The sequence below is a fragment of the Streptomyces glaucus genome (genome assembly GCF_039533365.1).
GTDB classification, from domain to species: domain Bacteria; phylum Actinomycetota; class Actinomycetes; order Streptomycetales; family Streptomycetaceae; genus Streptomyces; species Streptomyces glaucus.
This window is the reverse complement of sequence record NZ_BAAATK010000014.1, coordinates 1-56,376: the sequence shown is the minus strand read 5'-3', so window position 1 is coordinate 56,376 and position 56,376 is coordinate 1. Positions and strand designations below refer to the sequence as shown.

Sequence of the window (56,376 nt, the reverse complement as noted above, 5' to 3'; positions counted from 1 at the left end):
ACGCCGCGACCAGGCAGCGGTCGATCAGGCGCGGGCGCGGCTCGGGGTCGGCGAGGGCGGTGACGATGGCGAGCTGGTCGGCGTTGGCGACGACCACCCGCTCGTAGGGATCGTCGTCGTCGGCGGTGCGGCGCAGCACCGAGGCGCGCTCCTCGATCCGCACGATCCGCGCCAGCGTGTCCTTCCGGCCGGACAGGTCACCGACCAGCGCGACCCGGTCCCCGACGACCGCGGCCTTGCGGCCCAGCTCGCGGGCCTTCATCGCCATCACGATCCGGCCGTCGACGAGGCAGGTCAGACGGCCTCGGTCCACGGTGAGGACCATGCCCTCGGCGGCGTCCTCGTGCTTGGGCCGGATGTGGGTGCGGGGACGGTTGCCCCGGCGGTTGGGGCGGGAGCGGATGTCGTCCTCGTCGGTGTGCTTGCCGTAGCGGCGCATGGCTGTGTCCCCGCGTCCCTACACCCCGAGCATCCCGGTCCACAGCTCGGGGAAGTCCGGCAGGGTCTTCGCCGTCGTCGCCACGTTCTCGATCCGCACCCCCTCGACCGCGAGGCCGATGATCGCGCCGGCGGTGGCCATGCGGTGGTCCTCGTAGGTGTGGAAGACCCCGCCGTGCAGACGGCGCGGGCGGATGTGCAGCCCGTCGGCGGTCTCGGTGACGTCGCCGCCGAGCTCGTTGATCTCCTTGGTGAGCGCGGCCAGCCGGTCCGTCTCGTGCAGCCGCAGATGGGCCACGCCCCGCAGCGTCGACGGCGAGTCGGCCAGGGCCGCGACCGCCGCGATGCCCGGCGTCAGCTCGCCGACGTCGCTCAGGTCCACGTCGATGCCGTGGACCGCACCCGAACCGGTGAACACCAGCCCGCGGTCGGTCAGCTCGCAGGAACCGCCCATCTCGGTGAAGATCTCGCGCAGCCGGTCACCGGGCTGGGTGGTGCGCGCCGGCCAGTCCGGGATCACCACCCGGCCGCCGGTCACCAGCGCGGCCGCCAGGAACGGCTGGGCGTTGGACAGGTCCGGCTCGATCGTCAGGTCCCGGCCGAGCAGGGCGCCCGGCGTGACCCGCCAGACGTCGGGCTCGCCGCCCGACTCCGGGGTGTCCACCTGGGCGCCCACCGCGCGCAGCATGTCGACGGTCATCCGGATGTGCGGCAGCGAGGGCAGCGTGGAGCCGGTGTGCCGCACCTCGACGCCCTGGTTGAAGCGCGGGCCGGACAGCAGCAGGGCGCTGACGAACTGGGAGGACGAGGAGGCGTCGACCGAGACGGGGCCGCCGTCCAGGGCGCCGCCGCCGTGCACGGTCAGCGGCAGCGTGCCGCGCCCGTCGTCGTCGATGCGGGCGCCGAGCTGCCGCAGGGCGTCGATCACGCCGTGCAGGGGACGCTCGTGGGAGCGCGGGTCGCCGTCGAAGCGGACGGGGCCGTCGGCGAGCGCGGCGACCGGCGGCAGGAAGCGCATCACCGTGCCGGCGTTGCCGACGTCGACCGTGGCCGGGCCGCGCAGACCGGTGGGCAGCACCCGCCAGGCCTCGCCGGTGCCGTCCGGGCCCACCCCTTCCTCGATCTCGACGCCCATCGCCCGCAGGGCGCCCGCCATCAGCAGGGTGTCGCGGGAGCGCAGGGGGCGGCGCAGCCAGCCGGGCTCGGAGGCGAGGGCGGCGAGCACCAGGGCGCGGTTGGTGACCGATTTGGACCCGGGCACGTGGACCGTCGCGTCGACGGCTCCGCTCGCGTGCGGGGCGGGCCAGAGGGCGGTGTCTGCGTGGTTCGGGGCCATGGCCCCACTTTATAAGGAGGCGGTGGTCCGGGTGCGGGTGCGTCGTGGCTGGTCCCGCCCGCGCGACGGCGGCGCGCCCGCGCCCTCATATCCCCAGCAGCCAGCGCCCCCCGCCGAGCAGCGAGCACAGCGACACCGCGTGGAACAGGAACAGCCACAGCCCCGCCGGCACGTGCGTGAGCCGCGACAGCTGGTCCGCGTCCGAGTCGCCGGCGCCTCCCCGGGACCGCTTGGCCTGCAGCTCGAACGCCGGGCGCACCCCGCCGAGCAGCAGGAACCACACCACCGCGTACGCGAACGCCGCCTGCACCTGCGGCCCGGTCAGCCAGGACACCAGCACGAAGGTGCCGCCGGCGAGGAACACGGTCAGCGCCCCGTAGGCGTTGCGGATCATCACCAGCATGGCGACCAGCAGTGCCGTCGCCAGCCACAGCAGCAGCGTGATGCGGCCGGTGGCCAGCAGGGCGGCGCCGCCGAGGCCGAGCAGCGGGGGAGCGGTGTAGCCGGCGGCCGCGGTGAGGATCATCCCGAGGCCGTGCGGCTTGCCGCGGCTGACGGTCAGGCCGCTGGTGTCCGAGTGCAGGCGGATGCCGGTCAGGGTGCGGCCGGTGAGCAGCGCCACGAGTCCGTGGCCGCCCTCGTGGGCGATGGTGACCGCGTTGCGCGCCACGCGCCACGGGCGGTGCGGTACGACGACGGCGAGCGCGGCGGCCAGCGTCGCCACCACCACCCACAGATCGGGGTCGGGCTGGGTGCCGGAGACCTCGTTCCAGAGGGAGGCGGGAGAGGCGGATGCGAGGCGGTCCATGGCGGGCGGTGGCTCCTCCGGGTCGCGCGGAATCTGGCAGTGTGGCACGTATGTGCGGACGGTATGCAGCGAGTCGCAGGCCCGAGGATCTCGCAGGAATCTTTGAGATCGGCAAGTGGGAGCCGGAGGAGACCCTGGAGCCGGACTACAACGTGGCTCCCACCAAGGAGGTCTACGCCGTCCTGGACCGCCCCCTGAAGGACGCGGACGATCCGCGGCCGGTTCGGCAGCTGCGGAAGCTGCGGTGGGGGCTCGTCCCCTCCTGGGCCAGGACCCCCGAGGGCGCCGCCCGGATGATCAACGCGCGGGCGGAGACGGTGCACGAGAAGCCCTCCTACCGCCGCGCCTTCGCCGCCCGGCGCTGCATCCTGCCCGCCGACGGCTACTACGAGTGGGTGACCGGCGAGCAGGAGCGGGAGCTGGAGGTCGAGGGCAGGCGAAAGCGGCCCCGGAAGCAGCCGTACTTCGTGACGCCGGCCGACGGGTCGGTGTTCGCGATGGCGGGGCTGTACGAGTTCTGGCGCGACCGGACCCTGCCCGACGACCATCCGCACGCCTGGTGGGTGACCTGCTCGGTGATCACCACGGAGGCGGAGCGGACGCCGCTCGCGGCGGCGCCCGAGGAGGGGCCCCGGTCGCTGGCGGACATCCACCCCCGGATGCCGCTGATGCTGACGCCCGACCGGTGGGACGCCTGGCTGGACCCGGCGCGCACGGACCCCGGCGACCTCAGGCCGCTGCTGGCGCCCCCGCCCGCCGGGCTGATGCGGGCGTACCCCGTCTCCACGGCCGTGAGCAACGTCCGCAACAACGGGCCGGAGCTGCTGAGGGAGCTGCCGGCGCCGGAGGAGGGCACACTCTTCTGACGTGACGGAAGCGACCACCGGGACCCCCGGGACCCCCAGGACCACCGAGACCATCGAGACGGACGCGGGCACCGCCCGGATCACCTGGCACGAGGCGCGCGGGGCACGGCTCGTCCTCGCCGTCGGCCACGGCGCCGGCGGCGGCGTGGACGCCCGCGACCTGGCGGCCCTCGCCGCCGTGCTGCCCGCCCACGGCGTGACCGTCGCCCTCGTCGAACAGCCCTGGCGGGTGGCCGGGAAGAAGGTCGCGCCCGCGCCGAGGACCCTGGACGCCGGATGGCGGGGCGTGTGGCCCGCGCTGGCCGCGCCGGGCCTGCCGGTGGTCTCGGGCGGGCGCAGCGCCGGGGCCCGCGTCGCCTGCCGCACCGCGGGCGAGCTGGGCGCGCACGCCGTCCTCGCCCTGAGCTTCCCGCTGCACCCGCCGGGCAGGCCGGAGAAGTCCCGCGCCGGCGAACTGCTCGGGACGGGTGTGCCCACCCTCGTCGTCCAGGGCGGGAACGACCCGTTCGGGAAGCCGGAGGAGTTCCCGGACGGGCCGTACGAACTGGTCGGGGTGCCCTGGGGCGATCACGGCTTCGCCGTCCCGAAGCGGGCGCCCGTCGACCAGGACCGGGCGCTGGCGGTCGTCACCGACGCCGTCGCCGCGTGGACCGGGTCACTCGGCTGAAGGACCCGCAAGTGCGGGAATGGCGAGCCCTCGGCCGCTGTTGTGGCGGACGTATGTGCTGACCATCAGCACGGACGTCGTAGGAGAGGAAGTCCGCCGCATGGGTTCCACCTTCTGCCCGACCGTCTCCCCCCGCCGTTCCACGGGCGGGCTGCGGCCGGCAGGGTCCGATCCGAACCGCAGCAGCCGCGACGGCCTGGAATGGACGGTGCTGCACGCGGCGACCACCGCCCCCGTCCGGGGGGCGGGCGGACGGTACCGGGAAGCGCCTTCGGCCACACGTCGTCTATCCTCCGAATCGAGTGGGACCGGACTCGGTCCCACGTCATCACCGGAGGAGGTGGGTCCGGTCACTGGGACCGACGCAGGGACCGACAACGGCCAGGCGGAGCTGCCCGAGGGCCAGGGCACGGGCGCGGAGTCGACCGCGGAGCGCAGCGCGCGCTTCGAACGGGACGCGCTGGAATTCCTCGACCAGATGTACTCGGCCGCCCTGCGCATGACGCGCAACCCGGCCGACGCCGAGGACCTGGTGCAGGAGACGTACGCCAAGGCGTACGCGTCCTTCCACCAGTTCCGCGAGGGCACCAATCTGAAGGCGTGGCTGTACCGGATCCTCACCAACACGTTCATCAACTCGTACCGCAAGAAGCAGCGCGAACCGCAGCGCAGCGCGGCCGAGGAGATCGAGGACTGGCAGCTCGCCCGTGCCGAGTCGCACATGTCGACGGGTCTGCGCTCCGCGGAGTCGCAGGCGCTCGACCACCTGCCCGACTCGGACGTGAAGGAAGCGCTCCAGGCGATCCCCGAGGAGTTCCGCATCGCCGTCTATCTCGCGGATGTGGAGGGCTTTGCGTACAAGGAGATCGCCGACATCATGGGAACACCCATCGGTACGGTGATGTCCCGGCTGCACCGGGGCCGCCGTCAACTGCGCGGCATGCTCGAGGACTACGCCCGTGAGCGCGGGCTGGTCCCGGCCGGCGCCGGAGAGTCGAACGAAGCGAAAGGCTCGGGGTCATGAGCTGCGGAGAGCCGCACGAGACGGATTGCAGCGAAATCCTCGATCATCTCTACGAGTTCCTCGACCGTGAGATGCCGGATGCCGAGTGCACCAAGTTCGAGCACCACTTCGAGGAATGCTCGCCCTGCCTGGAGAAGTACGGGCTGGAACAGGCCGTGAAGAAGCTGGTCAAGCGGTGCTGCGGGCATGACGACGTGCCGGGCGACCTGCGCGCCAAGGTCATGGGGCGGATCGATCTGATCCGCTCCGGGCAGGCCGTGCCGGAGCGCGACGCCGCGGCGGCCCCGCCGGCATCGCAGGAGTCCTGACCCCTTCCGGGACCCTCCGGCCGTGAGCGGCCCGCCGCCCGGCCGTGCCGATCCCGCGGGCCGCCGGCCCACGGGCCCTCCCCGCCCCCTGGGCTGCGGGCGCAACCGGCACGGCCGGAGGGAAGGGCCCGCGGAGGGCGGCACCGGCACGGGTGCGCGCGTACGCCGCCGGCGCCGTGCCCGTCGCCCCGCCCCCGCCCGAGCCCGCCGCCCCGAACGTGCCCGCGCCGTCGCTTCCGCCCCCGCCGCCGGGCGGAACCGCCGCACGGTGCTACGGGGAATTGCGCACACCGGATGTGGCGAAGCCGCCTGCCCGGGTACTGTCCCGCAGCGAGGAGATGACGCGCGGGGGTCGTCCCCGTGCGTCGTCCGGCCAAGGAGAAGGCTGTCTTACCGCGTCCGCGCCGGGGTAACCCATGGGTAATGAGCGTCCTTCCAGCCGTACGTGGTTGGATGCGAAAGAGAGGGTGTCCGGGGGCGCGGAAGGCACAGCCAGCCCACCACACGGAACTGGCAGGCGGGAATCGTGAGGATCTTCGGCAAGGGACGGCACCGGCCCTCCGCCTCCTGGCGGCAGGCCACCGACCGCGCGTTCACACTGATCGGCGACGGCCGGTACGAGGACGCGGGAGCGCTGCTGACGCGGGCCGCCGACCTGGAACCCTGGCTGTCGGAGTCCTGGTTCAACCTCGCCCTGCTGCACAAGTTCCGGCACGACTGGGAACAGGCCCGGGCGGCCGGCCTGCGGGCCGTCGCCCTGCTCGACCGGGACGCCGGGGCGCCGGACTGGTGGAACGTCGGCATCGCCGCGACCGCCCTGCAGGACTGGCCGCTGGCCCGGCGCGCCTGGCAGGCGTACGGGCTGCGGGTGCCGGGCGACGCGACCGGCTCCGGTGAGCCGCTCGGCATGGACCTCGGCAGCGCGGCCGTACGGCTGTCCCCCGAGGGGGAGGCCGAAGTGGTGTGGGGGCGGCGGCTGGACCCCGCCCGGATCGAGGTGCTGTCCATCCCGCTGCCGTCCTCGGGGCGGCGCTGGGGCGAGGTCGTGCTGCACGACGGGGTGCCGCACGGGGAGCGGGTCACCGCCACCGGGGACGCCTACCCGGTGTTCGACGAGATCGAGCTGTGGGCGCCCTCGCCGGTGCCGACCTGGGTGGTGCTGCTGGAAGCCGCGACCGAGGCCGACCGGGACGCGCTGGAGCAGCTCGCCGCCGACGCCGGGTTCGCCGCGGAGGACTGGTCGTCGTCCGTGCGGCTGCTGTGCCGGCTGTGCTCCGAGTCGCGGATGCCGTCCGACGAGGGCGACGGCGAGCATCTCGACCCGCACGACCACAGTGAACCGGGGCATCCCGGGCCGCTGGGCCACCGGACCGACGGGCAGCTGTGGGTGCCGGAGCGGGAGTGCGGGGTGGCCGCGCCGGCCCCGCTGGTGCGGGGACTGCTGGACGGGTGGGTCGCGGACAGCCCGGACTCCCGGGACTGGCGGGATCTGGAAGAGGTCTGCTGAGGGCTCCCGCGGATCGCCGTACCCTGTATCAGCAGCACACCTTTGTTCTTCCAGGAAGGCGTACGTCGGTCATGGCGCAGCAGGACACCGATCAGCAGCACGCGGGCGTGCTCCCCGTCGACGACGAGGGGTACGTCATCGACACGGAGGACTGCGAGGAGCGCGAGACGGCCTGGCGGGAGCGCGGCACCTCGCGGCCGATCACGGTGGTCGGCAACCCGGTGCTGCACAAGGAGTGCAAGGACGTCACCGAGTTCGGCGAGGAGCTCCAGCAGCTGGTCGCGGACATGTTCGCCAGCCAGCGCACCGCCGAGGGCGTGGGCCTGGCCGCCAACCAGATCGGCGTCGACCTGAAGGTCTTCGTCTACGACTGCCCGGACGACGAGGGCGTCCGGCACGTCGGCGTGGTCTGCAACCCCAAGCTGGTCGACCTGCCCGCCGACCGGCGCCGCCTCGACGACAGCAACGAGGGCTGCCTGTCGGTGCCGACCGCGTACGCGCCGCTCGCCCGTCCCGACTACGCCGAGGTGACCGGGCAGGACGAGAAGGGCAACCCGATCAAGGTGCGCGGCACCGGCTACTTCGCGCGCTGTCTGCAGCACGAGACCGACCACCTGTACGGCTACCTGTACATCGACCGGCTCTCCAAGCGCGAACGCAAGGACGCCCTGCGGCAGATGGCCGAGAACGAGCCCCGCTACCCCGTGGTCGCGAACGACTGACGCGCCGCCTGCCGGCCGCGGCGGGCCCGGACCGACACCGGCCCGGACCGGCCGCCCCCGGCGCACGGCGCCTGTCCGGGTCCTTCCTCCCGGGCAGGCGCCGTTCGTCTGTCCGCCGGGCGCCCGATCGCCCACGCGCCTTCGGCGACCGACGGCCTTCGCACAAGGGGAGTTCCGGCATCCAGGGATGGCGAATGGAGCAAATCCGCTCCCAGACCGGTCAGTTGTGGTGGTGAACGGGATGTGCGGGGCGCACGCCCCGCACGGCGGGAGGGGTGCGCCCACCGGCGGCCGAGAGGGGTCTGTTCGTGCAGGTCCTCCTGCACGGCACCACAGCGACACCGGCCACGATCCCGGTACCACCGCCGCTCGCTCCTCCGGTGATCGAGACGGGGTTCGGGCGGCGACTGCACCCGTATGGGCCGGAACTCCGGGAGAAGACCCGTACCCGGCTGCTCGAGGAACGGCTGATGCCGGCCGACGAGGTGGAGGAACGCGCCGACGGCCTGTATGGACATTGACGCGGCGGGCGGTCACCGACACGGAACTCGGCGGGTACCGCATTCCGGCCGGGACCGACATCGTGTACGGCCCGTACGCGATCCAGCGTGATCCGCAGTCGTATGCGCGCCCTCGGGAGTCCGATCCCGACCGGTGGCTTCCGGAACGCGTGGAGGAGGTACCGAAACATGCCATGAACCCCTTCGGCGTCGGCAACCGGAAGTGCCCGGGCGGCCATGTCCCGATGGCGCAGCTGACCCTGATCACGGCGGCGCTGTCCGCGAAGTACCGCTTGGAGCGGGCGCCGGGCTCCGACGACACCACCCGGGCGGGCCTCACCCCGCGCCCGCGCCGGCTGCTGCCGAGGCCGGTGGCGAGGTGAGGGTCAGGCCGCTTCCGGGCCCCTGAACGCCCGCCGGTAGGCATTCGGGGTCGTCCCCACCGCCCGCACGAACTGATGGCGCAGCGCGGCCGCGGTGCCGAACCCCGCGCGGCCCGCGATCGCGTCCACCGTCTCGTCCGTCGCCTCCAGCAGCCGCTGCGCCAGCAGCACGCGCTGGCGCAGGATCCAGCGGTAGGGAGTGGTGCCCGTCTCCTGCTGGAAGCGGCGGGCGAAGGTGCGCGGCGACATGTGGGCGCGGGCCGCGAGCTGCTCGACGGTGACCTCCCGGTCGAGGTTGCGCTCCATCCACGCCAGCACCCCGGCGACCGTGTCGCCCTCCGAGCGGGGCAGCGGCCGCTCGATGTACTGGGCCTGGCCGCCGTCGCGGTGCGGCGGCACCACCATGCGCCGGGCGATCTTGTTGGCGACCTCCGGGCCCTGCTCCCTGCGCACGAGGTGCAGGCAGGCGTCGATGCCCGCGGCGGTGCCGGCGGAGGTGATCACCGGGTCCTCGTCGACGTACAGCACGTCCGGCTCGACCACCGCCCGCGGGTAGCGCCGGGCCAGCGTCTCGGCCTGCCGCCAGTGCACCGAGCAGCGCCTGCCGTCCAGCAGCCCGGCCGCCGCGACCGCGAAGACCCCGGAGCACACACTGAGCACCCGGGCGCCGCGCGCCGCGCCGCGCCGCAGCGCGTCCAGCAGGTCCGGCGGGAACTCCCGCGACTCGAAGCCCCGCCCGGCCGGCACGGCGATGAGATCGGCCGTCTCCAGCCGCTCCAGGCCGTGCTCGGTGTGCAGGGCGAAGCCCGCGTTGGTGCGCAGCACCGGGCCGTCGGCCGAGGCGACGGCGAAGTCGTACACGGGCAGCCCGTCGTCGCTGCGGTCGGTGCCGAACACCTCGCACAGGACGCCCAGTTCGAAGGGGTTCACGCCGTCGAGGACGACGGCGGCCACGTTCCGCAACATGCTGCCAGTGTGCCCCGCGCGTGGCAGTAATTCGAGGGGGTGCGGCAGTTCTGCCACTGTCGGTAAGGGGCATCCGGCGTGACAGTGGTGTCATGACTGCGGCACAGACAGAAGCACTGACCGGAATGCTGACCGTGCTGGGGATCCTCGTCCTGCTGGTCCTCCCCTCCGTGGTCGGCATCGTCCGCGACCGGCGCATCGACCGTCGGATCAGGGAGGCCCAGGCGAGGCACGAGAGGAGTGATCAGAAGTCCTCGTCCAGGTCGACGGCGCCCTCCACCGCGACCTGGTACGCCGACGGACGCCGCTCGAAGAAGTTGGTCAGCTCCTGAACGCCCTGCAGCTCCAGGAAGGAGAAGGGGTTCTCGGAGCCGTACACCGGGGCGAAGCCGAGGCGCGTCAGACGCTGGTCGGCGACGCACTCCAGGTACTGCCGCATCGAGTCGGTGTTCATCCCCGGGAGGCCGTCACCGCACAGGTCGCGCGCGAACTGCAGCTCGGCCTCGACGGCCTCCCGCAGCATGCCGGTGACCTGCTCCCGGAGCCGGTCGTCGAAGAGGTCCGGCTCCTCCTCGCGGACGGTGTCGACCACGTCGAAGGCGAAGGACATGTGCATGGTCTCGTCGCGGAAGACCCAGTTGGTGCCGGTGGCCAGGCCGTGCAGCAGGCCCCGGCTGCGGAACCAGTAGACGTAGGCGAAGGCGCCGTAGAAGAACAGGCCCTCGATGCACGCGGCGAAACAGATGAGGTTGAGGAGGAAACGGCGGCGGTCGGCCCTGGTCTCCAGCCGGTCGATCTCCTCCACCGAGTCCATCCACCGGAAGCAGAAGTCGGCCTTCTCGCGGATGGACGGGATGTTCTCCACCGCGGCGAAGGCGGCGGCCCGGTCGTCCGGGTCGGGCAGGTAGGTGTCCAGCAGCGTCAGGTAGAACTGGACGTGGACGGCCTCCTCGAAGAGCTGGCGGGAGAGGTAGAGCCGCGCCTCGGGCGAGTTGATGTGCTTGTAGAGGGTCAGCACCAGGTTGTTCGCCACGATCGAGTCGCCCGTCGCGAAGAAGGCCACGAGCCGGCCGATGAGGTGCTGCTCGCCGGGGGACAGCTTCGCGAGGTCGGCCACGTCCGAGTGGAGGTCGACCTCCTCCACGGTCCAGGTGTTCCTGATGGCGTCCCGGTAGCGCTCGTAGAAGCCGGGGTAGCGCATGGGGCGCAGGGTCAGCTCGAAGCCCGGGTCCAGCAGGTTCCGGTTGCGGGCGGTGGGGGTGGCGGCGGTCATCACTGGCAGGCCTCGCAGGACTCGGGGTTCTCAAGGGAGCAGGCGACGGCCTCTTCGGAGGTCGCCTGCCGGGCGGGGGCGGGGGCGGGGGCGGGGGCGGTGGCCCGGGCCGCGCGGGCGATCCTCGTCGCCGGGCGCGAGCGCAGGTAGTACGTCGTCTTCAGCCCGGACTTCCAGGCGTAGGCGTACATCGAGGAGAGCTTGCCGATGGTCGGCGTCTCCAGGAACAGGTTCAGCGACTGGGACTGGTCGAGGAACGGGGTGCGGGCGGCGGCCATGTCGATCAGACCGCGCTGCGGGATCTCCCACGCCGTGCGGTACAGCCGCCGCACCTCCTCGGGGATCCAGGAGAAGCCCTGCACGGAGCCGTTCGCCTCGCGCAGCGCCTCCCGGGTGCGGGCGTCCCACACGCCGAGCCGCTTCAGGTCCTCGACCAGGTAGGAGTTGACCTGGAGGAACTCGCCGGAGAGCGTCTCGCGCTTGAACAGGTTGGACACCTGCGGCTCGACGCACTCGTGGACGCCCGCGATGGAGGCGATGGTCGCGGTCGGGGCGATGGCCAGGAGCAGGGAGTTGCGCAGGCCGACGGCGGCGATCCGCTCCCGCAGCGCCGCCCAGCGCTCCGGCCAGGCCAGGTCGGTGTCGTAGTGGTCGGGGTGCAGGACGCCCCGGGCGGTACGGGTCTTCTCCCAGGCCGGGAACGGGCCGACGGGGGTCCCCCCTGTGCCGGAGCCTGCCGCGGATGCCCGGGGGCGCTCGGCGAGGTCGGCGGAGGCCTCGTACGCGGCGAGCATGATCCGCTCGGCGATCCGCGTGGACAGCCGCCGGGCCTCGGGCGAGTCGAAGGGCAGGCGCAGCTTGAAGAAGACGTCCTGCAGGCCCATCACGCCCAGGCCGACCGGGCGCCAGCGGGCGTTGGAGCGGGCGGCCTGTCCGGTCGGGTAGAAGTTGATGTCCACGACCCGGTCGAGGAAGGTGACGGCCGTGCGGACGGCGGCGTCCAGCCGTTCCCAGTCGATGTCGTGCGCGGCCGGGGCGACGAAGGCGCCGAGGTTGACCGACCCCAGGTTGCAGACGGCCGTCTCGCCGTCGCTGGTGACCTCCAGGATCTCCGTGCAGAGGTTGGAGGAGTGGATGACGTGGCCCGGCTCGGCGGTCTGGTTGGCGGTGCGGTTGGCGGTGTCCTTGAAGGTCATCCAGCCGTTGCCGGTCTGGGCGAGGGTGCGCATCATCCGGCCGTACAGCTCGCGGGCGGGGAGGGTCTTGCGCGCCAGTCCCGCGGCCTCCGCCTCACGGTACGCCGCGTCGAACTCCTCGCCCCACAGGTCGACCAGCTCGGGCACGTCGGAGGGGGAGAACAGCGACCACGGCTCGTCGGCGTCCACCCGGCGCATGAACTCGTCCGGCACCCAGTGCGCGAGGTTCAGATGGTGGGTGCGGCGCGCGTCCTCGCCGGTGTTGTCGCGCAGCTCCAGGAACTCCTCGATGTCGGAGTGCCAGGTCTCCAGGTAGACCGCGGCCGCGCCCTTGCGCCGGCCGCCCTGGTTCACGGCCGCCACGGAGGCGTCCAGGGTCTTCAGGAACGGGACGATGCCGTTGGAGTGCCCGTTGGTGCCGCGGATCAGCGCACCGCGGGAGCGGACGCGGGAGTAGGACAGGCCGATGCCGCCGGCGTGCTTGGACAGGCGCGCGACCTGGTGGTAGCGGTCGTAGATCGAGTCCAGCTCGTCGCGCGGGGAGTCCAGCAGGTAGCAGGACGACATCTGCGGGTGCCGGGTGCCGGAGTTGAACAGGGTGGGGGAGGACGGAAGGTAGTCGAGGCGGCTCATGAGCCCGTAGAGCGCCGCGACCTCGTCGACCGAGCGGGGCCCGTCGTCCTCCGCGAGCCCCGCGGCGACGCGCAGCAGGAAGTGCTGGGGCGTCTCGATGACCTTGCGGGTGATCGGGTGGCGCAGCAGATAGCGGCTGTGGAGCGTGCGCAGGCCGAAGTAGCCGAAGCGGTCGTCGGCGGCCGGGTCGATCAGCGCGTCGAGCCGGCCGGCGTGCAGCCGCACGAACTCCGCCGTGCGGTCGCAGATCAGTCCTTCGCGGTGGCCCGCGGCGACGGACCCGGTGAAGGACGTGACGCCCTGGGAGGCGGCCTCCGCGCGAAGGGTCAGGGTGAGGAGGCGGGCGGCCAGCCGGGAGTAGGCGGGGTCCTCGGCGATCAGGCCGGCGGCCGCCTCGGTGGCGAGGCCGCGCAGCTCCGCCTCGTCCGCACGGGCGGAGCGGCCGCGCAGCGCCGCGGCGGCGACCCGGCCGGGGTCGGTGTCGGGGAGGTCGGCGGTCAGCTCCGTCAGGGTCCGCAGCAGCGCGGCTCCGGGGCCGTCGCTCTCCTCGGCCGCCGGGGGCGCTGAAGCCGGGTCGGCTGGCGCGATGGTCACGTGGGGTTCTCCCTCGCTCGGCACGGGGCCTCGGCGAGGGCAGGGGGCAGCACGAGCGCGCAGGGCGTCGCGTCCGCCGGCCCATTCCACGAGGCCCGGACGTCAGGCACGCCGGCCGGACGGCCGGGTGCGCTGTCGGCAGGTACTCGGACTGGACAGGCGTGCGGATGCACGCGGACACACCGTTGCGGGACAGTTCCGGATTCGCACCGGATTCCCCTGCGGCGACAGCGAGCATGAGCATACATCTTGTGTCGGGGCGCGGAAGTGCCCCCAGATGTTGTGTTGCTCCGGTGTCGGAGCGCCGGTGCGGGGCGTTACGGCTGCTGCCGGGCCGCGGCGGCGGCCGGGGTCCGCGCCCGTGCCGCCGGCCCTCGTCCGCGTACCGGTGACCGGCCGACGGGCGGGTCTGTGACCGGAACTCTGCGCTTGCGGTAACGGCCCGCGATGAAAGCGGAATGGAGGCTTCCTGTCGTCTCCGAGGGCTCCTTCGGGCGGGAGACGTCCGTGCCGGTCCGGCGGGCGGTGACGCCGGTGCCCGCGCCGGCGGTGCTCGCCTGCGGGGGTCGAGCCCGGGCTCGCACCGGTGCTGTCGCAGGTGGTGCTCAGCCTCGGCATCCCCTTCGCGCTGCGGCCGCTGGTCCTCCTCACCTCCCGCGAGCGGCTGATGGATCCGCTCGCCAACCGGCGGCCGACCACCGTGGCCGCCTCCGTCGCGGCGACGTCCGCCACCGGGCTCGACGCCGCACTGCTGGTCCCGATCTTCTCCTGAGACATGACTACCGGAGGAAGGAGGGAAGGCTGTATTTTCCGGCCGTTTCCCGAACTCGGTCCCTTCCGGACCGTGTTCACCGGTGCGAACGCTGTCCGACGCACCCGACCGACCCACATGTCCACGTCACAGAAAGAACCGCCTTGCAGAAAACCGAGACCGAGGACGCACACGGTGCCGGCACCCCCCGTCACCGCAGTGCCTGGAACCACCTCCTGTGGATCCCGATCGTCCTTCCCCTGCTGACTTTTGTGTTCAACCACGACGGGCCGCGCGTGTTCGGCTTCCCGTTCTTCTACTGGTTCCAGCTCCTGTGCGCCGTGCTCAGCATGGTCACCATCGCGCTGGTCCGCCGGCTCACCGGGAGGGACCGATGAGCGACCACATCACCGAGATCGTCGTCTTCTCGCTGCTGTTCCTGCTGGTCAGCGTGATGGGATTCGTGGCCGCCCGCTGGCAGCGCGCCGAGCACCTGGAGAGCCTGGACGAGTGGGGCCTGGGCGGCCGCGGGTTCGGCAGCTGGATCACCTGGTTCCTGATCGGCGGCGACCTCTACACCGCGTACACCTTCGTCGCGATCCCCGCTCTGATGTTCGGCGCCGGCGCGATGGGCTTCTACGCGATGCCGTACACCGTGGTGGTCTACCCGCTGGTGTTCGTCGTCCTGCTGCGCCTGTGGTCGGTCTCCCAGCGGCACGGCCTGGTCACCCCGGCCGACTTCGTCCGGGTCCGGCACGGTTCGCGCCTCCTGGCGCTGCTGGTCGCGATCACCGGCATCGTGGCCACCATGCCGTACATCGCGCTCCAGCTGGTGGGCATCGAGGCGGTGCTGCGCACCATGGGGATCACCGGCCACTGGCCGATCTTCGCGGCCTTCGCGATCCTCGCCGCGTACACCTACCACGCGGGTCTGCGGGCGCCGGCGCTGATCGCGTTCGTCAAGGACATCCTGATCTACATAGTGATCATCATCGCGGTGCTGTACATCCCGCCCAAGCTCGGCGGCTGGGGCGACATCTTCGCCGCCGCGGACGAGAAGTTCGCCGAGACCCCCGCCCCCGGCGACGGCACCCTGCTCAACGCCGGCAACCAGCTCCAGTACATCACCCTGGCACTGGGCTCGGCCATCGCGCTCTTCCTGTACCCGCACATGATCACCGGCACGCTGGCCGCGCGCAGCCGGGACACCATCAAGAAGAACATGGCCGCGCTGCCCGTCTACAGCGTGCTCCTCGGCCTGATCGCGCTGCTCGGCTACATGGCGATCGCCGCCGGGATCACCCCGCTGAGCGGCGAGAACGGCAAGCCGAACGCCAACACCGTCGTGCCGCAGCTCTTCGACAGCCAGTTCCCCGACTGGTTCGCCGGGGTCGCCTACGCGGCGGTCGGCATCGGCGCGCTGGTGCCGGCGGCGATCATGTCGATCGGCGCGGCCAACCTCTTCACCCGCAACATCTACCGGGAATTCTTCCGTCCGGACGCCGACGAGGCGACCGAGGCGAAGGTCTCCAAACTGGTGTCCCTGCTGGTGAAGGTGGGGGCGGTCCTGGTGATCGTCTCGCTGGACCCGCAGTTCTCCGTCGACCTCCAGCTCATCGGCGGCGTGCTGATCCTCCAGACGCTGCCCGCCGTGGGCTTCGGGCTCTACACCCGCTGGTTCCACCGGCACGGCCTGGTCGCGGGCCTGCTCGCGGGGCTGCTCGCCGGTGTCGTGCTGCTCTACAACATCCCCAATCCGGCCACCGGCAAGGAGCACTTCGGCGGATCGGCCTTCCCGCTGTCCGACTTCGGCCTGGACACGGACGTCACGATGTACGCCGGGCTGATCGCGCTCGCCGTCAACATCGTCGTCACGGCCGTGGGCACGCTGCTGGCCCGGGCCGCCGGTGCGCAGGAGGGCACGGACCTGACCCGCCCCGAGGACTACTTCTCCGACGCGCAGGACAAGCCGTCCCCGGTCGTCGAGGCGCCGGCGGAGGGAACGGCGGGCGAGGGAGCGGCCCGGGTGCCCTGAAGCGGACCGGGCCGCGGATGATGCCGAGGGAGGGCCATGAAGGACCGTCTTGTACGACGCGCGCTGCGGCGGCTCGCGTGGATCTGCGTGTTCTGCCTGGTGGTCGGCTGCCTCGGCATCGCCCTGCGGGTCTCGTCCGGCCGGAGCCCGGGGTGGGAGTTCCCGCTGTGCGCCGGGCTCTCCCTCGCGGTCCTGGCCGCGGTCGCCGGCGTCTTCCGGCGTGCCGCCCGGTTCCCCGGACGCGGCTGCGGCGGCACGGGGGCGCCCGGCGGCAGAGCCTGGGCGGGGTGTTTCCGGGACGCCCGGCGCCTCCTCCCGCCGGGCCGGGCGAAGGCCCGGGTACGGGGTCCCGTACGGGGCCGTCCGCCCGGCGCTTCCCGGTCCGCGGCGGGGGACCCCCGGAGCGCGCACCGGACGCCGCGGGGCCGCCCCCGGGGCGGACGGGGAAGGCGACGGGCAGGCGCCCTGGCCGGGCGCGCCACGACGAGAGGGCGGCCGTCCCCCACCGGGGCGGCCGCCTCGCGGCGCGCGGGCGGCGGTTCCGCCGGACGGGGCCGGCCCGGTGGTTCCGCCGGGCGCGGGTGGCCGGCCGGTGACCGCCCCGCCGCTGCCCCGTGCGGCCCCTGCCGTGCGCGCCCGTCCTACTCGGCGGGCCTCTTCAGCCGCGCCACGAACTTGTACCGGTCCCCGCGGTACACCGACCGCACCCACTCCACCGGGTCGCCGTTCCTGTCCAGGGAGTGCCGGGACAGCATCAGCATCGGCAGGCCCACGTCGGTGCCGAGCAGCCCGGCCTCGCGCGGGGTGGCCAGCGAGGTCTCGATGGTCTCCTCGGCCTCGGCGAGGTGGACGCCGTACACCTCGGCGAGCGCGGTGTAGAGGGAGGTGTACTTCGCCAGCGACCTGCGCAGGGCGGGGAAGCGCTTGGCGGACAGGTGGGTGGTCTCGATGGCCATCGGCTCGCCGTTGGCCATGCGCAGGCGCTCGATGCGCAGCACCCGCCCGCCGGCCGCGATGTCCAGCAGCCCGGCGAGCCGGTCGTCGGCGGTGACGTACCCGATGTCCAGCAGCTGGGAGGTCGGTTCCAGTCCCTGGGCGCGCATGTCCTCGGTGTACGAGGTGAGCTGCAGCGCCTGCGAGACCTTGGGCTTGGCGACGAAGGTGCCCTTGCCCTGGATCCGCTCCAGCCGCCCCTCGACGACCAGCTCCTGCAGGGCCTGGCGGACGGTCGTGCGCGAGGTGTCGAACTCGGCGGCGAGGGTGCGCTCGGGCGGCACGGGCGTGCCCGGGGGCAGCGTCTGCGTCATGTCCAGCAGGTGCCGCTTCAAGCGGTAGTACTTGGGCACGCGCGCCGTACGGACACTTGTCCCGCCCTCGTTCTCCGCACTGCTGACGTCGGTGCTCATGCTCTGCCTTTCCGGCTCCGCGTGCCGAAGCGACCGACGTACCCATCGGCCACGGCTCACATCGTGGCACGGCTTCACGTGCCGGGTGTCCGCCCGCACGCTCCGTGATCTCCCCTGTATACCGTCGTGCTCCCGGTTGGTCTAGTCCACCGCGCCGCCGACGCCCTCCGTCCACCGCCCGGCCCCGCTCCGTCCGCCCGCCGGGCGCCCGGTGGTCCACCGCCGGGGCCCGGGTCCGTCCGCCCGCCGGGCGCCCGGCGGCACGGTGTCCGGTCCGGTTCGTCCGGGCCGCCTGCGGCCGGTGGTCCGGTGTCCGCGCCGTGGCCCGCGGCGCCCGTTCCGCCGCCCGCGCAATGAAGGGTCCCTGCATATCGCGGTCCCGTAACGGACCTCTGGAGCGTGCTCGAGCACCCTTGACAGCCCTATTGGTCTGAGCCAAGCTCCCCCGTACTGGTCTACACCATTGGTCCAGGTCCCGGCCCCACGGGCGGTACGCGCGGCAACGCTCACCGCGGGGAGCAGGGGGGTTTGTGGCATCCCTGAGGAGGGTGGCGTGAAGCGCAAGCTGATATCCGCGATCGGTGTCGCGGGCATGGTGGTCTCCATCGCGGCGTGCGGGAACGACGGGGGCAGCGGGGGCACGGACAACGGCGCGGACGCCAAGGAACTGACCGTCTGGCTCACCGTCGACGCCCAGAACAACTGGCCGGAACTGGTGAAGGCCGCCGACGCCGCGGTGCAGAAGAAGCACCCCGGGATCAGGATCAACCACGAGTACTACGGCTGGCCGGACAAGAACGCCAAGCTGGACGCCGTCCTCGCCACCGACAAGGCCCCCGACGTGGTCGAGATGGGCAACACCGAGATGCTCGGCTACATGGTCAAGGGCGCCTTCGCCCCCCTCGACCCGGCCGACTTCGAGAACTCGGACGCCTGGCTGGACGGCCTCAAGGCCTCGGTGACGTACGAGGGCAAGACCTACGGCGTCCCCTACTACGCCGGCGGCCGGGTCGCCAACTGGCGCAAGGACGTGGCGGCCTCGGCCGGGATCAAGACGCCGCCGAAGACGTACCAGGAGCTGACCGCCGCCCTCGACAAGATCCAGAAGAAGGAGGGCGACAAGTTCAGCGCCTGGTACCAGCCCACCCGCGACTGGTACGCGGCCATGTCCTTCGTCTACGACGCCGGCGGCTCCATCGCGAAGGAGGAGGGCGGCCGGTGGAAGGCCGACCTCTCCTCGCCCGAGTCCCTCAAGGGCCTGAAGGAGTTCAAGAAGGTCGTCGACAGGTACATGCACGGCGACAAGACCAAGGACGAGTCCGACCGTTACCTCGTCTACGGGCAGGGCAAATCCGCCATGATCTTCGGCGCGGCCTGGGAGGGGGCGACCGCCGAGGACCCGGAGAACGACAAGACCGGCAAGCTCAAGGGCAACCTCGAGAACTTCGTGATGCCCGGCCCGTCCGGCAAGAACATGCCCGTCTTCCTGGGCGGCTCCGACCTCGCCGTCCCGGTGAAGTCCGACGCGCAGGCCGTCGCCGCCGAGTGGATCGACGCCTTCACCGGCGCCTCCGGGCAGAAGGGCCTGATGGCCAAGGGCAACCTGCCCAACAACAAGACCGACCTCGCGACGCTGAAGAACGACCCGAAGACGGCGGTCCCGGCCACCGCGGCCGAGTCCAGCTGGTTCGTCCCGACGGCCCCCGGCTGGGGTCAGGTCGAGAAGGCCCAGGTCCTGCAGACCATGCTGCAGGCCATCGGCACCGGCAAGAAGTCGGTCGAGGCCGCCGCGAAGGAGGCGGACGCCGCGATCGACAAGGTCATCAACACCGAGTGACCGGCGAGCGGGGCCCGTCGCGCACGGACGGGCCCCGCTGCTCGTACGTCCTGCTTTCTCGTACGACCTGTGCGACCTGCTTTCTCGTACGACCCGAGGGACCGCTGAGGAGCGCGCGATGAGTGCCGCAGACACCACCACCCCTGCCAAGGTGCCGCCGCCGCGGCAGGCGCCGCCGCCACCCGCCTCCGTGAGACCGCTGGGACCACGGGGACGGCGCACGCCGAGCGGGGCCGCGGTTCCCTGGCTGCTGCTCGCGCCCTGTCTGCTGACCCTCGTGCTGGTCATGGGCTATCCGCTGGTCCGCCTGGTCACCCTCTCCTTCCAGACCTTCGGCCAGTCCCAGCTGTGGGGCTTCCAGCCGGCCGAGTGGGCCGGTTTCGACAACTTCGCCGAGGTGCTGGGGGACGGGCAGTTCTGGGCCGTCGTCCTGCGCACCATCGTCTTCGCGGGCGGGGCGGTCGTCTTCACCATGGTCGGCGGCATGGCGATCGCGCTGCTGCTGCAGCGGGTCTCCGGCTGGCTGCGGATACTGATCAACATCGTGCTGGTGGCCGGCTGGGGCATGCCCGTGATCGTGGCCACCACCGTCTTCAAATGGCTCTTCGACTCCGACTACGGCGTCCTCAACGCGCTGCTGAGCAGGTTGCCCGGGGTCGAGATGACCGGCCACAACTGGTTCGCGAGCGGGCCGCAGGGCCTGGCCGTGATCATGCTCCTCGTGGTGTGGGGCGCGGTGCCCTTCGTGGTCATCACGCTCAGCGCGGGCCTGACCCAGGTGCCCAGGGAACTGGAGGAGGCGGCCCGCCTGGACGGCGCCGGCTCCTGGGGCGTCTTCCGCCACGTCACCCTGCCGATCCTCAAGCCGATCATCGTGATGCTCACGACCCTGTCGGTGATCTGGGACATGGGCGTCTTCCCGCAGGTCTTCGTCATGCGCAACGGCCATCCGGAGGCCGAGTTCCAGGTCCTCAACACCTACTCCTACGACCGGGCGTTCGTGGTCAACGACTACGCGCAGGGCTCGGCGATCGCGCTGCTGACCGTGCTGCTGCTGCTCGGTGTGGTGGCCGTCTACATGCGCCAGATGCTGAAGATCGGAGACGTCGAATGAGCGGCGTGAGCGGTGTGAACAGTGCGAGCGGCGTGAGCGGCGTGAGCGCCCCCGCCGCCCGGGGCCGCCGCCCGGGAAGGTCCCGGCTCGGCTGGAACCTCCTCGGCCTCCTGGTCCTCGTCACCGCGGGCTTCCCGCTCTACTGGATGCTCAACACGGCGTTCAAGCCCGCCAAGGACGCCATCGACCCGGACCCGAGCCTGCTCCCCACGGGGCTGACGCTGTCCAACTTCGGCCGGGCGCTGGACATCGCCGACTTCTGGGGGCCGGTGGGCCGCAGCCTGGTCGTGTCGCTGGCGGTGGTGGTGATCGGCATGGTCGTCGGCATGCTGGCGGCCCTGGCCATCTCCCGGTTCGCCTTCCGCGGCCGCAAGATCGTGATCGTGGGCATCCTGGCGGTGCAGATGGTCCCGCTCGTCGCCATGATCATTCCGGTCTTCCTGCTGCTGAACGACCTCGGCCAGTACGACCGTCTCACCGGCCTGATCGTCACGTACCTGACCTTCATCCTCCCGTTCACGGTGTGGACGCTGCGCGGCTTCATCGTCAACATCCCGAAGGAGCTGGAGGAGGCCGCGATGGTCGACGGCTGCTCCCGCACCGGCGCCTTCCTGCGCGTGGTCTTCCCGCTGCTGGCCCCGGGCATGGTCGCCACCTCGGTCTACGGCTTCATCCAGGCCTGGAACGAGTACCTGTACGCCCTGATGCTGCTCAGCCAGAAGAACCAGACCGCGACCGTCTGGCTCGGCAACTTCACCACCAAGCACGGCACCGAATACGCCCCGATGATGGCCGGCGCCACCCTGATGGCCGTGCCGATCGTCGTCCTGTTCCTCCTCGTCCAGCGCAAGATGGCCGCGGGCCTGACCGCGGGCGCGGTGAAGGGATAACGCCACCGATGACGACACTCGCCAGCGGCACCACCGCGTCCAGGGACGAGCTGGCCCGGGACGCCCTCACCGTCCTCCAGCCCGGCTTCACCGGCACCACCGCCCCCGACTGGCTGCTGCGCCGGCTCGGCGAGGGCCTGGCCTCCGTCGGCCTGTTCGGCCGCAACATCACCTCGCCGGACCAGCTCGCCGCCCTCACCGCCCGGCTGCGCGCCGAGCGCGAGGACGTGCTGGTCGCCATCGACGAGGAGGGCGGCGACGTCACGCGCCTGGAGGTGCGGACCGGTTCCTCCTTCCCCGGCAACCACGCGCTGGGCGCCGTGGACGACGTCGAGCTGACCAGGGAGGTGGCCCGCGAACTCGGCAGCCGGCTGGCCGCCTGCGGGGTCAACTTCAACTGGGCCCCGTCCGCCGACGTGAACTCCGACCCCGAGAACCCGGTGATCGGCGTACGGTCCTTCGGCGCCGATCCCGACCTCGTCGCCCGGCACACCGCCGCCTACGTCACCGGTCTGCAGTCCGCCGGCGTCATCGCCTGCACCAAGCACTTCCCCGGCCACGGCGACACGGCCGTCGACTCCCACCTCGCCCTGCCGCGCATCGACGCCGCGGCCTCGCTGCTGGCGGAACGCGAACTGGCCCCGTTCCGCGCCGCGATCGCCGCCGGCACCCGGGCCGTGATGAGCGCGCACATCCTCGTCCCCGCCCTGGACCCGGACCGCCCGGCGACCCTGTCGCGCGGAGTGCTGACCGACCTGCTCCGCGGCGAACTGGGCTACGACGGCCTGATCGTCACCGACGGCATGGAGATGCAGGCCGTCGCGGGCACCTACGGCATCGAACGCGGCAGCGTCCTCGCCCTCGCCGCCGGCGCCGACGCGATCTGCGTGGGCGGCGGCCTGGCGGACGACGAGACGGTACGACGCCTGCGCGACGCCCTGGTCGCAGCGGTCCGCTCCGGCGAACTGCCCGAGGAACGCCTGGCGGACGCGGCGGAACGCGTACGCAGGCTGGCACGGTGGGCGGCGACCACGGCCCGGCCCGGCCCGGCGGCCACCGCCGACGACGAGGTGGGTCTGCGTGCCGCCCGCCGCGCCCTGAAGCGCACCGGCGATTCCTTCACCCCCCTCACCGAGGCCCCGTACGTCGCCGCCTTCACCCCCGCCGCGAACATCGCCGTCGGCGACGAGACGCCCTGGGGCGTGGCCGCCGAACTCCTCCGGCTGCTTCCCGGCACGCGGACGGGAAGCTTCGCCGGTCCGGACGCCGGGCACGCCGTCCTGGAGGCGGCCGGCCGCCGCCGTGTCGTGGCCGTCGTCCGCGACGAGCACCGGCATCCCTGGATGGCGTCGGCTCTGGACACCCTGCTCGCGGCACGCCCCGACACGATCGTGGTCGAGATGGGCGTGCCCCAGGCCGCCCCCCGCGGCGCCCTGCACCTCGCCACCCACGGCGCGGCCCGCGTCTGCGGCCGTGCGGCGGCGGAGGTCATCGCGGGGGCGTAGGCCGGCGCCGGAGCGCGGGCCCGCTCGGGGGCTCCCTCAGCGGGAACGCCGGTGCCGGGCCGTCCTCCCAAGGACGGCCCGGCACCGGCGTACGCGACGCGCCCCGGGGGTCAGATCCCCTGCCAGTCCGGCTTGTTGGCGTACGCGTGCCGGAAGTAGTCGGCGAGCTTCAGCTTGGAGGCGGCGGCCTCGTCGACGACGACGGTGGCGTGCGGGTGGAGCTGGAGCGCGGAGGCGGGACACACCGCCGCGACCGGTCCCTCCACGGACGCGGCGACCGCGTCCGCCTTGCCCTCCCCGGTGGCGAGCAGCACCAGATGCCGCGCCTCCAGGATCGTGCCGATGCCCTGCGTGATCACGTGGTGCGGCACCTGCTCGACGTCCCCGTCGAAGAAGCGCGCGTTGTCGATCCGGGTCTGCTCGGTCAGCGTCTTGATCCGGGTCCGCGAGGCCAGCGAGGAGCAGGGTTCGTTGAACCCTATGTGCCCGTCGGTCCCTATCCCGAGCAGCTGCAGATCCACACCGCCGGCCTCGGCCAGCGCCCTGTCGTACGCCTCGCAGGCCCCCGGCACGTCCTCGGCCGTGCCGTCGGGACCCATGAACGCGTCCATCCCGATCCCGAGCGGCTCCAGCACCTCGCGCCGGAGCACCGAGCGGTACGACTCCGGGTGTTCCGCGGGCAGCCCCACATACTCGTCGAGCTGGGCGATCCGCGCCCGGGAGACGTCCACGGCGCCCGCCCGCACCTTGGCCGCCAGCGCCTCGTAGACGGGCAGCGGCGTGGAGCCGGTGGCCACGCCGAGCAGGGCGTCGGGCTTGCGCCGGAGCAGCTGCGCCATGGCCTCGGCTATGAGCTCGCCACCGGCCGTGGCGTTCGGAACGATGACAACTTCCACGCTGGGCCTGCCGATCTGGAGGGGGACTCAACTGGACTCAACCCGGACCCGCGCAGGGGTCTATGTGGTTTAGACCAATCTAACAGAGCCGGGTCGGGTCGGCGCGTCGGGAAAGGCGGCGCCGCGGCGCGGCGGCGAAGTCGCGGCCCGCCTCCAGGCCCCGCGGCCGCCCCCGCTCCTTCGACCGCGCCCTCGCCGAGGAGCCCACCGCACGCGCCGCCCCGGCCCGGCACGCCGGCGCGATGCTCCAGGGAGGGTCCCGGCAGGCGCGCGACGGCGCGAGCCGCGAGGAACCGGAGGCGCTCGCGGAAATCGCCATGTCCGTCCGGCCCCGCTCGTGACCCGGCGGGGTTACCCTTCTGCCGGGTGCTCGGACGTCCGAGCAGCCGATGGAAAGCGGCGACGACGACCACCGGCCGACGCATGGACATGGGCAGTGGTCTAGTCCACAATGGACCTACGGCGCCTCGTACGAGGTGAACGTCGGACCTCCGTCCTCCCCGCACAGGAGGGCGGACCGAGGAACCGGAGCTCTCTGCCCTGACTGCCCCGGCTCCTCGCCCTTCGGCCGACCGGGACCGCACACCCCACGGCCGATATTGCTCCGGGCTGCGGTGCCGGGAGGGTTGAGGGTCCCTCCCAGGCGCCGCGGCCCGCGGGTGTCTCCGGAGCCGGAGCGGTGAGGGGCGGACCTTCGGAAGTGGCTGGTTTCGAACGATGTCCGAACCGCCAGGTACGCTCACTCACGTGCCCTCCATGAACGAACTCGTACGCCAGCACACCGCTCTGGACGACTCCGATCTGGAGTGGCTCCACCTGCTGGTCTCGGAGTGGCAGCTGCTCTCCGACCTCTCCTTCGCCGACCTCGTCCTGTGGGTTCCCACCCGCGACGGCACCCGGTACGTCTCGGTGGCCCAGATGCGGCCCAACACCGGCCCGACCTCGTACCAGGACGACATGGTCGGCCACCTCGTTCCGCGCGGCCGCCGCCCCATGCTGGACGCCGCCCTCGACGAGGGCCGGATCGTGCGCGAGGGCGATCCGGAGTGGCGCGAGGAGGTCCCGGTCCGGGTCGAGTCGATCCCGGTGCGACGTGAGGGGCGCGTCCTCGGTGTCATCGCGCGCAACACCAACCTGCTCACCGTGCGCACTCCGAGCCGCCTGGAGCTCACCTATCTGCAGAGCGCCTCGGATCTCGCCCAGATGATCGCGGCCGGTGCCTTCCCGTTCGCGAACCAGCAGAAGGACATGGACGCCGCGCCCCGCGTCGGCGACGGACTGATCCGGCTCGACGCGGACGGCATCGTCCAGTACGCCTCCCCGAACGCCCTTTCGGCCTACCACCGGATGGGCCTGGCCGCCGACCTGGTCGGCCATCACCTGGGCCGGACCACCGCCGAACTCGCCCCCTCCCGCGGCCCGGTGGACGAGGCGCTCGCCAAGGTCGCCAGCGGCTGGGCGCCGCGCGAGTTCGAGATCGAGGCCAACGACGGGGTGATCCAGTTCCGCGCGATCCCCCTCAAACCCAAGGGCACGCGCATCGGTTCCCTGGTCCTGCTCCGGGACGTCACCGAACTGCGGCGCCGCGAGCGCGAGTTGATCACCAAGGACGCCACCATCCGGGAGATCCACCACCGGGTGAAGAACAACCTGCAGACGGTGGCGGCCCTGCTCAGGCTCCAGGCCCGGCGCATCGAATCCGAGCGCGGCCGCGAGGCCCTCGAAGAGGCCGTACGCCGGGTCGGCTCGATCGCCATCGTGCACGAGACGCTCTCTCAGAACCTGGACGAACGGGTGGAGTTCGACGAGATCGCCGACCGCGTACTGGCCATGGTCGCCGAGATCTCGCCGGGCAAGGTCACCGGCCGGCGCACCGGCCGCTTCGGCATCCTGGACGCCGAGGTCGCCACACCGCTGTCGATGGTGCTGACCGAGATCCTCCAGAACGCCCTGGAGCACGGCTTCCGCGAGGGCGACACCGGCACGGTCGAGGTCTCCGCGATCCGCGGCGGCACGACCAAGGAGGCCCGCCTCCTGGTCACCGTCCAGGACGACGGCGTCGGCCTGCCCGAGGGTTTCGACCCGCACACCTCGGGCAATCTCGGCCTGCAGATCGTACGGACCCTGGTGGAGGGCGAGTTGGGCGGCACCTTCGACATGGTCCCGGCTCCGGGGCGGGGAACCAGGGTGATTCTGGACATCCCGGTCCAGGCGCAGAAGTAAGCCGCCGGATCCTCCGGGAGCGGGCCCGCCCGGACAGCAAAAAGCCTCGGACCATGCGGTCCGAGGCCAGTGCTCGCTGCTGTTCTGCAAATCGCGATGGGGTCCCCCCGACTCGAGCGAAGCCGAGAAGCTCGGGGGAGCATCGGGGGAACTGCGCGCTGCGGCTCGGGGGCGGGAGATGCGTACTCGCTGTACGCGCCGCCAAGCTCAGGCTGTAGCGGGGCGGGCGGATCAGGCGGAGGCCTGACGCGCCCGGTTGCGAGCGGCGCGGCGCTTCATCGCGCGGCGCTCGTCCTCGCTGAGACCACCCCAGACGCCGGAGTCCTGACCGGACTCAAGCGCCCACTGCAGGCACTGCTCGATAACCGGGCAGCGACGGCAGACGGCCTTGGCTTCCTCGATCTGCAGCAGCGCAGGACCGGTGTTGCCGATGGGGAAGAAGAGCTCGGGGTCTTCCTCGCGGCAAACGGCGTTGTGACGCCAGTCCATGGCTGCTACCTCTCCTCGGGTATTACGTGCAGGTTGCTTGTGAATGTGAACGCTTTCACGAATCCCTCAACAAGTGAAGGGCCGACCGTCAGGTTGCCCTGGCGTGGTCCTGTGGTTTGAAGAGGGGTTCTGGCGATCTGTGGAGGCCGGTGCTGCGGGCCGTCCCGATCGCCACGTAGAGACTCGCAAACCTCAGCGGCGGATACAACCCCTTCCGGAAAGTTTTTTTTGATTCTTTGGTGTCGACTAGGTCACAGCCGTACTTCCATGGGGTGGATCCTGGCCTAAACGTTCGAGTGAAAGGACTTTAGCCCCTTCTGCTCACACAATCACACGCAGTGCACGGCGTACGCCTGTGAACGTCACGCTCGTACGCAGCCCCAGGTGGTCGCCGTCCATCTGAAGGGGGAGCGGAACCTTCGAATGCAAGGTGAACTCGGTCAGATCGTGGAGAGAGACGGCGTGCCTGCCGCGGGGTCCGCGCTCGGGGGACGAAGTGAGCAACTGGGTGCCATACCGGGCAACCGCGGCCGCGGACAGGCGGCTGAGGCCGAACAGGTCGAGCCCGGTGTCGAACGACGCCCTGGGCGAGGCGTACATCGGGCGATTGCCGAGGAACGTCCACGGGGACGTGTTCGAGACTATGGACAGGACCAGATTCGGGACCGGCTCCTCGCCGGGCCGCTCCAGTGTGATCGTGCCGTTGCGGCGGTGGGGCTCGCCGAGGAGCTGACGCACGACCTGACGTACGTAGAGGGCGTGTGTGGATTTCTTGCCGCGCTCGCGGTGCTGCTCCACCCGGCCCACCACGCCGGCGTCGAACCCGAGCCCCGCGTTGAAGGTGAACCAGCGCGCCGGGACCGCCTCGTCCTCCGAGCCCGGTGTGCCCGAGGCGAGTCCCAGCCCGACCGTCCGCTCGCCGCCCTCGCGCAGCGCGTCCAGCAGGGCGCCGGTGGCCTCCACGGCGTCGTTGGGCAGGCCGAGGGCGCGGGCGAAGACGTTGGTGGAGCCGCCGGGCACCACGGCGAGACCGGGCAGGTGCTCCGGGTCGGGACCGGCGTGCAGCAGGCCGTTGACGACCTCGTTGACCGTGCCGTCGCCGCCGAGGGCCACCACCAGGTCGATGTCGTCGCTCTCCGCCGCCTGCCGGCCGAGGTCGCGCGCGTGGCCGCGGTACTCGGTGGTGACCGCCTCCAGCTTCATCTCGCTGGCGAGCGCGTGGATCAGTACGTCGCGCGTGCGCGCACTTGTGGTGGTTGCCGCCGGATTGACCACGAGAAGTGCACGCATGGGTTGCAGAGTACCTACCGGGCGGTACCGGGCACAGGGCGAGTCGGGGATCGGGCAGAGGATCGCCGCGTGAGTCTCGACACGGGGCCCGCGGGCCGCGGGCTACCCTTCAGGAGTGAGCTCTGCGCAGAACCCCACTCCTGAAGCCGCCACCGAGGCGGGTCCCCGTCCCGGCCGGCTGACCGCCGCTGCCGCGCTGGCCGCGCTGGAAGGGCTCGCGCTGGTGGCCGGGGGCGTCTGGATGCTCGTTCTCGGTTTCACCGGACACCCGGACGACCGGACCTCGGCCGTCACCGGTGGTATCACGCTGATGGTCCTCGCGCTGCTGCCGTTGCTCGCCGCCCGCGGGCTGCTCGGCCGGCGCGGCTGGAGCCGGGGACCCGCCGTCATCACGCAGATCATGGCGCTGCCGGTGGCCTACAACCTGCTGCAGGCCGACAGCGTGGCGATCCCGGCCGGCATCGCTCTCGCCGTCGTGGCCGTCACGGCGCTCGTCCTGCTGCTGAACCCCGGGACGACCCGGGCCCTCGGGATCCGGGGACCCGGCGACGAGCGGAAGTGATCGCCGCGGCGGCGACCACGGCCGGGACGACCGCTGCCGGGGAAGCCGCTACTCCTCCACCAGGAGCTTCTCCCGCAACTGTGCCAGTGTGCGCGCCAGCAGCCGGGAGACGTGCATCTGGGAGATGCCGACCTCCTGCGCGATCTGCGACTGGGTCATGTTGCCGAAGAAGCGCAGCAGCAGGATCCGCTTCTCGCGCGGCGGCAGGCCCTCCAGCAGAGGCTTGAGCGACTCGCGGTACTCCACGCCCTCCAGCGCCTCGTCCTCGGCGCCCAGGGTGTCCGCGACCGCCGGGGACTCGTCGTCGGTGTCGGGGACGTCCAGGGACAGCGTGGAGTACGCGTTGGCGGACTCCAGGCCCTCCAGGACCTCCTCCTCCGAGATCGACAGCTTCTCGGCGAGTTCGTGGACCGTGGGCGAGCGGCCGTGCAGCTGGGAGAGTTCCGCCGTGGCCGTCGTCAGGGCGAGGCGCAGCTCCTGCAGCCGGCGCGGCACCCGCACCGCCCAGCCCTTGTCCCGGAAGTGCCGTTTGATCTCGCCGACGACCGTCGGGGTCGCGTACGTCGAGAACTCCACCCCGCGGGCGGGGTCGAAGCGGTCGACCGACTTGATCAATCCGATGGTGGCGACCTGGGTGAGGTCGTCCAGCGGCTCCCCGCGGTTGCGGAAGCGGCGTGCGAGGTGCTCGACGAGCGGCAGGTGCATGCGGACCAGCTGGTTGCGCAGCTCCGCGTACTGCGGGCTGCCCTCCTCCAGCCCGCGCAGCTCGGCGAACATGGCGCGCGCCCCGCTGCGGTCCTGCGGATCGTGCCGCGTGCCCTGCACGCTTCGCGCGCCGTCCTCGGAGTGCCGCTCGTGCTCGCTCATCGTCCCGCCCGTCGCCCTTCCCCGAGCCCTCGCCTCCTCCCCCGCTCCCGTCCGTGCACGCGTGGGAGAACCCCCAGGGGCAGGGGAGACCTCCGTCCGCCCGTCCCGGGGCGCGCCCTGTACGGCACCGCCCCGGCCCCGCTGCCCGTCACCCGCGGGACCGGCCCCCGCGGGGGCGTCCTCCGGGTGCGGCCTGGCCTGCTCGGGGATGCCGTCGATGCCGTCCGCCATGCGCCGGGATCCGCTCGGACCGCTCTCCGGCAGGCTCTCCGCTGCGCCCGAGGCAGGGGAACCCCCCGCCTCGGCCGGCAGCTCCCGTGTGCCGCGCTCTTCGTCCCGCACCGGCCCGTCCCCGTTCCTCACGCCGGCCCGGGTCCCGCGCCGCGCTGTTTGTAAAGGCTGATCGAAACGGTTTTGTCCTCGTCCACGGCGGAGGAGACCTTGCCCGCGAGGGCCGACAGGACGGTCCAGGCGAAGGTGTCCCGCGAGGGGGCGTGGCCGTCCGTCGTCGGCGCCGAGACGGTGACCTCCAGCGAGTCGTCGACGAGCCGGAAGACACAGCTGAGCACCGAGCCGGGCACGGCCTGCTGGAGCAGGATCGCGCAGGCCTCGTCCACCGCGATGCGCAGGTCCTCGATCTCGTCGAGGGTGAAGTCCAAACGGGCCGCGAGGCCGGCCGTCGCCGTACGCAGCACCGACAGGTAGGCACCCGCAGCCGGCAGCCGGACTTCCACGAAGTCCTGGGTCGCGGGCTCGCCTGCGATCTGGGACACCCTCACCTCCAAGGTGGTACAAGCGTTATAGGGCCGAGGGTCGTCCCTCGGGGGGTAACGCGATACGTGGTTCAGCGGTGACGCTATCGCGCTCCGAACATTCCTGTCCCCGGGACCCCAGCCCCGTGCTGTCACTCATAGTAAACACTGTTATACGCACAGTGGCTAGAGGGTGGCCGGGCCCAAATGGGAAGAGCGCGCGCCGGATTGACGTACCCAGACGTCAGACGGTCGAACCGTCCGGCACCCGGGTCACACCAGCACGTGGTCGACGAAGCACCAGCGCCAGTCCTCACCGGGCTCGAAGGTCCTCATCACCGGGTGGCCGGACTCCTTGTGGTGCACGGTCGCGTGCCGTCCGGGCGAGGAGTCGCAGCAGCCGACGTGACCGCAGGTGAGGCACAACCGCAGCTGCACCGGTTCCGTGCCGTCGGCCAGACACTCCGGGCAGGTCCCGCTCAGCGGCTCGGGCTCCGGGTGCGGCAGCGCGTCGGCGTGCGTGCACTGTTTCATGATGGCCAGGTTACGACGGGCGCGCGGAAAGCCGCGCGGAGAAAAAGGCGGGCGGGAACGATGGACGTGATGCCACTGCTGTTGCTGGTGGCGGGGAGCGCCGCGGTCGCCGGGGCGGCCCGGCGCACCCCGGTGCCCGCGCCGCTGCTGCTGGTCGCTGTGGGGCTGGTGGTCAGTTATGTCCCGGGGGTGCCCGACTACACCCTCGACCCGCACGTCGTCCTGCCGCTCCTGCTGCCGCCGCTGCTGTACACGGCGGCCGGCGACAGCTCCTACCTCGACCTGCGCGCCCAGGTCCGGCCCGTGGCGCTGCTGTCGGTGGGGTACGTGCTCTTCGCGACCTTCGTCGTCGGCTGGGCCGCGTATCTGCTCGTGCCGGGCCTGCCGCTGACCGCGGCGCTGGTGTTCGGCGCGGTGGTGGCACCGCCGGACGCGGTCGCGGCCACGGCGGTGGCGCGCCGGGTGGGGCTGCCGTCCCGGATCACCACGATCCTGCAGGGCGAGTCCCTGCTGAACGACGCCACCGCGATCACCGCCTACAAGGTGGCGCTCGCGGCGGCGGTCGGCGAGGGTGCCACCTGGGCCGGCGGGATAGTCGAGTTCCTGGTCGCGGCGGTCGGCGGCATCGGCGTCGGACTGGTGCTGATGGTGCCGATCCACTGGCTGCGCACCCACCTCAGGGAGGCGATGCTGCAGAACACGCTCTCCCTGCTGATCCCGTTCGTGGCGTACGCGGCGGCCGAGCAGGTGCACGCCTCCGGAGTGCTGGCGGTGGTCGTCGTCGCCCTGCACCTCGGCCACCGCGCGTGGGAGGTCGATTTCGCGACCCGCCTCCAGGAGGGGGCGGTGTGGAAGATGGTCGCCTTCGTCCTGGAGTCGGCGGTGTTCGCGCTCATCGGACTGCAATTGCCGGTGGTCCTGAGAGGGCTCGGGGAGTACGAGGGCGTCGACGCCGCCCGGTACGCGCTCGCCGTCTTCCTGGTGGTGGTCGCGGTCCGGTTCGTGTGGGTGTTCCCGACCGCCTTCCTGCCCCGCGCCCTGTCGTCCCGCAGCCAGGCGCAGGGGGAGAGCTCCCCGGGGAAGGCGGCGGTCACGATCGGCTGGGCCGGGATGAGGGGCGTCGTGTCGCTGGCCATCGCCTTCTCCATCCCGCTCACCACGCACGGCGACGAGCCCTTCCCGCACCGCAACCTCATCCTCTTCCTGACCTTCACGACGGTCATCGGGACGCTGGTCGTGCAGGGCCTGACGCTGCCCCCGCTGATCCGGCTGCTGAAGTTCCCCGGCCGGGACGCCCAGGCGGAGACGCTCGCGGAGGCCAACGCCCAGGCGCAGGCCTCCCGGGCCGCCGAGCGACGCCTGGACGAACTCCTCGCCGACGAGCGCAACACCCTTCCGGGCCCGCTCGCCGACCGCCTGCGCGCGGTCCTGGAACGCCGCCGCAACGCCGTCTGGGAGCGGCTCGGGCAGGCCAACCCGGTCACCGGGGAGAGCGTCGACGACACCTACCGGCGGCTGTCCCGGGAGATGATCAGCGCCGAGCGCGAGGTGTTCGTGAAGCTGCGCAACGGCCGCTACATCGACGACGAGATGCTCCGGACGCTGCTGCGCAGGCTGGACCTGGAGGAGGCGGCGGCGTACCGGGAGACCGCCTAGCCCCCGGCGCCGGCCTCCCGGCCCTCGCCCGGAGGGCGGGAGAGCGGCGCCGGGGCCCGGCGGGGGCCGGGCTCCGGGAAGGGACGGCCGGTGATCACGGCGGCGACCGTCGTCCCGCGCGCGAAGGCGCCCTCCCGGGCCAGGGCGACGAGGCCGTACAGCAGCTTGGCGACGTAGAGACGCTCGACGGGCAGCCCGTGGCGGCGTTCGAACTCCTCGGCGAAGTCGTCGAGTTCCGGGGTGGTACGGGCGTAGCCGCCGAAGTGGAAGCGGTCGTCCAGGCTCCAGTCGCCGCGCGGACCGCCGAAGGCCTCCCGCTGCAGAGCCCGTACGCCGGCGTCCAGGAAGCCTCCCTTGAGGACGGGGATGCCCAGGGCGCGCCGGCCTGCGGCCAGTCCGGCGGCCAGACCGGCGAGCGTGCCGCCGGTGCCGCAGGCGACGGCGACGACGTCGGCACGATCGCGCAGTTCCGCGCCGAGCGCTCGGCAGCCGCGTACGGCGAGGGCGTTGCTGCCGCCCTCGGGGACGACGTAGGCGTCCTCGGCGCCCGCGGCGCGCAGGACGGCCGCCAGGGTCTCCGGGTCGGTCTTGCGGCGGTACACCGACCGGTCGACGAAGTGCAGCCGCATGCCGTCGGCCGCGCACCGGGCCAGGGAGGGGTTCAGCGGGCGGCCGGCGAGTTCCTGCCCGCGTACGACGCCGACCGTGGGCAGGCCGAGCAGCCGGCCGGCAGCGGCCGTCGCACGCAGGTGGTTGGAGTACGCGCCGCCGAAGGTCACGACGGTACGGCCGTTCGCCGCGGCCAGATTGGGCGCGAGCTTGCGCCACTTGTTGCCGATCAGCTCCGGGTGGATCAGATCGTCCCGCTTGAGCACCAGCCGCACCCCGTACCGCTCGAACCGCTCGTCCACGACCTCCTGCACCGGCGTGGGCAGGCGGGGGCGGAGGGCGGCGGGATCGGCGGCGTCGGGGCTGGTCACGACACCATTGTCGGAGGTCGGCGGATCCGGGGGGACAGGCCCCCGGGCGCGCGGGGCCGGCACCGCCGGAGGCACCGGCGAAGGCGCGGGCACCGCCGGGACGCGGGGGCCGGATCTCTCGAACCGGTCCCGGATCCGCTTGCGCACCGGCTCCGCCGTGGAACCCCGAGGGTCCGCCTTCCCGGGCTGCCGCTCCGGGCCCCCGGCGACCGGCCGCTCCGTCCAGCCGTGGCGGCGGATCCCGGCGGCTTCCGGCTGGGCCTCCGGACACGGCTCCCCGCCGTCGCCCGGGTCCTCGCGGCCGAAGCCGGGCAGGTGCCGGTCGCCGTCGGTGGTCCGCCCGTCGTCCGACGGGAGCGCCCGATACCGCTGCCCGGACCGAAGCGGAACGCTTCCCGCTGCTCGGCCGGGCCGGGTGCGAGCCGGTCCGTACCGTCCCCGCGCTTCCGGAGGCGGCCGGCCGGACCCCCGCCTGCCCCGGTCACCGGTGATCCATTCCCGCTCTTTCGTGTAATGGTATGCGCACGTTCCGTGAGGGAGGCTTGGCCGTGCACATCGATGCCCGGCGCGGATCGGCGCTGGAGCGCAAGGGGAGGGCAATTCTCTATGTCGGTAGGCGAAGAGGTCCGCGCCGAGCAGACCAGGCCGCAGCAGAGCCTCGGCACGGCGGCCGCGCGGAACCTGGCCACCACGACCAAGTCCGTGCCTCAGATGCAGGAGATCAGCTCGCGCTGGCTGCTGCGCATGCTGCCGTGGGTGGACATCCAGGGCGGCGCGTACCGGGTGAACAGGCGACTGACGTTCGCCGTCGGGGACGGCCGGCTGACGTTCGTGAAGACCGGCGACCGCGTCGAGGTCATCCCCGCCGAGCTGGGCGAGCTGCCGGCGCTGCGGTCCTACGCGGACGAGGAGGTGCTCTCGGAACTCGCCCGGCGCTGCCAGCAGCGGGACTTCGCCGCGGGTGAGGTGATCGCCTCGTTCGGCAGCCAGGCCGACGCGGTCCACCTGCTCGCGCACGGGCGCGTGGAGAAGATCGGCACCGGTCCGTACGGAGAGGACGAGTCCCTCGGCATCCTCGCCGACGGCTCCTACTTCGGCGACCAGGCCCTGCTCGACCAGGACGCCATCTGGGAGTACACCGCCCGCGCGGTCACCGCCTGCACGGTCCTGGTGCTGCCCCGCCAGGACGTGCAGCAGATCGCGGAGCGCTCCGGCACCCTGCGCGAGCACCTCCGGCAGCACCGCTCCGTCCCCCGGCAGCGCACCAACAAGTACGGCGAGAAGGAGATCGACCTCGCCGCCGGCCACTCCGGCGAACCGGACATCCCGCACACCTTCGTCGACTACGAGGCCAGTCCCCGCGAGTACGAACTGAGCGTCGCCCAGACCGTCCTGCGCATCCACACACGCGTGGCCGACCTCTACAACCAGCCCATGAACCAGACCGAGCAGCAGATCAGGCTGACCGTGGAGGCCCTGAAGGAGCGTCAGGAACACGAGCTCGTCAACAACCGCGAGTTCGGGCTGCTCCACAACTGCGAGTACGACCAGCGGATCCAGCCGCACGCCGGCGTCCCGAGCCCGGACGACATGGACGAACTGCTCAGCAGGCGGCGCGGCACCAAGCTGTTCCTCGCCCACCCGCGTGCGATCGCCGCGTTCGGCCGCGAACTCAACAAGCGCGGACTGGTCCCCGAGACCATCGACATCGGCGGCAACCGCATCCCCACCTGGCGCGGAGTGCCGGTCTTCCCGTGCAACAAGATCCCGGTCACCGAGGCCCGTACGACGTCGATCATCGCGATGCGTACCGGCGAGCAGGAGCAGGGCGTCATCGGCCTGCGGGCCGCCGGCATCCCCGACGAGATCGAACCGAGCCTGTCCGTGCGCTTCATGGGCATCAACGAGCAGGCCATCATCAAATACCTGGTGACGGCCTACTACTCGGCCGCGGTTCTCGTCCCGGACGCGCTCGGTGTCCTGGAGAACGTCGAGATCGGCCGCTGGTGACGGACCGTCCCGTCCGCGGCGGTTCAGGGGGGAGTCCGTGACGGAGACGAAGAAGCGCACCACCGGGACCCGGCGTTCCGCCGAGACGCCGCTCCCCGGCGGAACGCCCGGCACGTCCGAAGGGCACGGACACGTCGGGACGTACGGGGACAGCGGGCCGGAACCGCCCGACGAGCACGAGGCGACGGCGCTTCTGGAACGTGCCCGGGCGTCGGTCGACCCCGAACTGCGGGCCGCGCTGTCCTCGCTGCCCGGGGCGATGCGCCGGATCGCGCTCTACCACTTCGGCTGGGAACACGCCGACGGCACACCGGCGGCCGGCAACGCGGGCAAGGCGATACGCCCCGCCCTCGTGCTCACCTCGGCCGCCGCGATCGGCGGACCGCGGGCGCGGACGGCGGCCGTGCGGGCGGCCGCGGCGGTGGAGCTGGTGCACAACTTCACGCTGCTCCACGACGACGTGATGGACCGGGACGCCACCCGCCGGCACCGGCCCACCGCGTGGACCGTCTTCGGCGAGCCCGCCGCGATTCTCGCCGGGGACGCCCTCCAGGCGCTGGCCCTGCGGCTGCTCGCCGAGGACCCGCACCCGGCCTCCCCGGCCGCTGTCGCCCGGCTCGCGGACTGCGTCGTGGAACTGTGCGCCGGACAGCACGCGGACACGGCCCTGGAGCGGCGGCGCCCCGCCGAGGTCACCCTCGACGAGGCGCTCGCCATGGCCGAGGCCAAGACGGGTGCCCTGCTGGGCTGCTCCTGCGCTCTCGGGGCGCTGTACGCGGGCGCGGGGGAGGAGGACGTCGAGGCGCTGGACGCGTTCGGCCGCCAGGCGGGGCTGGCCTTCCAGCTCATCGACGACGTCATCGGCATCTGGGGCGATCCGCGCCGCACCGGCAAGCCGGCCGGTGCGGACCTCGCCGCCCGCAAGAAGTCCCTGCCGGTGGTCGCCGCGCTCGCCTCCGGCACCCCGGCGGCGACCGAACTGGCCGAACTGTACGAGGCCTCGCCGGGGAAGGGGGACGTGGAGCGCACCGCGCTGGCCGTGGAGCGGGCGGGTGGCCGGGACTGGGCGCAGGCGCAGGCGGCCGACCGGATGGCCCGGGCGATGCAGGAGCTGGTCCGGGCGGTGCCCGACCCGGAGGCGGCGGGCGGACTGCTGGCACTGGCCGAGTTCGTCACGCGGCGCAGCACCTGACGGCCGACCGGGGCCGGCGGGGCCTCGCGGCTCTCGGCGGACCGTGCGGCACCGGCCGCCGCCCGCCCGCCCGTACCCGGGGCCGCGCATTCTCCCGGTGCGCGGGGGCCGCCGGCCGTGGCGGCAGGGTCTTTCCGGGGTGAGGGAAGCCGGGTCGCGCGGGCGGGACCAGGCCGTGCCGGCGGGGATCCTGAAGGCGCGGGCGGCAGTCCGGCCGGACCGGGTCCCGGCCGTGCCGGCCGAGCGGCGGCGGCCCGGTCGTGCCGGCGGGGTTCCTGCCGTGCGGCGGCCCGGCCGCGCCGGTGAGAGCGTGACCGTGCCGAAGGGTTCCGGACGCCGCGGCGAGCTCGCGCACAGCCCCCGCCGGAGGCAGCCGATAGGCTTCAACAGCCATACGGGCAACGCCGGTCGAGACGAAGGGGCGGGACATGGGCGTGGCGATCCGGACGGCGGGGGAGGACGACCGCGCGCTGGTCGTCCGGCTGCTGGACGAGGCCTTCCAGGACGATCCGGTCAGCAGCTGGGTCTTCCCGGGGGACGAGTACCGCCGTACGACGCACCACAGGCTCATGGCCGCCTTCACCGACATCGTGCTCGCCGACGGGCGCATCGACGTCACCGAGGACGGCTCGGCCTGCGCGCTGTGGCTGTCCGTGCCCGCGGGCGACCACGCCGGCGAGGACGACGGTCCGGCCCTGGTGCGCGAGGCCGTCGACCCGGACAACGCGCGGGTGGAGCTGATCGGCCGGCTCACGGCGGACATCCACCCCTCCGACCGTGCCCACGAGTACCTGTGGATGATCGGCGTGGCTCCTGAGCGGTGGGGCCAGGGCCTCGGTACCGCGCTCATCACGTCGGTCCTCGACCGCTGCGACCGCGAGGCCCTGCCCGCCTACCTGGAGGCGAGCAGCGCGCGCAGCCGCCGGCTGTACGAGCGGCTGGGCTTCGAGTGCACCGGTGCGGCCCTGCGACTGCCGGACGGCCCGCGGATGTGGCCGATGTGGCGCGAGCCGCAGCCGACGGCCTGAAGCCCGCCCGCCGCGGCCGGCCCGGCGACCGTCCGGCCCGATGCCGAAGTCCCGCAGGCGGGTCGGCCGGGTGGCGGACGCCGAAGCCCTGAGGGCCGTGCTCGGCAGCGGCGCCCCGACGTCCTGGACGGGGGCGGCGGGCAGATCCCGGCTGCGTGCGGCCCGCACCCGGACCGCAGTCCGCCGAGCACGGCGTCCAGGACGGTCCGGGTGCGGGCCGGAAGACCATGCGACCAAGAAAACCGCAGGTCAGGCAGCGTGATGCAAGATCAGGCCTTCTTGGTCTCCCAGAAGATCTTGTCGATCTGGGCGATGTAGTCCAGCGCCTTCTGGCCGGTGGCGGGGTCGGTGGAGGCCTTGGCGGCGGACAGGGCCTTCAGGGTGTCGTTCACCAGCTGGTGAAGCTCCGGGTACTTCTCGAAGTGCGGCGGCTTGAAGTAGTCGCTCCACAGCACGGACACGTGGTGCTTCGCGAGCTCCGCGCGCTGCTCCTTGATGACGGCGGCACGCGTCTGGAAGTGCGGGTCGTCGTTTCCGGCCATCTTCTCCTGGATGGCCTTCACCGACTCCGCCTCGATGCGGGCCTGGGCAGGGTCGTACACGCCGCAGGGCAGGTCGCAGTGCGCGCTGACCCTGACCTTGGGGGCAAACAGGCGGGAAAGCATGAAGCAATCCTTCCTCGTGATCGTCTTCTCAGGGGGGACATTACTCCGTGAGAGACCGGTTTTCGCGAGTGCCCCCGTGGGCTTAGGACAAAAGTCCGGTGTGAGACTGGGACTGGTGGAGGAACGGACCGGGGAGGTGCCGGCGATGCCGGAGCTGTCGCAGGGGGGCGAGCGGCCGAGGGCACTGCTGCCGTTCGGGCCGGCGGAGGTGACCGGGCCGTCCATGGTGCCCACGCTGCACCACGGGGACCGGCTCCTGGTGCACTGGGGGGCCGCGGTCAGGCCGGGCGACGTGGTCGTTCTGCGGCATCCCTTCCAGCAGGACCTGCTCGTCGTCAAGCGGGCCGCCGAGCGGCGCGCGGGCGGCTGGTGGGTGCTCGGGGACAACGCGTACGCGGGCGGCGACAGCACGGACTACGGAGTCGTTCCCGAGGATCTCGTGCTCGGCCGGGTCCGGTTCAGGTACCGGCCGCGCAGGGCGGATCAGCGCTCGCCGCTGGCGCTGGTCCGCTGGGCGCTCTCGGCCGCGCGGCCGGTCTTCGCCGACCGGTCCGCCTCCAGGCGCTTGCGGGCCCGGTAGGCCGCCACGTTGGCGCGGGTCGCGCAGCGGTCGGAGCAGTAGCGCCGGGAGCGGTTGGTGGACGTGTCCAGGTAGGCGTTGCGGCACGGGGCCGCCTCGCACAGGCCCAGGCGGTCCACGCCGTACTCCGTGAGGTGGAAGGCCAGGCCCATCGCCGCGATCGCCGCGTAGCCCGCGGTCGCGTTCGACGGGTGGTCCGCCAGGTGCATGTGCCACAGGGGGCGGCCGTCGTCGTCCCGGAAGTCGTGGCCGGAGATCTGCGGGCTCACCGGGAACTCCAGCAGCAGGGAGTTCAGCAGGTCCACGGCGAGGGTCTCGTCGCCGCCGTCCGCCGCCTCGAAGACCGCGCGCAGCCGTCCCCGGACCGAGCGGAACCGCGTCACATCGGCCTCGGTGGCCCGCCGGGCCGCCGAGTGGTTGGCCCCGAACAGGTCGCGGACCGCCTCGATCGAGGTCAGGGAGTCCTTGCCCCGGGCCGGCTCCTCGGTGTTGACGAGACGTACGGCGTAATCCGAGTAATAGGCCAGTTCCACTTGTAGTCCTTACGGAGGCGTTCTATGGTCGGGATGCGGTCGGGTAACAGCTGATCGTGCTTTCAGGGTATTACGTGATGGACGCGACGGAGGGGCTCGATGACGGACGCCGACACCACCACGACGGCCACCCCCGACTGGCCGGCCTGGCAGGAGAGCTGGGACCGGCAGCAGGAGTGGTACATGCCCGACCGCGAGGAACGCTTCCGGATCATGCTCGACATGGTCGAGGCCCTGGTCGGCACCGCGCCGCGCGTCCTCGACCTCGCGTGCGGTACGGGAAGTATCACGGCCCGGCTGCTCCGGCGGTTCCCCGAGGCCACCAGCACCGGTGTCGACCTGGACCCCGCGCTGCTCGCCATCGCCGAGGGAACCTTCGCCGGGGACGAGCGGGTCTCGCTGGTCACCGCCGACCTCAAGGACCCCGACTGGCCGGCGAGGCTGCCGTACGACTCGTACGACGCCGTGCTGACCGCCACCGCCCTGCACTGGCTGCACCGTGAACCCCTCGCGGTCCTCTACGGCCAGATCGCGGACCTCGTCCGCGACGGCGGTGTCTTCATGAACGCGGACCACATGATCGACGAGACGACGCCCCGGATCAACGCGGCGGAGCGGGCCCAGCGCCACGCCCGCATGGAACGGGCCAGGCGGGACGGCGCCCTCGACTGGACCGACTGGTGGCGGCTCGCCGCCGAGGACCCGGTGCTGGCCGGGCCGACGGCGCGGCGCTTCGAGATCTACGGCGAGCACGCGGACGGGGACATGCCGTCGCCGGAGTGGCACGCGCGCGTCCTGCGCGAGCGGGGGTTCGGCGAGGCGCGGCCGGTGTGGTGCTCGCCGTCCGACACGCTGCTGCTGGCGCTGAAGTAGCCGCGGCCCGGGAACGGGCGAGGGGCGGTACGGGAGTCCCGTACCGCCCCTGCGCGTCCGTGCCGTCAGAGCACCTTGGACAGGAACGACTTCGTCCGCTCGTGCTGCGGGTTCGTCAGGACCTCGCGCGGGTGGCCGGACTCCACCACCACGCCGCCGTCCATGAACACCAGGCTGTCGCCGACCTCGCGGGCGAAGCCCATCTCGTGGGTGACGACGACCATCGTCATGCCGGACTCGGCGAGATCGCGCATGACGTCCAGGACGTCGCCGACCAGCTCCGGGTCGAGGGCCGAGGTCGGCTCGTCGAACAGCATCAGCTTGGGGTCCATCGCCAGCGCCCGGGCGATCGCCACGCGCTGCTGCTGGCCGCCGGAGAGCTGCGAGGGGTAGTTGCCGGCCTTGTCGGCCAGGCCCACGCGCTCCAGCAGCTGCAGCGCGCGCTCCCTGGCCTGCGCCCGGTTCACGCCCTTGACCTGCACCGGCGCCTCGATGACGTTCTCCAGCGCGGTCATGTGCGGGAACAGGTTGAAGCGCTGGAAGACCATGCCGATGTCCCGGCGCTTGCGGGCGACCTCGCTGTCCTTGAGCTCGTACAGCTTGTCGCCCTTCTGGCGGTAGCCGACGAGTTCGCCGTCGACGTACAGGCGCCCGGCGTTGATCTTCTCCAGGTGGTTGATGCAGCGGAGGAAGGTCGACTTGCCGGAGCCGGAGGGGCCGATGAGGCAGAACACCTCGCCCTGCTTGACCTCCAGGTCGATGCCCTTGAGGACCTCGACGGGACCGAAGGACTTGTGGACGCCCTCCGCCTTGACCATGGGGACGGCCCCGTCCCGCACGGGGGCGTCCGTCTTGCTCGGCTTCTCGGTCATGCGCCCACACTTCCCCTCGGGCGGCCCAGCGACAGCATGTTGGTCTTCACCTTCTGCCACGGCGTCGGCGGCAGCTGGCGGCTCGCACCCCGGGCGTAGTACCGCTCCAGGTAGTACTGGCCGACGCTGAAGACCGACGTCAGCAGCAGGTACCAGGCCGCGGCCAGGAACAGCATCTCGGCGGGGGCGCCGGAGGTCTGGCCGATGTCCTGGGCGACGCGGAACAGCTCGGAGTACTGGACGACCGACACCAGCGAGGTCGTCTTCAGCATGTTGATGACCTCGTTGCCCGTGGGCGGCACGATCACGCGCATCGCCTGCGGGACGACGATCCGGCGCAGCGTCTTGGAGTGGCTCATGCCCAGGGCGTGCGCCGCCTCCGTCTGGCCCTCGTCGACCGAGAGCAGACCGGCACGGCAGATCTCGGCCATGTACGCGGCCTCGTTGAGGCCGAGGCCGAGCAGCGCCGTCAGGAACGGCGTCATGAAGTCCGACCACTCGTCGCGGTAGACCGGGCCGAGGTCGATGTACTCGAAGACCAGGCCCAGGTTGAACCAGACCACCAGCTGGACCAGGACCGGCGTGCCGCGGAAGAACCAGATGTAGAACCAGGCGATCGAGGACGTCACCGGGTTCTTCGACAGGCGCATCACCGCCAGCAGGATGCCGCCGGCGATGCCGATCGCCATGGACAGCACGGTCAGCAGCAGCGTCTTGCCCACGCCTTCGAGGACGCGGCCGTCGAAGAGGTAGTCCGGGATCGCGGTCCAGTTGATCCGGCCCTGGGAGAACGCGTAGATGACGCCGCCCAGCAGGGCGAGCGCGACGACGGCGGAGACGTACCGCCCGTAGTGCCGGACCGGGATGGCCTTGATGGCCTCCGGTCCGGCCGGGGGAGTGCCGGCCGGGCCCGCCGTCTTGTCTATGTCAACAGTCACGGGTGTTGCCTTTCGGTGCCGCTCGGTCGCGGTCACGCGCCGCCGTTGATGGTGGCTTCCTTCACGGCGCCGTCCACGACGCCCCACTTCCGGAGGATCTTGTCGTACTCGCCGTTGTCGATGATCGCGTCCAGCGCGGCCTTGAGGGCGTCGCGCAGCCGCGTCTGGTCCTTGGCGACCGCGATGCCGTACGGCGCGGCCTCGACCTGCTCGCCGACGAGCTGGAAGTCATTGCCGCCGCCGGAGGTCTTCACCGCGTACGCGGCGACCGGGAAGTCGGAGGAGCCGGCGTCGGCGCCGCCCGCGCGCAGGCGGGTCTGGGCCTGCTGGTCGTTGTCGAAGGCCTCGATGGAGAGCTTCTTGTCCTTCGGACACTTCTCGGCCTCGGCCTTGGCGAGGTCCTCGGAGACCGTGCCGCGCTGCAGCACGACCTTCTTGCCGCACAGGTCGGACCAGGTCCTGATGCCCTGGTCGTCGCCCTTCCTGGTGTAGATCGAGACACCGGCGGTGAAGTAGTCCACGAAGTCGACGCCCTCACCGACCTTCTTGCCGGTGTTCGGGTCGATGCCCTTCTGGCGCTCCGGGCTGTCGGTCATCGCGGACATGGCGATGTGGTACCGCTTGGAGCGCAGACCGGTGAGCAGGGTGTCGAAGGTGCCGTTCTGGAACCGGAACTCGACGCCGAGCTGCTTGCCCATGGCGGCGGCCAGGTCCGGGTCGATGCCGACCGTCCTGCCGGAGCTGTCCTTGAACTCGACCGGGGCGTACGCGATGTCGGAACCGACCTTGATGACGCCCTCGTCACGGATCGTCTGCGGCAGCATGTCGGCGAGCGGGGCCGAGCTCGTCGCCGCGGTCCCGCCGTCCGAGCCGTTGTTCTGGGTCTGGTCACCGCATCCGGTGAGCAGCAGCGCGCCTGCGACCGCGATCGCACCGACCGCTGCTGGCCGGGAGTGCGCGGCGGTCGTACGACGGGTGGAGCTTGCGGTCATGGTGGGTTCCTCCGGCGGATGGGTGGAGTTGCCGATGGGGCTGACAGCGGCCGATGGGTTCGGCCGCTGCCGGTGGGGCGACGGTTGCCGATGGGATCCGGCCGCCGCGGACGGGCCGGCGCCTGCCGATGGGTTCGACAGATGCCGAGGGTCGACGGGAGCACACGCCTTCGAGTGTCGCGACCTCGTGTGATTACGGCATCTTGCCATTCGGACTGAGCTGTTCAGGGGGCCCGTCATGTCAAAATCGGATAACGGGTGATCCCCGAACCGCACCAGGCCGGTACATCGCGGCCCAGTCTTTGCGGAAATTGGCATCTCCGGCCGGAAGATCTTCGGTGGATCTCGGGATATGGGCGGATGGTGCCAGATGAAGGCACTTCCCGGAACCCTTGTCAAGACGTTTGTCGAGAGGTGTCCGGATAGTGGGCTATGAGCCATGTCACCGGCGCGCGACCTTTTCGTGGGCCTCGGGGCCCGTCATGTGAGTCTGCGCTTGTTCGACTCGTCGCGAAGGTCGTCCGTCGGGTATGAAGGTGCTTTACACCCCTCATCAGGGGCTCAGGGCGCGTGTGCGGCGCGCCCGTCGCGTATGTGCCCGTACGTATCCCGTACACAGCACGACCAGGGCCGTACGCGGTGCCCGCCCACCCCTCACCAGGAGTGGAAAACCCTCAGACCATGAATACTTAAGGGGTAGAACGAAGTGGCAGCGGAGATCGTCAATCCTCGCAGCGAGAGTGCGGACCGTACGGGTCGGGAGGGCGGTACGGAAGCCCTCGATTCCTTCGATCCGGTCGATCCGGCGTTCGCGCTGCACCGCGGCGGCAAGATGGCCGTGCAGGCCACCGTGCCGGTCCGCGACAAGGACGACCTGTCCCTGGCGTACACGCCCGGCGTCGCGAAAGTGTGCAGCGCGATCGCCGAGCAGCCGGAACTGGTGCACGACTACACGTGGAAGTCGTCGGTCGTCGCCGTCGTGACGGACGGCACGGCGGTGCTCGGGCTCGGAGACATCGGGCCGCAGGCCTCCCTCCCGGTGATGGAGGGCAAGGCGATCCTGTTCAAGCAGTTCGGTGGCGTGGACGCGGTGCCGATCGCGCTCGACTGCACGGACGTCGACGAGATCGTGGAGACGGTGGTGCGGCTCGCGCCGTCGTTCGGCGGGATCAACCTGGAGGACATCTCGGCGCCGCGGTGCTTCGAGATCGAGCGGCGGCTGCAGGAGCGGCTGGACATCCCGGTCTTCCACGACGACCAGCACGGCACGGCGGTCGTCACGCTGGCGGCGCTGCGGAACGCCGCGCGGCTTTCCGGGCGGACGCTCGGGGAGCTGCGGGCGGTGATCTCGGGCGCGGGCGCGGCGGGTGTCGCCATCGCGAAGATGCTGGTCGAGGCCGGGATCGGGGACGTCGCGGTGGCCGACCGGAAGGGGATCGTGTCGGCCGACCGGGGCGATCTGACGCAGGTCAAGCGGGAACTGGCCGGGTTCACGAACAAGGCGGAGCTGTCCGGATCGCTGGAGGCGGCTCTGGAAGGGGCCGACGTCTTCATCGGGGTCTCCGGCGGCACGGTGCCGGAGGAGGCGGTGGCCTCGATGGCCGAGGGGGCGTTCGTGTTCGCGATGGCGAACCCGAATCCCGAGGTGCACCCCGAGGTCGCGCACAAGTACGCGGCCGTGGTGGCGACCGGACGGTCGGACTTCCCGAACCAGATCAACAACGTGCTGGCGTTCCCGGGGATCTTCGCCGGGGCGCTGCAGGTGCGGGCGTCCGCCATCACCGAGGGGATGAAGCTCGCGGCGGCCGAGGCGCTGGCGGCGGTCGTGGGTGACGACCTGGCAGCGGACTACGTCATTCCGTCCCCGTTCGACGAGCGGGTCGCGCCGGCGGTGACGGCGGCGGTGGCAGCGGCTGCGCGGGCGGAGGGTGTCGCCCGCCGGTGAGGTTCGGACGGCCCCGTCCCCTCGGGGGCGGGGCCGTCTCCTTGTCCGGGATGAACTGCCCGGGCGCTCTGACGCGGGTGCGGGTGCTGAGGCGAGGACCGGTACGGGTGCGGGCGGGGCCGGGATCGTGTGCCGTGGCGGGACGGGGATGTCCGTGGCGCCTGCGGTCGCTTCGCGGGACGGGGCCGCGCCGGGGCCGTGTCCGCCCGCGGCCCGGCGGGCTGCCGGTCCGGTGGCGACCGGTGTCCCCGCCGGACGCTGTGGAAGCCCCCGGCACCCCCTGCCCGCCGCGGACGGCCGCGGGCGCGTGGACGTGCCCGGCCGGTGACTTTCCCCGGTGTCCGGCAAGAGGGCGTGTGTCACAGGGGCACATGGTTCCGCCCAAGGGAGCGGGACCCTATCGTCAGGCCCATGTTCGCTGTCTATGCCGCCCGAATCGACCGTGACCAGCCGCTCTCCGGTCTGGAGTCGGGGGAGCGACCGGCTCCCGAGCCCCGTCCCGGCTGGAGTGTCGTCGAGGTCAGGGCCGCCTCCCTCAACCACCACGACCTGTGGTCCCTGCGTGGCGTCGGCCTCGCGGAGGACCGGCTTCCGATGATCCTCGGCTGTGATGCCGCCGGTGTCGACGAGGACGGCAACGAGGTCGTCCTGCACTCCGTGATCGGCCAGAGCGGGCACGGGGTCGGACCCGAGGAGCCGCGCTCCATCCTCACCGAGCGCTACCAGGGGACGTTCGCCGAGCGGGTCGCCGTGCCGACCTGGAACATCCTGCCCAAGCCCAAGGAGCTCTCCTTCGAGGAAGCCGCCTGCCTGCCCACCGCCTGGCTGACGGCGTACCGGATGCTGTTCACCAACGCCGGGGTGCGCCCCGGTGACTCGGTGCTGGTACAGGGCGCCGGCGGCGGGGTCGCCACGGCCGCGATCGTGCTCGGCAAGGCGGCGGGGCTGCGGGTCTTCGCCACCAGCCGGGACGAGGCCAAGCGGAAGCGGGCCGTGGAGCTGGGAGCCGTGGAGGCGCTGGAGCCGGGGGCGCGGCTGCCGCAGCGGGTCGATGCCGTCATCGAGACCGTCGGGGCCGCCACCTGGTCGCACTCGGTGAAGTCGCTGCGTCCCGGCGGCACGCTGGTCATCTCCGGTGCCACGAGCGGCGACCGGCCCTCGCACGCCGAGCTGACCCGGATCTTCTTCCTGGAGCTCAAGGTCGTGGGATCGACGATGGGCACCAAGGACGAGCTGGAGGATCTGCTGTCCTTCTGCGCCGCCACGGGTGTGCGTCCCGTCATCGACGAGGTGCTCCCGCTGGAGAGGGCCCGTGAGGGCTTCGAACGGCTCGAGTCCGGGGACCGGTTCGGGAAGATCGTCCTCGTCAACTCCTGACGGTTTCTGCGCGGGTGCGGCCGGTCCGGGGACCCGGACCGGCCGCACCCGGGTGCCGGGGACGGCTTCCGGGGCGCGGCCGGCCGGTCGGTTCAGGCCTTCGGGGTCCGGAGTATCGCCCCGATGTGCGCGGCCGCCGTCGACAGGTGACGGCGGGCGTCGCGGAGCTGGCCGGGGGTGACGCCGTGGTCCCGGGCGGCGTCACGGATGTCGTCCCGGAAGCGGTCGAGCAGACGGTCCAGGTCACGGGCAGGGTCGCCGGTGGACTCCGCGGCGCTCTCGTGCGCCCAGCTCGGGACGTACTCGGCCGGGAAGTCCTCCGGGGTCCGGGAGCGGTCGGGTTCCGGTACCGGGGCGCCGGTCCGGCCGAAGCCGAAGTCCTTGCCGAACTCGCCGAACTCCTTCGCCAGTTCGGCGAGGCCCTCGCGCAGCCCCGTCGGCCAGTCGCCCCGCGCGAAGTGGACCTGCACCTGTTCCTGGACGCGCCGGGCGATGCGCTGCACCTCCTCCTGGGCCTGGGCCCGGGCCCGCTCCTGCGCCTCCTTCGCCTGACGCCGGGCCCGCTGGGCCTCCTCGCGGGCCCGGCGGCTCTCGTCCTTGGCGCGCCGGGCCTGTTCCCTCCACTCCTGCTTGACCCGCCGCATCTCCTCCTTGGCGGCGCGCCATGCCTCCCGGTCGTCGAAGTCCCCGGAGCCGGCGTCCCGTCCCTCGCGGGCCTCGGCTCCCGTGCCCCGGCGGGCCGCGCCGGCCGCGGCCCACATCTCCCGGCGCAGATCGCCCGCCGCGCCGCGCACATCGGCCCGGATCTCGGCGGCGAGCTCCGCGACCGACTCCCGGATCTCCAGCTCCAGGCCGGCCAGCTCACCGCTGCGGTCGGCCAGCTCGGCGCGGCCGGCGTCCGTGATGGAGTACACCTTGCGGCCGCCCTCGGTGGTGTGGGTGACCAGGCCCTCGGCCTCCAGCTTGGCCAGGCGCGGGTAGACCGTGCCCGCGGACGGCGCGTACAGCCCCTGGAAGCGTTCCTCGAGGAGGCGGATCACCTCGTAGCCGTGGCGCGGAGCCTCGTCCAGCAGCTTCAGCAGGTACAGGCGGAGACGGCCGTGGGCGAAGACGGGAGGCATGTCAGAGCACCTTCTTGTCGGTCGTGCCGTCGGCCGGGGCGTCGGGCGCGCCCTCGTCCCGGCCGGGAACGGAATTGTCCCCCGGGGCGTCCTGCGGGCCGGTGGCCGGGGCGTCGGCACGACCGGCGGCCGGACCCCCGCCGCCGGGCGCCGTGTCCCACGGCTCGCCCTCGTCCTGCCGGGGCGGGCGGCTCAGCAGGGCGATCGAGCCGGAGACGGTGGTGGCCCGCAGCTTGCCGGTGCCCGCGCCGAGCCGGCCCGTGACCTTGTGGGCGCCCCACCGGCCGCGCACCCGGAGGCCGTGGAAGGTGGTGGAGATCCTTCCGCCGGCCGTGTCGGCCTCCACCTCCGCGTCCGCCGGGTGGGGGAGCCGGACGGCGATCTCGCCCGAGACGCTGGTCAGCCGGACGTCGGCGGGGCCGTCCGGGTCGAGGTCGACGATCATGGAGCCGCTGACGGAGTCGGCCCGCACGGAGGGGCCCGAGCCCTCCACCACGGTGAGATCCCCGGACACGGAGGTGAACCGCAGGCAGCCGGTCACGGCCTGGGCTTCCAGGTTCCCGGACACGGTGTCGGCGCGCACCGGGCCGGACAGTCCGACGAGGGTCGTGTCGCCCGTGACGCCCCTGAGCACCGACTGTCCCCGGAGCCCGGAGACGACGGCGCCGGCGCCGACGACCCCCACCTCCACGCGCGTGTCCGCCGGAACGGCCAGGGAGACCACGGCGCTGCGGTGCCGGCTCCCGGGGTCGAGCCACTTGAGGAGGTCCTTCCACGGCGGGTCGTCGTAGGCCACCGTCAGGGTGCCGTCCCGCTGGGTGACGGCCAGGGGCGGACCCGCTATCTCGGAGACCTCCAGGCGGGCGGGCCCCTCGTCCGTCCCCATGACGTTCACCGTCCCGTCGACGATGCGCACATGGAGTTCGCTCACCCGCTCGTCGAAGGTGAGCTTCCTCGGTGCGGCGACGGACCACTCGGGCATGGGACGGACCTCCTGGGCCGGGCCGGGCCGGACCGCGCGGGGCCGGATCGGCAGGACCGGACGGAAAAGGACGCGGCATATCGCGTCCGTCACTTGACACGATATATCGCGGGCATGGGAAGTCAAGACACTCGTTCCGGTGGTCATCGGTGGCCGGCCGCCGAAAGCGGGCCGAGCGCCCCGGCCCGTGGCCACGTCGCCGGAAGCGCTCCGGGCCGGCTCCGCGGCCATGGACGCCGGGAGGTTCCCGCCGCCGCGCGGGGCCCGGGAAGCCCCCTCCGCCCCGGGCGGCCCGGCGGAGCCCCCGTCCGGGAAGGACCCGGAAAACACGTGCGGGGCGCCGCGCAGGCGCCCCGCACAGGGGAGGAGCTGGGAAGGGGTGAGGAGGGCGGAAGGAGGCGGGACTACTCGTCGTCCTCGTCGTCCAGCCGCGCCAGCCACGTCGCCAGCCGCTCCACCGGCACCTCGAAGTCCGGGTTCAGGTCGACGAACGTCCGCAGCTGCTCGGCGAGCCACTCGAAGGTGATCTCCTCCTCGCCGCGCCGCTTCTCCAGCTCTTCGATGCCACGGTCCGTGAAGTACATGCGGTCAAGGATAAGTGCGCGAAAACGGCCCGGCCGCACCCCCGGAACACGGCCGGGCCGCACCCCCGAACGGGGTGCGGCCCGGTCACGTACGGCCCGCGGAAGCGGTTACGCCTCGAACACCTCACGCACCAGCTGCTCCTGCTCCGCCTGGTGCCGCTTGGCGGAACCGACGGCCGGGGACGAGCTGTGCGGACGCGAGATGCGCCGCAGGCGCTCGCCGTGCGGGACGTCGGCGCCGACCGCCAGGTCCAGGTGGTCGATCAGGTTGAGGGCGATGAACGGCCAGGCACCCTGGTTCGCCGGCTCCTCCTGGGCCCACAGGTACTTCTCGGCGTTCGGGTACTTCTTGATCTCCGCCTGGAGCTCGGCACCCGGCAGCGGGTACAGGCGCTCGATGCGGATGATCGCCGTGTCCGTGACGCCGCGCTTGCGGCGCTCGGCCTCCAGGTCGTAGTAGACCTTGCCGGCGCAGAAGACGACCTTCTTCACCGCGGCCGCCTCGACCGAGGTGTCGCCGATGACCGGGCGGAACTGGCCCGTGGTGAACTCCTCCGCCTTCGACGCCGCGGCCTTCAGGCGCAGCATCGACTTCGGGGTGAAGACGACCAGCGGCTTGTGGTGCGGGTTGTGCACCTGCCACCGCAGGAGGTGGAAGTAGTTCGACGGGAGCGTCGGCATCGCGACCGTCATGTTGTTCTGGGCGCACAGCTGCAGGAAGCGCTCGGGACGCGCGGACGAGTGGTCCGGGCCCTGGCCCTCGTAGCCGTGCGGCAGGAGGAGGACCACACCGGAGGTCTGGCCCCACTTCTGCTCCGCCGACGAGATGAACTCGTCCACGACCGTCTGCGCGCCGTTGGCGAAGTCGCCGAACTGGGCCTCCCACAGCACGAGCGCGTCGGGGCGGGCCAGCGAGTAGCCGTACTCGAAGCCCATGGCCGCGTACTCGGACAGCAGGGAGTTGTAGACGTTCAGCCGCGCCTGGTCCTCGGAGAGGTACTGCAGCGGCGTGTACTCCTCGCCCGTGTTGCGGTCGATGATGACCGCGTGGCGCTGGCCGAAGGTGCCGCGCTGGGAGTCCTGGCCCGCCAGGCGGACCGGGACGCCCTCCAGGAGGAGCGAGCCGAAGGCGAGGGTCTCGCCCATGCCCCAGTCGATCGTGCCGTCCTCGACCATCGCGGCCCGGCGCTGCAGCTGCGGCAGCAGACGCGGGTGGACGGTGATGTGGTCGGGGATGTTGACCTGGGACTCGGCGATCCGCTTGACGACCTCCGTGGACACCGCGGTGTTCACGGCGACCGGGAACTCGGCCTGCGGGTCGGAGGGCGCGGCGACCGACGGCTGCGAGGTGGCCTCGCGGACCTCGGTGAAGACCTTCTCCAGCTGGCCCTGGTAGTCCTGCAGCGCCTGCTCGGCCTCTTCCAGGGTGATGTCACCGCGACCGATCAGGGACTCGGTGTACAGCTTGCGCACCGAGCGCTTCTTGTCGATCAGGTCGTACATCAGCGGCTGGGTGAAGGCCGGGTTGTCCGACTCGTTGTGACCGCGGCGGCGGTAGCAGATGAGGTCGATCACCACGTCCTTGTTGAACGCCTGGCGGAACTCGAAGGCGAGCCGCGCGACGCGGACCACGGCCTCCGGGTCATCGCCGTTCACGTGGAAGATCGGGGCCTCGATCATGCGCGCCACGTCCGTGGCGTACATCGACGAGCGCGAGGACTCCGGGGCGGCGGTGAAGCCGACCTGGTTGTTGATGACGATGTGGACCGTGCCGCCGGTGCGGTAGCCGCGCAGCTGCGACATGTTCAGGGTCTCGGCCACCACGCCCTGGCCCGCGAAGGCCGCGTCGCCGTGGATCGCGATCGGCAGGACGGTGAAGTCCGTGCCGCCCTTGTTGATGATGTCCTGCTTGGCGCGGGCGACGCCCTCCAGGACCGGGTCCACCGCCTCCAGGTGCGAGGGGTTGGCGACCAGGCTGACCTTGATCTGCTCGCCGTCCAGGCCGGTGAAGGTGCCCTCGGCGCCCAGGTGGTACTTCACGTCGCCGGAGCCGTGCATCGACTTCGGGTCGAGGTTGCCCTCGAACTCGCGGAAGATCTGCGCGTAGGACTTGCCGACGATGTTGGCCAGGACGTTCAGGCGGCCGCGGTGGGCCATGCCGATGACGACCTCGTCCAGGCGGGACTCGGCCGCCGAGTCCAGGACCGCGTCCAGCAGCGGGATGACGGACTCGCCGCCCTCCAGGGAGAACCGCTTCTGGCCGACGTACTTGGTCTGCAGGAAGGTCTCGAAGGCCTCCGCCGCGTTCAGGCGGCGCAGGATGCGCAGCTGCTCCTCGCGCTCCGGCTTGGAGTGCGGGCGCTCCACGCGGTCCTGGATCCACTTGCGCTGCTTGGGGTCCTGGATGTGCATGAACTCGATGCCGGTGGTGCGGCAGTACGAGTCGCGCAGCACGCCGAGGATGTCGCGCAGCTTCATCATCGACTTGCCGGCGAAGCCGCCGACGGCGAACTCGCGCTCCAGGTCCCACAGGGTGAGGCCGTGCTCGGTGATGTCCAGGTCGGGGTGCTTGCGCTGCTGGTACTCCAGCGGGTCGGTGTCGGCCATGACGTGGCCGCGGACCCGGTAGGAGTGGATCAGCTCGAAGACGCGGGCGGCCTTGGTGACGTCGTCGTCGTGGGAGGCGTCGATGTCCTTGAGCCAGCGGACCGGCTCGTAGGGGATGCGCAGGGCCTCGAAGATCTCGTCGTAGAAGTTGTTCTCGCCGAGCAGGAGGTTGGCGACCTGGCGGAGGAACTCGCCCGACGCGGCGCCCTGGATCACCCGGTGGTCGTAGGTCGACGTGAGCGTCATGACCTTCGAGATGCCGAGCTTGTTGAGCGTGTCCTGGCTGGTGCCCTGGAACTCGGCCGGGTAGTCCATGGAGCCGACGCCCATGATCACCGACTGGCCGGGCATCAGGCGCGGCACCGAGTGGACGGTGCCGAGGCCGCCGGGGTTGGTCAGGGAGACCGTCACGCCGGTGAAGTCGTCCATCGTCAGCTTGCCCTCGCGGGCGCGGCGGACGATGTCCTCGTAGGCCTGCCAGAACTCGAAGAAGTTCAGCGTCTCGGCCTTCTTGATCGCCGCGACGACCAGCTGGCGGTCGCCGTTCGGCTTGACCAGGTCGATGGCGAGGCCGAGGTTGACGTGGTCCGGCTTGACCAGGGTCGGCTTGCCGTCCTTGACGGCGTACGACCAGTTCATCGACGGCATCGCCTTGATGGCCTGCACCATCGCGTACCCGATGATGTGCGTGAAGGAGATCTTCCCGCCGCGGGCGCGCTTGAGGTGGTTGTTGATGACGATGCGGTTGTCGAACAGCAGCTTCACCGGGACCGCGCGGACCGAGGTGGCCGTCGGCATCTCCAGCGAGGCGTCCATGTTCTTCGCGACGGCGGCGGAGGGACCGCGCAGCGTCACGAGCTCGGGCCCCTCGGCGGACTCCTTCGCCGGCTCGGCCTTCGCCTTCGCCGCGGGCTTGGCGGCCGGGGCGGCGGGCTTGGCCGGGGCCGGGGCGGGCGCGGCGGGCCGCGCGGCCGCGGGCGCCGGAGCGGGCTGCGCCGGGGCAGCCGGGGCCGGCGTCTGCGGGGCCGGGGTGGTGGGCTGAGCCGTGGTGGTCCCTGCGGCCCCCGCGGCCGCAGTACCCGCCGGAGCCGGGGCGGCGGACGCCCCCGGCTTGTAGTCGGCGAAGAAGTCCCACCAGGCGCGGTCTACCGAATTCGGGTCCTGGAGGTACTGCTGATAGATCTCGTCGACGAGCCATTCGTTCGCACCGAACGCGGCGGCGGGATTCTTGCCCGCTTGGTCGGTGTCGGTCGAGATGCTCGAGTTACTGGGGGACTGTGGCGACACGGCGGCAACCGCCCTCTTCCGCTTCACAAGGTGATGGACAGCGGGAATAAAGGCTACGCCTCCCGGCGCGGGAAGGTCAGGTCGGGCCCGTTCAACGTCGCGTAAGTCACATCTCGGGGTGTGTTTCGGCGCTGAAAATGGCGGGAAGCAAGCGTGGTTCCGCTGCGAAAGGGCACCGAGGGGAAAAGCGGGACCGGGCCCGGTACCCCGCGGGTACGGGCCTGTCCCTGATCACACGTGTCCGTCGGCGAGGACGTACATGGATCTTGTGGCTCCGCTTCGAACTTTACGTCAACTTGGCACAGAAGGAAGCCCCGGAAGGCTGACCAGGATCCGGCAGCCCCGCTCGGATTCGGCCACGCCGATCCGTCCGCCGTGCAGATCCACCGCCCAGCGCGCGATGGCCAGGCCCAGGCCCGTGCCGCCGTCGCTGCCGGGGCCGTGCGGCCGGGTGACGGCGCCGCGGTTGAAGCGCTCGAAGACGCGGTGCCACTCGGACCGGGGGATGCCGGGCCCCTCGTCCAGGACCTCCAGCTCCAGCGACTCGGGGTGCGGCCCGCGCCGCGCCCTGACCGTCACCCGGCCGTGCGGCGGGCTGTGCTTGACCGCGTTGTCGATGAGGTTGGCGACGACCTGGTGGATGCGCTCCGGGTCGGCGTACGCGGTCAGCTCCGGCGGGGAGACGTCGAGGTGCAGGTGGACGTCCGTACGGGTGTGGCTGCCCGAGCCGGAGGCGATGCCCGCGCGCGCGGAGGCGACCATGTTGGCCTCCTTGAGCACCCCGGACAGGTACGGCCACACCTCGAACCGCCGTGTCTTCAGCGGTACGACGCCGTTGTCCAGGCGGGACAGGTCCAGCAGCGTCTCCACCAGCCGGCCGAGCCGCTCGGTCTGCCCGAGGGCCGTCCGCATGGTCTCCGGATCGGCCTCGGTGACGCCGTCCACGATGTTCTCCAGCACCGCGCGCAGACCCGCGATGGGCGTGCGCAGCTCGTGCGAGACGTTCGCCACCAGCTCCTTGCGCTGGCGGTCCTGCGCCGCCAGCTCGTCGGCCATGCGGTTGATCGTGACGGCCAGGTCGCCCAGCTCGTCACGGCGGTTCTCGCGCACCCGGCGCGTGTAGTCGCCGTGCGAGATGGACCGGGCCACGGCGTTCATCTCGTCCAGCGGCGCGGTCAGCGAGTGCGCCACGAACTGCGTGATGAGCAGGGTGGCGATCATCGAGAAGACCGTGATGAAGCGCAGCTCGGTCTCGGTGCGCATCGCGATCATCATCAGACCGGTGGTGATGAGGACCGAGATGACGACGAGCGCGCCCAGCTTGGTCTTGATCGAGAACGGACGTACGCCACCCCGGGGCTCCCCGGGGCCCCTCCGTGCGGCCGGCCCGTCGCTCATGGCGTCGGGGTCTCCAGCGCGTAGCCCACGCCGTGCACCGTGCGGATCCGCTCGGCGCCGATCTTCCGGCGCAGCGCCTTGATGTGGCTGTCGACGGTCCGGGTGCCGGAGGCGTCCGCCCAGTCCCACACCTCGGCGAGCAGCTGCTCGCGGGAGAGCACCGCGCGCGGGGTGTTCGCCAGGCACACCAGCAGGTCGAACTCGGTGGGGGTGAGGTGGACGTCCTCGCTGCGCACCCGCACCCGGCGCTGCGCGTGGTCGATCTCCAGTTCGCCCAGGCGCAGGATGCCGCTGCGCGGTGTCGCGGCGGCCAGCGCCGCCCGCTCCACGCGGCGCAGCAGGACGTGCACGCGTGCCGCCAGCTCGCGCATGGAGAAGGGCTTCGTCATGTAGTCGTCGGCGCCGACGCCGAGCCCGACCAGCATGTCGGTCTCGTCGTCGCGCGCGGTGAGCATCAGCACCGGCACCGGCCGCTGGGCCTGCACGCGCCGGCAGACCTCCAGGCCGTCGAAGCCGGGCAGCATGATGTCGAGGATCAGCAGGTCCGGCTGCCAGGCCTCGGCCGTGTCGACGGCGGCCGGGCCGTCGCCCGCCGTTTGCACCAGGAATCCCTCGGCGCGCAGGCGGGTCGCGATGGCGTCCACGATCGTCTGGTCGTCCTCGACAACCAGGACCCGGCGCTGTGCGCCCGGGGTAGCCGCCGTGCCGTTGTGGGAGGTGTGTGTCTGCTCCATCGCCCGCCCCTGAGGTGTGCTTTCCGGAACCAGTGGGGTGATTCCGCGGTCTGCGCATGGCTGAGATTGACGCTTGAATGATCAGCGCCAAGGCAGCAGCGTACGGGGAGTCACCGCGCCTTTGCTATCCGGGGCGGACGCCGAGGTGGACGACGTCGGGAACGCCCCGGGCAACCGGGATCTCTTCGGTACGCACCTGCTGGAACCCGGCATTCCGCAAGGTTTCCTCGAAATCCGCGGAGGGCTGCGCCGACCACACGGCGAGCACTCCCGCCGGTCTCAACACCCGTGCGCAGCCTGCCAGCCCGGCCGGTGAGTACAGTCCCGTGTTGCCGTCCGTGACGGTCCAGTCGGGCCCGTTGTCGATGTCGAGGCACAGGGCGTCGTACCGGGCGGAGGTCTCGGCGACGTATCGGATCAGGTCGTGTTCCACGATCTCGGTGCGCGGATCGGCGAGCGCGTCGCGGGTGAGGGGGGACAGCGGTCCGGCGCGGTGCCAGTCGACGACGGCGCCCTCGCGCTCGACGACCGTGATGCGGCCCCAGGCGGGGTTCGCCGCGGCGTGCGCGAGCGAGAAGCCGACGCCCAGCCCGCCGATGAGCAGGCGCGGCCGCGGCCGTCCGGCCAGGGCGTCGAGCGCGGCGTCGACCAGCCGCCGCTCCGAACGCCCGTCGGAGGTGTCCATCAGGAAGCAGCCGTTCGCGATGATCTGCAGCACCGCCCCGTGCCGCCGCAGGACGATCTCGCCGTGGGGACCCTCGCGGCGGTCCAGGACTTCGGGGACGTCGTAGGAGTCGTACGAGGTGGCCATCCGGCCATCCTGGCAGCCGGGCCGAGGCGGGAACGAGCGAATTACCACGCTGCCCGCACCCGCCCGCCGGGGCCCGGAGCACCGGGCCGTGCCCTCGGGGGGCCGGGATGCCGAGCCGGGCGCCGGCCGCCCCGCCGAGGAACCCGCTACTTCTCCATGCCCCGGTTGAGCTGGTGCAGCAGCCGGGCCAGCTCCGTCACCTCGCGCGGGTCCCAGTCGGCGAGACGGCGGGCGTAGCGCTCGCGGCGGGCCTCGCGGACCCGGCCGACGCGCTCGCGGCCCTCCCGGGTGAGCGCGACCAGCCAGGCACGGCCGTCGGCGGGGTCGGGTTCGCGGGCGACGAGACCGAGCTCCTCCAGGGCGCGCAGCTGGCGGGACATGGTCGCCTTGCCGACGCCGATGTAGGCGGCCAGATCCGTGGCCCGCTGCCGGCCGCACTCGTCCAGGCGGACCAGCAGCCCGTACGCGGACGACTCCAGGTCGGGGTGGACCTCCCGGGCCATCTCGCCCTGGCTGGCCCGCGCGCGCCGCAGCAGCACCGTCAGCTCCCGCTCCAGCGCGAGGAACCCGGGCCGGTCTATACCGCTGCCGGACGCTCCGGCCCCGACCCGGCGTCCGTCGCCGTTGCCGTCTTCGTGCACGTCAGTCCCCGCCTCGGTTCTCCCGCTACTGAAAGTCTCCGCCGAGGACCGCCCTCGCCGCAGCTCCGCAAGTATTCCGCAAGCTCGGGCCAACGGCGGAGCCCGGTCCCGCCGCGCACCGCGGCCCTCGCGGTGCCGGACACCTTCGCCGCCGCCCGCGCCCCGCCCCGAGGCCCTGTCCGCCGGGGCCCGCCGCCC

At 72.0% G+C, this 56,376-nt stretch carries 51 protein-coding genes, 1 pseudogene and 1 riboswitch (1 of these 53 only partly in view); of the genes and pseudogenes, 25 read left to right on the top strand and 27 right to left on the bottom strand.

What is annotated here, in order from left to right; translation table 11 throughout:
- The 3 genes from rsgA to ABD363_RS13145 form a co-directional block, all read right to left on the bottom strand.
- On the bottom strand, positions 1–439 hold the beginning of the coding sequence (gene rsgA, locus ABD363_RS13155; RefSeq protein WP_344602846.1) for a ribosome small subunit-dependent GTPase A. Its footprint begins 572 nt before the window's first position; the window shows 439 of its 1,011 coding nt (coding positions 1–439); its start codon is at positions 437–439; its stop codon lies off the left edge, out of view.
- An 18-nt stretch (positions 440–457) separates the two neighbouring features.
- On the bottom strand, positions 458–1,774 hold the full coding sequence (gene aroA / locus ABD363_RS13150) for a 3-phosphoshikimate 1-carboxyvinyltransferase (protein WP_344602844.1): 1,317 nt from the start codon (positions 1,772–1,774) through the stop codon (positions 458–460).
- A gap of 85 nt (positions 1,775–1,859) precedes the next feature.
- Positions 1,860–2,582 (bottom strand): M50 family metallopeptidase, encoded by a 723-nt coding sequence (locus ABD363_RS13145; RefSeq protein ID WP_344602842.1) that lies wholly within the window; start codon positions 2,580–2,582, stop codon positions 1,860–1,862.
- Positions 2,583–2,632: 50 nt separating this feature from the next.
- Between ABD363_RS13145 and ABD363_RS13140 the strand changes: the two genes are divergently transcribed.
- The 8 genes and pseudogenes from ABD363_RS13140 to ABD363_RS13105 form a co-directional block, all read left to right on the top strand.
- Entirely contained in the window at positions 2,633–3,448 is an 816-nt protein-coding gene (locus ABD363_RS13140; protein WP_344602840.1) for an SOS response-associated peptidase, read from the top strand.
- A gap of 1 nt (position 3,449) precedes the next feature.
- Entirely contained in the window at positions 3,450–4,115 is a 666-nt protein-coding gene (locus tag ABD363_RS13135; RefSeq protein WP_344602838.1) for an alpha/beta hydrolase family protein, read from the top strand.
- Positions 4,116–4,455: 340 nt separating this feature from the next.
- The gene (sigR, locus tag ABD363_RS13130; RefSeq protein WP_242766192.1) at positions 4,456–5,139 is read left to right on the top strand and encodes an RNA polymerase sigma factor SigR; all 684 of its coding nucleotides are present in this window, start codon (positions 4,456–4,458) and stop codon (positions 5,137–5,139) included.
- Positions 5,136–5,447 (top strand): mycothiol system anti-sigma-R factor, encoded by a 312-nt coding sequence (gene rsrA / locus ABD363_RS13125; protein ID WP_344602834.1) that lies wholly within the window; start codon positions 5,136–5,138, stop codon positions 5,445–5,447. Before sigR ends, rsrA begins: the two co-directional genes overlap by 4 nt.
- 526 nt (positions 5,448–5,973) lie before the next feature.
- On the top strand, positions 5,974–6,954 hold the full coding sequence (locus ABD363_RS13120) for a tetratricopeptide repeat protein (RefSeq protein ID WP_344602832.1): 981 nt from the start codon (positions 5,974–5,976) through the stop codon (positions 6,952–6,954).
- Between the two features lie 71 nt (positions 6,955–7,025).
- The gene (gene def / locus ABD363_RS13115) at positions 7,026–7,676 is read left to right on the top strand and encodes a peptide deformylase (RefSeq protein WP_344602830.1); all 651 of its coding nucleotides are present in this window, start codon (positions 7,026–7,028) and stop codon (positions 7,674–7,676) included.
- A gap of 308 nt (positions 7,677–7,984) precedes the next feature.
- A complete protein-coding gene (locus ABD363_RS13110) occupies positions 7,985–8,197 on the top strand; it encodes a hypothetical protein (RefSeq protein WP_425577982.1) in 213 nt (70 codons plus the stop codon).
- Positions 8,173–8,559: pseudogene (locus ABD363_RS13105) on the top strand (cytochrome P450); the annotation flags it as partial. The gene ABD363_RS13110 and the pseudogene ABD363_RS13105, both read left to right, overlap by 25 nt.
- A gap of 3 nt (positions 8,560–8,562) precedes the next feature.
- Here ABD363_RS13105 and ABD363_RS13100 read toward each other — a convergent pair.
- The 3 genes from ABD363_RS13100 to ABD363_RS13085 all read right to left on the bottom strand — a co-directional run bounded on the left by ABD363_RS13100 (position 8,563) and on the right by ABD363_RS13085 (position 13,221).
- Positions 8,563–9,525 (bottom strand): GlxA family transcriptional regulator, encoded by a 963-nt coding sequence (locus ABD363_RS13100; RefSeq protein WP_344602828.1) that lies wholly within the window; start codon positions 9,523–9,525, stop codon positions 8,563–8,565.
- Positions 9,526–9,769: 244 nt separating this feature from the next.
- Positions 9,770–10,798, bottom strand: coding sequence for a ribonucleotide-diphosphate reductase subunit beta (locus ABD363_RS13090; RefSeq protein ID WP_344602824.1), 1,029 nt, complete (start codon positions 10,796–10,798; stop codon positions 9,770–9,772).
- Complete coding sequence (locus ABD363_RS13085) at positions 10,798–13,221, bottom strand: ribonucleoside-diphosphate reductase subunit alpha (RefSeq protein WP_344602822.1); 2,424 nt, start codon at positions 13,219–13,221, stop codon at positions 10,798–10,800. The genes ABD363_RS13090 and ABD363_RS13085 overlap by 1 nt, the downstream gene beginning before the upstream one ends.
- A gap of 132 nt (positions 13,222–13,353) precedes the next feature.
- Positions 13,354–13,452: riboswitch (adenosylcobalamin-variant (AdoCbl-variant) riboswitch) on the bottom strand.
- A gap of 355 nt (positions 13,453–13,807) precedes the next feature.
- On the opposite strand from ABD363_RS13085, the gene ABD363_RS13080 reads away from it, so the two are divergent.
- The 3 genes from ABD363_RS13080 (at position 13,808) to mctP (ending at position 16,007) form a co-directional block, all read left to right on the top strand.
- On the top strand, positions 13,808–13,993 hold the full coding sequence (locus tag ABD363_RS13080; RefSeq protein WP_344602820.1) for a hypothetical protein: 186 nt from the start codon (positions 13,808–13,810) through the stop codon (positions 13,991–13,993).
- A 143-nt stretch (positions 13,994–14,136) separates the two neighbouring features.
- Entirely contained in the window at positions 14,137–14,370 is a 234-nt protein-coding gene (locus ABD363_RS13075; RefSeq protein ID WP_344602818.1) for a DUF3311 domain-containing protein, read from the top strand.
- Positions 14,367–16,007: a monocarboxylate uptake permease MctP gene (mctP, locus tag ABD363_RS13070; RefSeq protein WP_344602816.1), complete on the top strand. Its 1,641-nt coding sequence runs from the start codon at positions 14,367–14,369 to the stop codon at positions 16,005–16,007. The genes ABD363_RS13075 and mctP overlap by 4 nt, the downstream gene beginning before the upstream one ends.
- Before the next feature lie 641 nt (positions 16,008–16,648).
- Here the strand turns inward: mctP and ABD363_RS13065 are convergent.
- Positions 16,649–17,413 carry a GntR family transcriptional regulator gene (locus ABD363_RS13065; RefSeq protein ID WP_344602814.1) on the bottom strand — a complete coding sequence of 255 codons (765 nt, stop codon included), beginning with the start codon at positions 17,411–17,413 and terminating at the stop codon, positions 16,649–16,651.
- A gap of 553 nt (positions 17,414–17,966) precedes the next feature.
- Here ABD363_RS13065 and ABD363_RS13060 point away from each other — a divergent pair.
- From ABD363_RS13060 to ABD363_RS13045, 4 genes are all read left to right on the top strand, one after another.
- On the top strand, positions 17,967–19,250 hold the full coding sequence (locus tag ABD363_RS13060; protein WP_344602812.1) for an extracellular solute-binding protein: 1,284 nt from the start codon (positions 17,967–17,969) through the stop codon (positions 19,248–19,250).
- Between the two features lie 118 nt (positions 19,251–19,368).
- Positions 19,369–20,364: a carbohydrate ABC transporter permease gene (locus ABD363_RS13055; RefSeq protein ID WP_344602810.1), complete on the top strand. Its 996-nt coding sequence runs from the start codon at positions 19,369–19,371 to the stop codon at positions 20,362–20,364.
- The gene (locus ABD363_RS13050) at positions 20,361–21,254 is read left to right on the top strand and encodes a carbohydrate ABC transporter permease (protein WP_344602808.1); all 894 of its coding nucleotides are present in this window, start codon (positions 20,361–20,363) and stop codon (positions 21,252–21,254) included. Before ABD363_RS13055 ends, ABD363_RS13050 begins: the two co-directional genes overlap by 4 nt.
- Before the next feature lie 8 nt (positions 21,255–21,262).
- Positions 21,263–22,759, top strand: a complete 1,497-nt coding sequence (locus tag ABD363_RS13045; RefSeq protein WP_344602806.1) for a glycoside hydrolase family 3 protein — start codon at positions 21,263–21,265, stop codon at positions 22,757–22,759.
- Between the two features lie 110 nt (positions 22,760–22,869).
- Here ABD363_RS13045 and nagB read toward each other — a convergent pair whose 3' ends face one another.
- Positions 22,870–23,655, bottom strand: a complete 786-nt coding sequence (nagB, locus tag ABD363_RS13040) for a glucosamine-6-phosphate deaminase (RefSeq protein ID WP_344602804.1) — start codon at positions 23,653–23,655, stop codon at positions 22,870–22,872.
- A 747-nt stretch (positions 23,656–24,402) separates the two neighbouring features.
- On the opposite strand from nagB, the gene ABD363_RS13030 reads away from it, so the two are divergent.
- Positions 24,403–25,878, top strand: a complete 1,476-nt coding sequence (locus tag ABD363_RS13030; RefSeq protein WP_344602802.1) for a sensor histidine kinase — start codon at positions 24,403–24,405, stop codon at positions 25,876–25,878.
- A gap of 231 nt (positions 25,879–26,109) precedes the next feature.
- Here the strand turns inward: ABD363_RS13030 and ABD363_RS13025 are convergent, their stop codons facing one another.
- Positions 26,110–26,367 (bottom strand): WhiB family transcriptional regulator, encoded by a 258-nt coding sequence (locus tag ABD363_RS13025; protein WP_003992873.1) that lies wholly within the window; start codon positions 26,365–26,367, stop codon positions 26,110–26,112.
- A 321-nt stretch (positions 26,368–26,688) separates the two neighbouring features.
- Positions 26,689–27,657: a diacylglycerol/lipid kinase family protein gene (locus ABD363_RS13020; protein ID WP_344602799.1), complete on the bottom strand. Its 969-nt coding sequence runs from the start codon at positions 27,655–27,657 to the stop codon at positions 26,689–26,691.
- A 115-nt stretch (positions 27,658–27,772) separates the two neighbouring features.
- Here ABD363_RS13020 and ABD363_RS13015 point away from each other — a divergent pair, with 115 nt between their 5' ends.
- Positions 27,773–28,219, top strand: a complete 447-nt coding sequence (locus ABD363_RS13015; protein ID WP_344602797.1) for a hypothetical protein — start codon at positions 27,773–27,775, stop codon at positions 28,217–28,219.
- Between the two features lie 48 nt (positions 28,220–28,267).
- On the opposite strand, the gene ABD363_RS13010 is transcribed toward ABD363_RS13015, so the two are convergent.
- From ABD363_RS13010 to ABD363_RS13000, 3 genes are all read right to left on the bottom strand, one after another.
- Positions 28,268–29,428, bottom strand: coding sequence for an RNA polymerase sigma factor SigF (locus ABD363_RS13010; protein WP_344602795.1), 1,161 nt, complete (start codon positions 29,426–29,428; stop codon positions 28,268–28,270).
- Positions 29,429–29,445: 17 nt separating this feature from the next.
- Positions 29,446–29,859, bottom strand: a complete 414-nt coding sequence (locus tag ABD363_RS13005) for an ATP-binding protein (RefSeq protein WP_004925829.1) — start codon at positions 29,857–29,859, stop codon at positions 29,446–29,448.
- A 252-nt stretch (positions 29,860–30,111) separates the two neighbouring features.
- Positions 30,112–30,372, bottom strand: a complete 261-nt coding sequence (locus ABD363_RS13000) for a UBP-type zinc finger domain-containing protein (protein WP_344602793.1) — start codon at positions 30,370–30,372, stop codon at positions 30,112–30,114.
- A gap of 60 nt (positions 30,373–30,432) precedes the next feature.
- Here ABD363_RS13000 and ABD363_RS12995 point away from each other — a divergent pair, with 60 nt between their 5' ends.
- Entirely contained in the window at positions 30,433–32,028 is a 1,596-nt protein-coding gene (locus tag ABD363_RS12995; protein WP_344602791.1) for a Na+/H+ antiporter, read from the top strand.
- Here the strand turns inward: ABD363_RS12995 and ABD363_RS12990 are convergent.
- A complete protein-coding gene (locus tag ABD363_RS12990; RefSeq protein ID WP_344602789.1) occupies positions 32,025–33,008 on the bottom strand; it encodes a 1-aminocyclopropane-1-carboxylate deaminase/D-cysteine desulfhydrase in 984 nt (327 codons plus the stop codon). The genes ABD363_RS12995 and ABD363_RS12990 overlap by 4 nt on opposite strands.
- A 606-nt stretch (positions 33,009–33,614) precedes the next feature.
- Between ABD363_RS12990 and ABD363_RS12985 the strand changes: the two genes are divergently transcribed.
- The 3 genes from ABD363_RS12985 (at position 33,615) to ABD363_RS12975 (ending at position 37,238) form a co-directional block, all read left to right on the top strand.
- A complete protein-coding gene (locus ABD363_RS12985) occupies positions 33,615–35,018 on the top strand; it encodes a family 2B encapsulin nanocompartment shell protein (protein ID WP_344602787.1) in 1,404 nt (467 codons plus the stop codon).
- A gap of 37 nt (positions 35,019–35,055) precedes the next feature.
- Entirely contained in the window at positions 35,056–36,210 is a 1,155-nt protein-coding gene (locus tag ABD363_RS12980) for a family 2 encapsulin nanocompartment cargo protein polyprenyl transferase (RefSeq protein WP_344602785.1), read from the top strand.
- 428 nt (positions 36,211–36,638) lie between these two features.
- On the top strand, positions 36,639–37,238 hold the full coding sequence (locus tag ABD363_RS12975) for a GNAT family N-acetyltransferase (protein ID WP_344602783.1): 600 nt from the start codon (positions 36,639–36,641) through the stop codon (positions 37,236–37,238).
- A 269-nt stretch (positions 37,239–37,507) separates the two neighbouring features.
- Here the strand turns inward: ABD363_RS12975 and sodN are convergent, their stop codons facing one another.
- On the bottom strand, positions 37,508–37,903 hold the full coding sequence (gene sodN / locus ABD363_RS12970; RefSeq protein ID WP_344602781.1) for a superoxide dismutase, Ni: 396 nt from the start codon (positions 37,901–37,903) through the stop codon (positions 37,508–37,510).
- Between the two features lie 145 nt (positions 37,904–38,048).
- Here sodN and sodX point away from each other — a divergent pair, with 145 nt between their 5' ends.
- Entirely contained in the window at positions 38,049–38,483 is a 435-nt protein-coding gene (gene sodX, locus ABD363_RS12965) for a nickel-type superoxide dismutase maturation protease (protein WP_344603001.1), read from the top strand.
- Here sodX and ABD363_RS12960 read toward each other — a convergent pair.
- Complete coding sequence (locus ABD363_RS12960; RefSeq protein ID WP_344602779.1) at positions 38,387–39,016, bottom strand: CGNR zinc finger domain-containing protein; 630 nt, start codon at positions 39,014–39,016, stop codon at positions 38,387–38,389. The two genes, sodX and ABD363_RS12960, sit on opposite strands and share 97 nt — an antisense overlap.
- 99 nt (positions 39,017–39,115) lie before the next feature.
- Here ABD363_RS12960 and ABD363_RS12955 point away from each other — a divergent pair, with 99 nt between their 5' ends.
- Positions 39,116–39,889 carry a class I SAM-dependent methyltransferase gene (locus tag ABD363_RS12955; RefSeq protein WP_344602777.1) on the top strand — a complete coding sequence of 258 codons (774 nt, stop codon included), beginning with the start codon at positions 39,116–39,118 and terminating at the stop codon, positions 39,887–39,889.
- Positions 39,890–39,954: 65 nt separating this feature from the next.
- On the opposite strand, the gene ABD363_RS12950 is transcribed toward ABD363_RS12955, so the two are convergent.
- The 3 genes from ABD363_RS12950 to ABD363_RS12940 are packed head-to-tail and all read right to left on the bottom strand — an operon-like array spanning position 39,955 to position 42,691.
- Positions 39,955–40,761, bottom strand: a complete 807-nt coding sequence (locus ABD363_RS12950; protein ID WP_344602775.1) for an amino acid ABC transporter ATP-binding protein — start codon at positions 40,759–40,761, stop codon at positions 39,955–39,957.
- Positions 40,758–41,699 (bottom strand): amino acid ABC transporter permease, encoded by a 942-nt coding sequence (locus ABD363_RS12945; protein ID WP_344602773.1) that lies wholly within the window; start codon positions 41,697–41,699, stop codon positions 40,758–40,760. The genes ABD363_RS12950 and ABD363_RS12945 overlap by 4 nt, the downstream gene beginning before the upstream one ends.
- A gap of 32 nt (positions 41,700–41,731) precedes the next feature.
- Positions 41,732–42,691 carry an ABC transporter substrate-binding protein gene (locus ABD363_RS12940; RefSeq protein ID WP_344602771.1) on the bottom strand — a complete coding sequence of 320 codons (960 nt, stop codon included), beginning with the start codon at positions 42,689–42,691 and terminating at the stop codon, positions 41,732–41,734.
- Positions 42,692–43,397: 706 nt separating this feature from the next.
- Between ABD363_RS12940 and ABD363_RS12935 the strand changes: the two genes are divergently transcribed.
- Positions 43,398–44,636, top strand: a complete 1,239-nt coding sequence (locus tag ABD363_RS12935; protein ID WP_344602769.1) for an NAD(P)-dependent malic enzyme — start codon at positions 43,398–43,400, stop codon at positions 44,634–44,636.
- Positions 44,637–45,047: 411 nt separating this feature from the next.
- Entirely contained in the window at positions 45,048–46,013 is a 966-nt protein-coding gene (locus tag ABD363_RS12930) for a zinc-binding dehydrogenase (protein WP_344602767.1), read from the top strand.
- A 92-nt stretch (positions 46,014–46,105) separates the two neighbouring features.
- Here the strand turns inward: ABD363_RS12930 and ABD363_RS12925 are convergent, their stop codons facing one another.
- From ABD363_RS12925 to ABD363_RS12890, 8 genes are all read right to left on the bottom strand, one after another.
- Complete coding sequence (locus tag ABD363_RS12925; protein ID WP_344602765.1) at positions 46,106–47,134, bottom strand: PadR family transcriptional regulator; 1,029 nt, start codon at positions 47,132–47,134, stop codon at positions 46,106–46,108.
- A 1-nt stretch (position 47,135) separates the two neighbouring features.
- Complete coding sequence (locus ABD363_RS12920) at positions 47,136–48,116, bottom strand: DUF4097 family beta strand repeat-containing protein (protein ID WP_344602763.1); 981 nt, start codon at positions 48,114–48,116, stop codon at positions 47,136–47,138.
- Between the two features lie 404 nt (positions 48,117–48,520).
- Complete coding sequence (locus ABD363_RS12915) at positions 48,521–48,700, bottom strand: DUF6104 family protein (protein WP_028420339.1); 180 nt, start codon at positions 48,698–48,700, stop codon at positions 48,521–48,523.
- Positions 48,701–48,808: 108 nt separating this feature from the next.
- Positions 48,809–52,594 carry a multifunctional oxoglutarate decarboxylase/oxoglutarate dehydrogenase thiamine pyrophosphate-binding subunit/dihydrolipoyllysine-residue succinyltransferase subunit gene (locus ABD363_RS12910; RefSeq protein WP_344602760.1) on the bottom strand — a complete coding sequence of 1,262 codons (3,786 nt, stop codon included), beginning with the start codon at positions 52,592–52,594 and terminating at the stop codon, positions 48,809–48,811.
- Between the two features lie 291 nt (positions 52,595–52,885).
- Positions 52,886–53,992 (bottom strand): HAMP domain-containing sensor histidine kinase, encoded by a 1,107-nt coding sequence (locus ABD363_RS12905; RefSeq protein ID WP_344602758.1) that lies wholly within the window; start codon positions 53,990–53,992, stop codon positions 52,886–52,888.
- Positions 53,989–54,726 (bottom strand): response regulator transcription factor, encoded by a 738-nt coding sequence (locus tag ABD363_RS12900; RefSeq protein ID WP_344602756.1) that lies wholly within the window; start codon positions 54,724–54,726, stop codon positions 53,989–53,991. The genes ABD363_RS12905 and ABD363_RS12900 overlap by 4 nt, the downstream gene beginning before the upstream one ends.
- Before the next feature lie 124 nt (positions 54,727–54,850).
- Positions 54,851–55,537 carry a spermidine synthase family protein gene (locus ABD363_RS12895; protein WP_344602754.1) on the bottom strand — a complete coding sequence of 229 codons (687 nt, stop codon included), beginning with the start codon at positions 55,535–55,537 and terminating at the stop codon, positions 54,851–54,853.
- A gap of 146 nt (positions 55,538–55,683) precedes the next feature.
- The gene (locus ABD363_RS12890; RefSeq protein ID WP_344602752.1) at positions 55,684–56,178 is read right to left on the bottom strand and encodes a MarR family winged helix-turn-helix transcriptional regulator; all 495 of its coding nucleotides are present in this window, start codon (positions 56,176–56,178) and stop codon (positions 55,684–55,686) included.
- Positions 56,179–56,376 lie beyond the last annotated feature (198 nt).

What these genes read in the sequence shown, in the direction of transcription:
- aroA (WP_344602844.1), bottom strand. Translation starts at nt 1,774, where the DNA reads ATGGCCCCGAACCACGCAGACACCGCCCTCTGGCCCGCCCCGCACGCG.
- ABD363_RS13145 (WP_344602842.1), bottom strand. Translation starts at nt 2,582, where the DNA reads ATGGACCGCCTCGCATCCGCCTCTCCCGCCTCCCTCTGGAACGAGGTC.
- ABD363_RS13140 (WP_344602840.1), top strand. Translation starts at nt 2,633, where the DNA reads ATGTGCGGACGGTATGCAGCGAGTCGCAGGCCCGAGGATCTCGCAGGA.
- rsrA (WP_344602834.1), top strand. Translation starts at nt 5,136, where the DNA reads ATGAGCTGCGGAGAGCCGCACGAGACGGATTGCAGCGAAATCCTCGAT.
- def (WP_344602830.1), top strand. Translation starts at nt 7,026, where the DNA reads ATGGCGCAGCAGGACACCGATCAGCAGCACGCGGGCGTGCTCCCCGTC.
- ABD363_RS13100 (WP_344602828.1), bottom strand. Translation starts at nt 9,525, where the DNA reads ATGTTGCGGAACGTGGCCGCCGTCGTCCTCGACGGCGTGAACCCCTTC.
- ABD363_RS13090 (WP_344602824.1), bottom strand. Translation starts at nt 10,798, where the DNA reads ATGACCGCCGCCACCCCCACCGCCCGCAACCGGAACCTGCTGGACCCG.
- mctP (WP_344602816.1), top strand. Translation starts at nt 14,367, where the DNA reads ATGAGCGACCACATCACCGAGATCGTCGTCTTCTCGCTGCTGTTCCTG.
- ABD363_RS13065 (WP_344602814.1), bottom strand. Translation starts at nt 17,413, where the DNA reads ATGAGCACCGACGTCAGCAGTGCGGAGAACGAGGGCGGGACAAGTGTC.
- ABD363_RS13055 (WP_344602810.1), top strand. Translation starts at nt 19,369, where the DNA reads ATGAGTGCCGCAGACACCACCACCCCTGCCAAGGTGCCGCCGCCGCGG.
- ABD363_RS13050 (WP_344602808.1), top strand. Translation starts at nt 20,361, where the DNA reads ATGAGCGGCGTGAGCGGTGTGAACAGTGCGAGCGGCGTGAGCGGCGTG.
- ABD363_RS13045 (WP_344602806.1), top strand. Translation starts at nt 21,263, where the DNA reads ATGACGACACTCGCCAGCGGCACCACCGCGTCCAGGGACGAGCTGGCC.
- ABD363_RS13025 (WP_003992873.1), bottom strand. Translation starts at nt 26,367, where the DNA reads ATGGACTGGCGTCACAACGCCGTTTGCCGCGAGGAAGACCCCGAGCTC.
- ABD363_RS13020 (WP_344602799.1), bottom strand. Translation starts at nt 27,657, where the DNA reads ATGCGTGCACTTCTCGTGGTCAATCCGGCGGCAACCACCACAAGTGCG.
- ABD363_RS13000 (WP_344602793.1), bottom strand. Translation starts at nt 30,372, where the DNA reads ATGAAACAGTGCACGCACGCCGACGCGCTGCCGCACCCGGAGCCCGAG.
- ABD363_RS12995 (WP_344602791.1), top strand. Translation starts at nt 30,433, where the DNA reads ATGGACGTGATGCCACTGCTGTTGCTGGTGGCGGGGAGCGCCGCGGTC.
- ABD363_RS12985 (WP_344602787.1), top strand. Translation starts at nt 33,615, where the DNA reads ATGTCGGTAGGCGAAGAGGTCCGCGCCGAGCAGACCAGGCCGCAGCAG.
- ABD363_RS12975 (WP_344602783.1), top strand. Translation starts at nt 36,639, where the DNA reads ATGGGCGTGGCGATCCGGACGGCGGGGGAGGACGACCGCGCGCTGGTC.
- sodN (WP_344602781.1), bottom strand. Translation starts at nt 37,903, where the DNA reads ATGCTTTCCCGCCTGTTTGCCCCCAAGGTCAGGGTCAGCGCGCACTGC.
- sodX (WP_344603001.1), top strand. Translation starts at nt 38,049, where the DNA reads ATGCCGGAGCTGTCGCAGGGGGGCGAGCGGCCGAGGGCACTGCTGCCG.
- ABD363_RS12955 (WP_344602777.1), top strand. Translation starts at nt 39,116, where the DNA reads ATGACGGACGCCGACACCACCACGACGGCCACCCCCGACTGGCCGGCC.
- ABD363_RS12950 (WP_344602775.1), bottom strand. Translation starts at nt 40,761, where the DNA reads ATGACCGAGAAGCCGAGCAAGACGGACGCCCCCGTGCGGGACGGGGCC.
- ABD363_RS12940 (WP_344602771.1), bottom strand. Translation starts at nt 42,691, where the DNA reads ATGACCGCAAGCTCCACCCGTCGTACGACCGCCGCGCACTCCCGGCCA.
- ABD363_RS12930 (WP_344602767.1), top strand. Translation starts at nt 45,048, where the DNA reads ATGTTCGCTGTCTATGCCGCCCGAATCGACCGTGACCAGCCGCTCTCC.
- ABD363_RS12925 (WP_344602765.1), bottom strand. Translation starts at nt 47,134, where the DNA reads ATGCCTCCCGTCTTCGCCCACGGCCGTCTCCGCCTGTACCTGCTGAAG.
- ABD363_RS12920 (WP_344602763.1), bottom strand. Translation starts at nt 48,116, where the DNA reads ATGCCCGAGTGGTCCGTCGCCGCACCGAGGAAGCTCACCTTCGACGAG.
- ABD363_RS12915 (WP_028420339.1), bottom strand. Translation starts at nt 48,700, where the DNA reads ATGTACTTCACGGACCGTGGCATCGAAGAGCTGGAGAAGCGGCGCGGC.
- ABD363_RS12905 (WP_344602758.1), bottom strand. Translation starts at nt 53,992, where the DNA reads ATGAGCGACGGGCCGGCCGCACGGAGGGGCCCCGGGGAGCCCCGGGGT.
- ABD363_RS12900 (WP_344602756.1), bottom strand. Translation starts at nt 54,726, where the DNA reads ATGGAGCAGACACACACCTCCCACAACGGCACGGCGGCTACCCCGGGC.
- ABD363_RS12895 (WP_344602754.1), bottom strand. Translation starts at nt 55,537, where the DNA reads ATGGCCACCTCGTACGACTCCTACGACGTCCCCGAAGTCCTGGACCGC.